This is a genomic window from Microbispora rosea (assembly GCF_044460045.1).
Lineage (GTDB): Bacteria > Actinomycetota > Actinomycetes > Streptosporangiales > Streptosporangiaceae > Microbispora > Microbispora rosea.
The window spans coordinates 224,314-270,326 of the sequence record NZ_JBITJO010000010.1 but is presented as its reverse complement, the minus strand read 5'-3'; the positions used below and the strand labels follow the sequence as shown (position 1 = coordinate 270,326).

Here is a 46,013-nt window from a genome sequence, read left to right as displayed (position 1 = left end):
GCTGTCTTACCGGGAGCCTCACCTCACCCCAACTCCTCCGGCCGCCTGCCTCCTGCGCCCATCCTGACCAGCATGATCAGGATGAAAATGGCTCAATCTCACCTCACGGGGGCGCTGGCGACCAGTCGCCAGGGGCAGGCGGTCATCCGTGAGGCACTGGCGTCCACTACCGTCGCGGGTGCCGCGAGCTTTCTCGGTGCTCTGCTGCCGCCGGCCGTCGGCGTGGTGCTTCCCGGTCCGTCATGGGTTCCGCTCGCCATCAGCGTCGCGACCCTCGGAGCCCCGGGAACCGGCATCGGAGCCGCCATGGGCCGTGCCCTGGCACGCTGAAGCTGCGCCCTGGTCATCGGGGGTGCGTGCGTCGCCTCTGTCGGGTTGCGTCTGGACACCGTGTGACAGCCAGCCGCCTTGTGAGGGTCGACCGGCTGGCATTACAGTGGGCCACCCGTTCCGATCAGGTTGACGGGACACGGCGGTGGGGCTCGCCGTACACGAACGGCGATATGACGCCGCCAACAGTCCCTACCTGGTGATATTCGCGCGCCGGTAGGAGGACCATGTCTCGCAGCAGTGCTCCGCGCCCCACCTCGGCGTCCTCCGCGACAGGCCGGCCCATCATGTCGCCGTGGCGGTTCGTGGTGGCGTTCGGCGTCGTGAGCATGCTGGCGGACGCCGTCTACGAGGGGGCGCGTTCGATCACCGGGCCGTTCCTGGGATCACTCGGCGCCGGCGCCGTCCTGGTCGGGCTGGTGACCGGCGCCGGCGAGGCGGCCGGCCTGCTGCTGCGCCTGATCACCGGCCCGGCGGCGGACCGTACGGGCCGTTACTGGGGCTGGACGATCGGCGGCTACGCGCTGACGGTGATCACCGTGCCCGCGCTGGCCCTGCCGGTCGGGCTCGTGGGAGCGTGCCTCCTGGTGATCGCCGAGCGGGTCGGTAAGGCCACCCGCAGCCCGGCCAAGGACACGCTGTTGTCGAACGCCGGCACCTCGATGGGCCGGGGCGCCGCCTTCGCCGTCCACGAGGCGATGGATCAGGCCGGAGCCTTCGCCGGTCCGCTGCTGGTCGCGGTGATGATCGCCTGGCACGGTTACGGCGCGGCCTTCGGAGTCCTGGCCGTCCCCGGGGTCGCCGTTCTGGCCGTGCTCGCCTGGCTGGCCCGCCGGGTGCCCGACCCCCGCGTTTACGAGCCCGCGGCCACACCAGCCGCCGACGCCGATCCCCCCGCGAGCCCGCCCACAGGGACGAAGAGCGGCCTTCGAGACCTTCCCGCCGCCTTCTGGCGGTACGCGGCGTTCTCCGCAGTGACCATGGCGGGGTTCGCCACGTTCGGACTGATCGGTTTCCACCTCGTAGACCGCGGACTGCTGAAGCCTGCCACGGTGCCGCTGGTGTACGCGCTCGCGATGGCGACCGACGCGGTGGCCGCGCTGGCCGTCGGCCGACTGTTCGACCGGTACGGCCTGCGCGTCCTCGCCGCTTTGCCCGTCCTGGCCGCGGCGGGGACGGCACTGGCCTTCACCGCGACGCTGCCCGCGGTCCTGACCGGCGCCGCGCTGTGGGGGGCGGCCATGGGCGTGCAGGAGTCCACCATGCGCGCCGAGGTCGCCGACCTCGTAGCACCGGCACGGCGGGCAACCGCCTACGGGATCTTCGCCGCAAGCTACGGACTGGCCTGGCTGGCCGGTGGAGCCCTGCTGGGCGCCCTGTACGGGCACGCACCCTCCGCGCTGGCACCCACCGTCGTCGCGATCCAGGCGCTCGCACTGATGACGCTGTGGTGGGTGGCCAGGGCGAACGGCCGGTACCAGGGGCCGAACAGCGACACGACTGCGTGAACGGGAACTCCTCGCTGGAGTTGTCGGAGCATCCCGGCGGGGAACGAGTGCTCGGCGTCACCACCCCGCGCGACAGCGACAGGGCCGTTCACTGCGCCATTCACCGGGCCGGTCCATGTGACTGTTTCCGGGGGTTCGAGAGAGCGGTATGAGCGCGATGCCGGCGGGGTTCGAGATCTTCCTGCTCTGCCTTCCACTGGCGGCCGCGGCCGAGTGGGCGTCCGAGCGGACGGCGTTCCGTCCCCGGTGCTCCTGGTCGCCACGTCCTGGACTCGGCCGGGTACTTGTCGAGATTTCATAGGATTCACAGAAGGCCTTCAGACGTGTCTCATGGGCGGTTGCAGGACACTGGCAGCGCCATGACTAGACCCCGCTTGTGTCGTCCAGATGGAAAGCCAGTCCGTGTCCTGGTCGTTGATGATGAGCCGGACCTCGCTGATGTGCTCACCACGGTCCTGCGCAGCGAGGGCTGGGACGTCGTGAGCGCTGGCGATGGTCAAGAGGCGCTGAGCGCCGCCCGGGAGTTCCAACCCGACGCGGTGCTGCTCGACATCATGCTGCCCGACATAAGCGGTATCGAGGTGCTACGGCGGTTGCGCGCCGAATCCCCGCGAGTGCTTGTGCTGTTTCTGACCGCCATGGACGCGGCGGAGGATCGGATGACCGCGATGGCGGCTGGTGCGGATGGCTACATGGCAAAGCCCTTCAGCATCGAGGAATTACTCGTCCGATTGCGTCGGCTACTGCGTGGTGCGGGCATGACCGTGACTGCGGAGAAGCCGGTGATCGAGGTCGGCGGCCTGGTGATGGATGAAGGCCTCAGGGAGGTCAGGCGCGGCGGCGAACTGATCGAACTGGATCCGATGGAGTTCGAACTGTTGCGCTTCCTTATGCGCAACAGGGGCCGCGTGTTGAGCGCGGCGCAAATCCTCGACCACGTCTGGTCCTATGACTTCGGCGAGCAGGCTCATGTGGTCGAGCTCTACATCAACTACCTCCGCAGGAAGATCGAAGCCGATCGTGCTCCACTGATTCGTACGGTTGATGAAGCCGGGTTCACGCTCGAGGCGTAAGGGAGCAGCGCCTGCGTTCCCGCACTGCGGCGCGGACTCATCGGTGCCGATTCCGGGCCTGATCCGACCGGCCGCTCGACTACAGGTGCGGGACGTGCGGAACCGGCGCCGCTAGCTGCGGTCGGGGTGCGGGCATCCCGGCCTGGTCGAGTCGGTCGTCCAGCTGATCCACTGCCACCGAGGCACCCACAAGCGTGACTATGGTCAGCAGGAGCAGTCCGACGGCGACAGCGTGGCGTGGTCGGGGCGCCGGGGCCAGCAGGGCGGCCGCTCGCAGCGCGACCTGCCCGTCGGTGGCCGGCAGGACGATGTGCGCGATACCGGTGGACCCGTGGTCGGGGCCGTTGACATCGGCTGCAGCTCGCAGTGCGGCCGCCTTGGCGAGGGCCGCTCGGGCCAACGCGCGGGCAGTCAGCTGACGGCTGCCGACCTGACCGGCCGCGGCCTCGTCCGCGGCACGCTCGACCGCGAACCGCACGGCGTGGGCAGTGGGGCGCAGCAGGGGGTTGCTCGCGGAGGCGAGCCGCGCGAGCTGGATGTACATGTGGTGCCGCTGGGACACGTGAGCCGCCTCATGGGCGAACACGACGCGGCGTTCATCACCGTCCAGAGCGCGCAGCATGGCCGTCGTCACGACGACACGTCCCGGAGTTCGGGGTAGAGCCGGTAGAGCGAAGGCGTCCGGCACGGTGTCAGAGACGATGACGACCCCGTCGGTGCCGCCCGCCAGTCGCCGACCCGCTTCCGCAGTTCTGACCAGGTCGCGAACGACACGTACGGTCGTGCTCAGACCGGCGGCAAGCAGGATTGCGGCGCATGTCCCGGCTATCGCCTCGGCCGCCACCGGCCACGGCTGCTCGTCACCAAGCCGCCCGGGGGACCAACTCCCGAGCAGCGCTATCTGTGGCATCTGCACGAGCGACAGGAACCCCAATGCGGTCAGAACGGTCGCGGTGCCCAGGGCCACGGCCACCATCGCGGTCGACACCAACCGGACGGCCACTCGCGGCGGCAGGGTTCGGGCGATCCGCGGACCGAGAAGGCCGAGCACGAGATTGGCCACCAGCGGTGACCACACCAGCCACGCCACCGCTCACTCGCCAGCCTTCGCCGGACCGTCGCCCGGTGAACCGTTGTCCGGCGGGCCGGCGTCCTCCCCGGCCTGGTTGCTCACACGCCGATGGGGATTCGACGCTCGTATGCCGGTACGCGCAGCAGTCCCGTTCCCGCCGTCCTGGCGGCCGGCTTCGAGGTCGCGCAGCAGCTCGGTGAGCAGCCGCTCATCCTCGGGACCGAGATCGGCGACGAAATGGGCCAGCACCCCGGCCCGGTCGCCGCCCGTTCCGAGTAACCGGCGCATTTGCGCGGCCACGGCGATCGACTGCGCCACCACGGGATCGGCCGCCGGACGGTAGGCGTACGCCCGGCCAGACGGCTCCCGCTCCGCCAACCCCCTCTTGTGCAGCCGGGCAAGAGTAGTCATGACGGTCGTATAGGCGAGCTTCCCGCCCATCTCGGCCAGAACCTCACCGGGAGTCAGTGGCCGACCGGCCGCAATCAGGCAGGAGAGGATTTCCTGCTCAAGGCTGCCTGGAGGGCGACGACCCGACCTCTGTCGCCGAGGTCCTTCCCCAGGCTGGCGCGGTTGTGATTCGACCATCCGTAACCTCCGGCCATCTACTACCGTCCTCAATCGTAGGATGCCGCACCGCCAAGGGCGACGTCGAGGTATGAGCGGGTTTCGTGGTGTACGCATCGTTTCTCGCCACCTCACGGCCTCACGGTTCGCGCGGTGACGCGCGGCCGGGTGCCGGTGCCGCCAACCGATATGGGTCGGCGGCGTCCGGTTGAGTGCGGTGGCGTGTTGCCGGGGGCACGGTTCAGCCCTGCTGCTGGTTCAGGGTCTTCTCGAGGGTTTGCAGCGCCGCGACGCACCGTGCCTGGGTCGGGTTGCCGGCGCGCAGCGCGGTCAGCGCCCCGTCGATCGCGTCGTCCAAGGTGTGCCAATCCTGGGGGGAGCGGGGCTTGAGGCCTGCCTCCGCGGCGTCCCAGGCCACCTCGAGGTCTTTGATCCGCGCTTTCGCCCCAGCGAGGTCGCCCTTGGCGGTCAGCGCGCTGACATCGTCGATGATGACCGCGAAGGAGGACAGATCCCCGAGCTTGGCCGACACCACATGCCGTGCCTTCGCGGCCCCCGCCGCCGTCGAATCCCCTGCCGCCGCGCCAGCGGAGTCAGCGGATCCGGTCGCCGCCACCCTTGAGCCGGGAGTCTGGCCGGCGGCCCCGGCCGACAGCCAACTGCCGATCCCGACGACGGCGGCGATGCCGGCGGCGGCCCATACCAGGTCCGACGGCCGGCCCAGGCTCGCCCGGCCCGACTTGCCCCCGGTATCCGCCGAGTGCGCGCCCGCGCGGCGGGCCCTGGTTGTGGCCACCTGCTCGCGCGCGACAAGCACGACGATAACGGCGAAGAACAACACGCTGGTCCGGGTGGCGCCCAGACCCAAACCACCGAGCGAGTGGTCCTGGGTGAGCAGATCACCGACCGCGGCGCCCAGCGGGCGAGTGAGGATGTAGGCGGCCCAGAACGCCGCCACCTGCCAGGCCTCGATCCGCCACAGCACCAGCGTGACGAGGAAGGCGCCGCCGAAGATCAGCGCACCGTTGCGGAACCCGAGACTCAACGCCTCGGTGGACAGGTCGCCGGCCGCGGTGCCCAGCGCGAAGGTGGTCAGAATGGCGCCCCAGTAGAACGCCTCCCGTCGCGGCGTGTTGATCGCCGTGATCGACAGGGTCATCTCCTGCCGGTACCAGACGGTGAAAACCACGGCGAGGAGCACCGCGAACAGCGCCGTGCTGACGTACAGACTGACCCCGAGGGTGTCGGTGAGGAAGTCGGTGATCTGCGTCCCCGAGATGCTGACCAGCACCACGGACAGCCAATAGATCCACGGGGTGTAGCGGCGTGTGGATGCCTGCAGCACCAGGGCCGCGGCCAGGACGACGAACACCAAACCATCGGTCACTACCGGGCCCAGCCCGACATTGACTGTCAGGTAGTCCGCGAACGTCTCCCCGACTGTCGTCGAAAGGATCTTGATGACCCAGAAGGTCGCGGTGACCAGGGGCACCTTGTTCGCCATTTGCCGCAGTTGAGGGGGAGCAGAGGTGGATACCATGCGCGCGCTCCAGACAGGAGAAGGGACGCCGTCATCGGCAAGGTTCGTGGGCACTACAGCCAACGAGGACTCGCCCAGATACTACTCATGCGAGTAGTAGTAGGTGGTGAAACTCGCGTTTCTTGGGTGAGCAACTCAGTCCGCCTCGCCTCGGAGGGAGGAAGGTGGCTGAACGAACGCTGAAGCTTTCTGGCCCGCAGTTCCGGTTGTCTTCGCGATCGAGTGCCGTGGTGCTCGGCGCGGGTGTCTCAAAGTGCCCGGCAGGAAGCACCCTCGTCACCTGTGGTCATGGGCTGCAATCCCCGCGATCCGGTGGCGCCTCGCTTCGGGCCAGGACAGGTATGCGGTCCAGAACGCCGTCGATACGCTCCCTTAGCGCGATGACGGCCGAGGTGCCCGCGGTGCTCGCCAGCACCGAGCCGATCACGTCTGTGGGGTAGTGGACTCCGAGGTACATGCGAGCGAACGCCTGTGCCACGACCAGTACGCCGCCGGCGCACACCACGAGCGCGAACCAGCGCGTACGGGCAGCGAGGAAGGCGGCTCCGACGGCCAGCGACAGCGTCAGCGCGACGTGCCCGCTGGGAAAGCTGTCATGACCGGTCTTGAGCAGAAGCTGGTCCGCGACGGGTGGACGAGGCCGGGCGATGATCTGTTTGAAGATCGCGCTCGTGGTCCAGCCGACGACGATTATCAAAGTCACGAGTACGGCGGAGTGCGGGCGTCCCACTCGGCTGAGTGTCACGGCGAGCAGCGCGATGATCACGATCGCCGCGATCGTCCCGAAAGCGATGTCGAATACGTCAGCGATGGCCGTGAGGGCTGGGGTGCGCAGCGCCGCCAGCATCCTGTCAGCCTTCAGGTCCAACCGGGTCACCGTGGCCGTCTTCGCGGCGACTCCTAGAAAACTGGTGGCGACGATGAGCGCGGCAAGCAGGCAAAGGCGCTTCAGGATCACAGGACTCCCTGGTCACGAGTAGGGAAGCAGGCAGGGCGACGCCGGGTCGTACCAGGGTGTTCAGCGACATCGAGCGTGCTGCCTCGATCCCCACGGGTCGTTTCGAATCACAGGTCACGCAGGACCGTCAGGGGTGGACGGCGGGCGGCACGCACGGCGGCTCCCGACACGAACAGCGCGGCGACACCCAGCGCCGAAACGGCGCCCAGATAGGGCCAGGGCACCGCCAGCCGGTCGGGGGGTCGAATACCCCGCTCAGAACCGCGACGAGCATACGCGACAACGCCCGGCCCGAGACCGCGCCGAACACCGCGGCCATCACCCCGGTGAGCACGACCTCGGCCCAGATGAACGCGCCCACCTGGCGGGGACGGGCACCCAGGACGGCGGCCAGCGCGAAGGTTCGGCGGCGTTCGGCGAACCCGAGGACCAGCAGCAGACCTGTCGCCGCCACAGCGAGGGCCAGGGCGAATCCGAGTTCGACGGTGGTCAGCCCGGACAGGTCCACGGCGGTGAGGCTGGACCCCACGACCCGTCGTGTCGTCTCGATGTCCGTGATCCACGCCCGCTTAGCGCGAGATAAGCCGCGTTCTTACCCCAGGGGTGCCGGTCGGGCGGGCGTCAGCGGTCGCCGGCGGTTGAGGATGGCTACTCCCAGGGCGCACCCGCATCCCAGCGCCACGAAGGTCGTCCACGGCAGCCACCTGTGTGTGGATTCCCACATCAGGCCGGTGAGCAGGTTGCCCACGGCGGTCGCGACACCGGACACGGTCGAATAGAGGCCGTAGTGCGTGGCGACGAGACGTCCCCGCGACAGCCGTACGATGACGTCCATCTCGAACGGGCAGATCAGCATCGTTCCCACGGCCAGCAGCGCCGCGCCGGTCAGCATCGGCAGCATGGCGAGATGTTCGGCCACCTCCTCGTTGAGGACGGAGGGCACGACGGGCTGCGGAAACGCGACCAGGGGCACGAACGCTAGCGCCATCACCACGAGACCGGCCGCCAGGCAGCGCGGCGGTGACCACCGCTTCGCCGCCCACGCACCCACCCGCCCCTGCAACGCGATCGCCAGCACCGCCGACAGCGCGAACAGTTCGCCCATCCCGAAGTCCTGTTCGGGCCCGAGCGTGCGGCCCATGACCAGCGGCACCGTGACGTAGATCTGGAACGGCAGCAGGTACGACCCGGCCATGGCGAGGGAGAAGACGAGGAAGTAGCGATCCCTCAGGACCCTTCGCCATCCGGCGCGGTCCTCCCTGGGGGCCGTGGCGGCGACGGCGGGAAGCGCGACCGCCTGGACCATGGCGAGAACGGCGAACACCGCGGCGGCGACGAGCGCGACGAGGCGGAAGTCCAGCGCGGCCAGCACCAGCCCGGCCAGCGGGCCGAGCAGCAGCCCGGCCTGCCCAGCCATGTTGAAACGGCCGAACAGGATGGTCCTGCGGTCACCGGCGACCGTCGCCAGCATGGTGCGTATCCCCGGGTCGAACAGCGCGCCCGCGAAACCGGTCGCCGCCGAGGCCAGCACCAGTGCCGGCACCCTGTCGGCGAACGCGAGCAGTCCGAACCCCGCGGACCTCAGCGCGCACCCGGTCACGACGGCGGCTCGGCACCCGAACCGGTCGGCCAGATGCCCGCCGACCAGCGCCAGCCCGCGCTGACTCGCGTTGCGGATCCCGAGGATCAGTCCCACCGCCGACGCGGTCAGGCCGAGGCCGTGCGTGAGGTGCCCCGCGAGGTACGGCATCAGCAGGGCGAAGCCGAACTTGATGGAGAACTGGCTGGTCAGCAGGAGCCGGACGAGGTTGCTGTCACTCATAGTGACGAGCAGGTTACTCATGGCTCGGTTAGCGTCCCGCTTACCTTGGTGGGGCCACCATGGGCGGATGAGGTCGTTGCGCAGCCGTCTGCTCACCACGATCACGGGGGTGGCCGTGCTGGCCGTCTCCCTGTTCGCGGTGCCGCTGGCCGTGGCCGTCGCCCGGCTCTACCACGACGGAGCGATCGAGTCACTGGAATTGGAGGCGACGTGGGTGGCCTCCACCTTCTCCAACGCCTCCCCGATCTCGCTCCCCACCGGTCTTCCCCGCGATATGACCGTCGGCGTCTACACGATGGACGGTCGGCGGCTCCTCGGCTCGGGCCCTGCCCGGTCGCCGCTCAGAGAGGGCGTCGAGGGTGGCGTCCTTATCGCCACCGCGCCCATCCCGTCCGACGAGACGCCGGGGGTGGTGAGGGTCGCCACCTCGTACGACACGGTGGCCGGCAGGACGCACATCGCGTGGCTCGTCATGGCCGGGCTGGCCGTACTCGTGATCGGACTGGCCGCCGCGTTCGCACGGCGTCAGTCGGCGAGGCTCGCCGCGCCGCTGGAGGACCTGACCCGCTCCGCGCAGGCCCTCGGCGACGGCGACTTCACCATCCGGGCGTCGCGATCCAAGGTGCGAGAGGCCGACCAGGCCGGGCTCGCGCTCCAAGCCACCGCCCGCAGGCTCGGTGAGGTGCTCGATCGTGAGCGCGCCTTCAGCGCCAATGTCTCCCACCAGCTCCGCACCCAGCTCACCGGGATGATGCTCGGGTTGGAGGCGGCCCTGGCCCGGCCGGACGCCGCCCTCGCCGACGCCATTCGCACCGCGCTCGGGCGAGGCGAGCGGCTGCAGACCGTGATCGACGATCTCGTACGGCTCACTCGTGACAATTGGACCGGGTCGGCGCCGCTCGACGTCCCCGCCGTGCTCGACGAAGTCAGGGAGTGCTGGCAGGGCCCGCTCGCCGCCCAGGGGCGCCGGCTGATGGTCAGCGTGCCGGATGACCTGCCCCCAGTCGCCGCCTCCGCCGCGGCGGTGCGGCAGATCTTGCGCGTGCTGCTCGACAACGCCTTGGTCCATGGTGAGGGTGAGGTCACTGTCGAGGCGGCGGACCTCGCCGACGGCATCGCGATCGAGGTCGCCGACCGCGGGCCGGGAGTGCCCGAGGGTGTGGACGTGTTCGCGCGGCGCGCGGCCGACGGACATGGCATCGGCCTGGCGCTGGGCCGATCCCTGGCCGAGGCCGAGGCGGGCCGCCTGGTCCTGCGCAGGACCAGTCCGCCGGTCTTCAGTCTTCTGCTGTCTCCGGCAGCTCGTAACGATAGCCCCGTCCCCGCACCGTAGCGATCCGCTGCGGATCCTCGCCGTGATCGATGAGTTTGCGGCGGAGCGCGAACACGTGCACGTCGAGCGTCTTGGTCGGCCCGAACCAGTTGACGTCCCACACCTCGTCCATCAGCTCCTCGCGGGAGACGACCTCACCGGCGCGGGATGCCAGCGCCGTCAGCAGGTCGAACTCCTTGGGCCGCAGCGCGACCTCGTCGCCAGCGACGTACGCCCGGCGAGCCGGCAGGTCGAGACTGAGCCGCCCCACCTTCAAGGTCCGATCGTCGTCCCGGGGCGCCGCCTGGCGACGCAGATGGGCACGTAGCCTTGCCAGCAGCTCGGTCAGCCGGAACGGCTTGGTCAGATAGTCGTCCGCCCCCGCGTCGAGCGCCACGACCACCTCGAACTCCTCGGTGCGCGCTGTCAGCACCACGATCACCGCCTGCGGCGCAGCCGCCCGCAACCGGCGGCATACGGTGACGCCGTCATCATCCGGCAGCCCCAGGTCCAGCAGCACCAGATCAGGCATGACCGCCCCGCCCAGATCGAGCGCCCCCGCCGCCGTGGTCGCGAGGTCGGTCCGGTAGCCCGCGACGGTCAGCGCCGACTCCAGCTCCGGCCCGATCACCGGATCGTCCTCCACCACAAGCACCCGCGCCATGCCCTCAGCCTTACACCATGTCAGACACCGATGAGTTCCAACAGCAGATGGAGGTCGTGGGTGGCTTCGGCGATGGAGCAGGTGGCGACGGCGAGGACCGTGCCTGCGGCGACGGCGATCTCGGGACGGTGGCGCAGGGGCGGTGCGAGCAGGGCGGCGACCCGGCGGGGCACCGGCCCGGCGTCCCGCGGCAGGCCGCGATGGCCGAGGATGCCCAGGGCGTGGCCTGGAAGACGGTTCCCGGCGGTGCGGGGGGCGGCCAGGGCGGCTTTGCCGACGGTGTGGGCGACCCGGGTGCGGTCGCCGGTCGCGGCGGCGGCGCGTTCGTCGGCCCAGCGTTCGACGGTGTAGGTGACGGCGGCGGCGAGCGGGCGCAGAAGAGGGTTTACGGCGGCGCCCAGCCCGGCGAGGGCGACGAAGAGGTAGTGATGCGCTGCCAGGTGGGCTCGTTCGTGGGCGAGCAGGATGTCGTGCTCGCCGTCGTCCAGCAGGTGCAGCATGCCGGTGGACACCACGACGCGTCCGGGCAGTCCCGGCACCGCGAAAGCGTCGGGGGTCTCGTCCTGGATGACGACCAGGTCGTCGTGGGCAGGCATGCAGGCGGCCTGCTGGGCCGCGGCGGCCAGTGAACGGGCGCGCGTCCACAGCATGCGGCCGGCGGCGAGTACGGCGCCGCCGAGCAGAAGGCCTGCGACCACGGCGACCGACAATTGGGTGGGGTCGTCCCGCTGGGCGGTGTGGACGGACCAGTGGCCGAGGTCGGCGAGCAGTGGGATGCGGATCAGTCCGGTGATGGCAAGCAGGCCCAGCGACAGGGTGCTCGCCGCGCCCAGCACCAGTGCCGAGACGGTGAGCAGCCAGGTGGCCACACGAGGTTCGCACCGTTCTGACAGGACTCGCGCACCAAGCGGGGCCAGCAGCGACAGCAGGAGCGGAAGGTAGACGGCGATGCGCATCCGGTGTCCTCTACCGCCCCTGGTGTTGGTCGGGCCCGAGCAGCCGACGCAGGAGGTCGGCGTCGGAGGGGGACAGGCCGTCGGCGAAGCGGGTGAGCACGGCCTGACGGTCGGGCCGTTCCTCCAGGACGCTGCGCATGCGGCGGGCGGCGAACCCGTCCTCGTCGGTGACGGGGGCGTAGGCGTAGGCCCGGCCGCGTGGGTGCCGTACGAGCAACTGCTTGGCGTACAACCGGGTGAGGATGGTCACCACGGTGCTGTAGGTCGGCTTGCCGCCGAGACGCTCGGCGACCTCGCCCGGGGTCAGCGCTTCGCCGGCCCGGAGCAGCACATCGAGGATCTCGGCCTCCCGCTCGCCGTTAGCGCGCTTGGGGCCCCGCCCGGGTGGAGTGGCGCTCATAGGTTGTCGTTTCCCTGCCCGTCTTCTACAGTCGTGTAGAACTTCTACGGCCGTGTAAAAGCTGCCGTGTTCCGAGTGTGCCACGCGCCCTGTCCCGGAGACAGGGGCAGGCGGGAAAGGATCGCCGGGTGTCGACCGGGTTCAATCCGCTGGACGCCACCTCGCTGCTGACGGCGTTCGGCGCCGCTGGCGTGTTCGTGGTGCTGTTCGCTGAGACCGGCCTGCTGATCGGGTTCTTCCTGCCCGGAGACTCGCTGCTGTTCACCGCGGGTCTGCTGTGCGCCACCACGGTCGGCGGCGTCCGCCTCTCCCTGCCCGCGGTGCTGATCGCCGCCGTATCCGGGGCGCTGCTCGGCGCGCAGACTGGTTATGTGATCGGCCGCCGGGTGGGGCCGGCTCTGCTGGGCCGTACCCGGAACTCGCACCTGCTGCGCGGCGCGGCACGGGCGGAGGACCTGCTCGCCCGGTACGGGCACGGAAAGGCCGTTTTCCTCGCCCGGTTCATCCCATTGGTGCGAACCGTGCTCAACCCGCTCGCCGGAGTGGTCCGGATGCCGGTGCGCACCTTCACCCTCTGGCAGGTTCTCGGCGGGCTGGTGTGGACGGTCGGCCTCGTGCTCGCCGGATACGCGTTGGGGGCCAGCGTCCCCAACGTCGACCGCTACCTGTTGCCCCTGATCGGCGTGATCGTCGCCGTCTCGCTGCTGCCACTCGCTCTGGAGGCGCTACGGAGCCGCCGCCGTACCCGCCGTTCGGCGGAGCCGGTCCGTGACGACGTTTCGTGACATGCGTCGTCGAACTCTCCCCGGCCAGGCGATGGGGATCTCCGCTCGCGACACGACGGCGCTCACCGGGTGAGCTCGATCCGTCCCGCCTTATCCCTGCCCCTGAGAAAGAGTCGGACCGCCGATGAGTGACATCAGTGTCCTGCAGGCCATGGTGCTCGGTGTCGTCGAGGGGGTGACCGAGTTCCTGCCGGTCTCCTCCACGGGCCACCTGAAGATCACCGAGGGCCTCATGGGAATCCCTGTGGACGACGCCTCGGTGGTCGCCTTCACCGCCGTGATCCAGGTCGGGGCGATCGCCGCCGCGCTGGTCTACTTCTTCTCCGACATCGTCCGCATCGTCTCCGCCTGGGTTCGCGGACTGGTGCGGCGCGAGGAGCGGCACAACCGCGACTACGCCTTCGCCTGGTGGGTCGTCTACGCCACGATCCCGATCGTGGTCGTGGGACTCGCCGCCAAGCCGCTCATCGAGGGCCCGCTCGCCTCGCTGTGGGTGGTGGCCGGCTCGCTGCTGGCCGGCAGTGCGGTGATGTGGCTCGCCGACCGGATGGGCCGCCACAAGCGCGGCGAGGCCGACACCGGTCTGAAGGACGCCATGCTGGTGGGCTCCTCGCAGATTCTCGCCCTGCTGTTTCCCGGCTTCTCCCGCTCCGGGGCGACGATGTCCACCGCCCTTCTCCTGGACCTGGACCGGGTCGCGGCCACCCGGCTGTCGTTCCTTCTCGGGATCCCCGCCCTGACGGGAGCCGGTCTGTATGAGCTCAAGGACGCCGTCGGCGCGGGAGTCGGCATCGCACCGCTCGTGGTGGGCACCGCGGTGTCCTTCGTCGTCGCCTACGCCTCCATCGCCTGGCTGCTTCGGTACGTCGCCCGGCACTCGTTCAACGCCTTCGTGATCTACCGGATCGTCGTCGGAGTGCTGCTGTTCGCGCTGCTGGGCGCCGGAGTGATCAACGCATGACCGTACGGGTCGCCTGGCACCGGCGGATCCCGTGGCTCGCCCTGGTGGCCGCCTGCTACGCGGCGGCCCAGCTGGCTCTCGCCGCGCCGCACCTCGGGCTCGGCTGGGACGAGACGGTGTACCTGTCCCAGGTCGACCCACGCAATCCGGCCGCCTACTTCAGCGCGCCGCGTTCGCGGGGCATCAGCTTCCTGACGGCCCCCATGCTGGCCGTCACCGACTCCACCCCCGTGATCAGGACCGTGCTGGCGCTGCTGTCGGCCGCCGCGCTCTATGCCGCGTACCGCGCCTGGCGCCCGCTGCTCGGGCCGCGCCGGACCGCCCTTGCCGCCCTGCTGTTCGCGGGCCTATGGACCACCGTGCTGTACGGGCCTCAGGCCATGCCCAACCTGTGGGTGGCGCTGTCGGCGGTGGCCGCGGTCGGCTGGTTCCTGCGCGCCCACGAGCCCGGCCCGTCCAGGGCCGTGCTCCTCGGCCTGGGCGGCGCCGTCGGGGCAGCCACGCTTTTCCGCTTCTCCGACGGCGTCTGGCTCGCGGCGCCGCTGCTGGCCGCCTGCGCGGCGGTGCCCGCCTGGCGGCGCCGGGCCCCCGCTCTCGCCATCGCGGGCGGGCTCGCCGCGGGCGGCGCCCAGTGGATCGCCGAGGCGTACGTGCGATGGGGCGGCATCGGCGCCCGCCTGCACGCCTCCAGCGCCACCGAAGGCGGCATGGGCCTGCACTGGGCCGGCGGCGACGCCTGGCGCAGCCTCAACGGACCCCTGCTGTGCCGCCCCTGCACCCTCCCGCTGACCCACCCGGAACTCACGGTGTGGTGGCTGGCCCTTCCCGTACTCGCGCTGACAGCATGCGCGGTGGCCCTGCGCGCCGGGCGGCCTGCGGAAACCGTGCTGCCCGTCGCCTGCGCCGCCGCGCTGAGCGTTCCCTACCTCGTCCTCATCGACTACTCCGCGCCGCGCTTCTTCCTGCCCGTCTACGCCCTGCTCGCCCTGCCCGTCGCCACCCTGGCCGATCGTACGGTCCGAGCCGCCCACCCGGTCCCCGCGCGTGCCACCGTCGCCGGCGTCCTCGCCGCGCTGCTTGTCGTACACCTGACAACGCAGTACACGGTCCTCCAGGAGAGGCACGCCGACGCACGAGCCACCACCGGCCGCTACCAGTCAGTCGCCGACGACCTGCGCCGCCTCGGCCTGCGCCCGCCCTGCCTGGTCACCGGCAGCCACTCCCAGCCGATCGGCTACTACGCCGGCTGCGCCTCCGCCGACGTCAGCGGCAACAACCGCAACACCACCGAAGCCGCCCTGCTGCACCGCGCGATCACCGAACCCACCGCCGCCCTCGCCAAGGCACGCTCCGGGCCTCCCGGCTACGCCCAGGACTGGACCGCCCACCGGCTCCGGGGCACCGGCTACACCGCATACCTGCCTAAACCCCACCAGCACCCAGCCGGACCAGTGTCCGGCCCCTGAACACGTGCGAGGCGCGGTTCACGCCGTAGCCGTGGTGACGTTGCTGGGCAACGGCTGAAGGAGCTCCGGTCACGATGCGGAACCGGCGGTGACTTCGAGGCCGCGCGCTGCCACCACTTGAGCGCTGCCGTCCGCCAAGCGGTAGCACAGGCCCACGACGGCGGCCTGACCCGCGCCGACCCGTTCGGCGAGCACCCGGGAGCGGTCCAACAGCAGGTCAACCGTGGTCTTCACGTGCTCGGCCAGGATCTCGTCGGCCTCCACACGACCTGCGGCCCGCGCCGCGAGCACGCTGGGGGTCACCCGCTCGACAACGTCCCGGACGTACCCGGCCGGCACCATCCCGTCCTCCAGTGCGGCGCACGCGGCGGCGACCGCGCCGCACGAGTCATGGCCGAGGACCACCACCAGCGGGCAGTCCAGCACATCCACCCCGTACTCGATGCTGCCCAGCACCTCCGTACCCATCACGTGGCCTGCGGTACGCACCACGAACAGGTCACCCAGGCCACGATCGAAGATGATCTCGGCGGCCAACCGGGAGTCAGAGCATCCGAACAGGACGGCGAACGGGCGCTGGCCCGGTGCGATCTCGGCGCGGCGTGTCGCGTCCTGGTTCGGGTGCTCGGGGGCGCCGGCTACGAAGCGGTGGTTACCGGCGAGCAACAGCTCGAAGGCTTCCTTGGGAGTCGGAGACTTGATCTCGGCCATGGCCGCAGCCTAGGCCAAGCCCCCTGGCTGTCGCGCTGCATGGTCTCCCCAGCGCCTGCTGAGGGTTCGTCGTCACTCCAGGCGCCGGGCAAATCTCGGTTCCGCCCCCGATCCTCAGCACACGACGAAGCTGATCGGCCTGGTGCCCAGCCCTCGGCACACCTCGGCACCGCCCCTCCCGTTTGAGGTTGACGGAAGGGACATCTATTGCGCTGCGGTCCCGACAGGTGGATGTTGACGGCTTGGGGTGGAGCCGTTCGGGTCTTCTTGTCGGTACCCCGCTTGGCTGTGCACTGGCTCTGCTCGATGGCACAGGTGGAGTTCCGCCGGGGTGCTCCACTCGGGGACGCGCATCTGATCGATTTGATCACGCCCCTGATGGTAAGAAGAGAGTTCACCTGCCCTGATCCCCGCAGGTGTGAGGAGCTCGCCCGTGGCATCCAATCCAGGGCCGATCTTCACTGTCACCGTCGGTCGGGACGCCGGTGTCACTGTGGTTCGTGCCGCCGGTCAGCTGACGGATGTGTCGGCTCCGCTGCTGCGCACCCAGGCAGGGCAGCTCGTGGACGCCTCGGTCCTGATTGTGGACATGACGGATGTCCTCTTCTGCGATTCCACCAGACTGGCTGAGTTGGTGGGCCTGTGGCGGCGTGGCCGCAGTGCGCGCACCCGGCTGCTGCTGGCCGGGGCCGGGCCGCACTTGACCCAGATGCTGAAACTGACCGGCTTGGACGCCATCTTCGAGATCCATCCGCAGGTGGCTGCGGCCCTGCGGGCCGCCCGGCAGCCGTCCACGCCCGCCGTCTGATCCTTCAGACGCTCACCTCTCAGGGGCGGCAGTGCCGGACCAGCGCGCGTCCGGCGCGGGGCTGGACGAGGGTGGCGCAGCCGGCGAGCACCGTCACCGCGGCACCGGTGACCACCGTGCCGAGCCCCGCCGCGGCGCCGCAAACGGGAGGAAGCCGACCCCTGCCGACAGCGCGGCGGTCGCCGCGGCCAGTGCCAGCGTCGGGGCCAGGAAGGCCGGATCGACCAGCCGGCGGGTCAGGTCCAGCACCGTCTGCCGGGCCTTGGGCAGTGGGGGCACGGCCGGCACAGCGAGCGCTCCCCACACGGCGACCGCAGCGCCCAGCACCGCCAGCACGCCGAACAGCAACCGCAGTCCTCCCGCCCACACCAGTGCCCCGCCAAGCAGGGGGCCGAGGGTGTTGCCGATGGACTTGTAGAAGCCGTAGGAGCCGAACGCCCGGCCGCGCCTGGCCGCCGGATTCAGCCGGGCGACCAGCGCGGCGGCCGCGGGGAAAAGGCGGACGCGGCAGCGCCCTGACCCAGGCGGGCCGCCCACAGCCAGGCAGGGCTGCCCGCCAGGACGTACACCGCCGAGGAGCCTTGATGGTCAGAGCACCAACACCCCCGAGCGTCAGCAGCGCGAGTTGGCCGATCAGGGGGCGGCACCGGATCACGGTTGTGTACCAGGCGGGCAGACCAGTCGCCCAAAGCGGCGACCAGCGGCACCTGCCCAACCTAAGTCCAGGCCAGAAGGGCAAGAGCGGCAACGGAACTCACCGCACACCCCGCGACCAGCAACCGGGTGGCGGCGGCTGGGGGCAGCCAGCGACCCGTGGCCAGCCCGAGCAGCCCCGAGACGACCAGTGGCAGGTACACGGTGATCCGCATGTCAGTCGGTCATCTCACGTAGCAACCGCTGCAACGTCTCTTCATCGTCAGGGGACAGGCGCGAGACGAACTGGGCGAGCACGGCGGCCCGGTCGCTCCTTCGCGACAGCAGGTCCCTCATGGCATCAGCGGTGTGAGCCGCCTCGTCCACCGTCGGCGTGTAGACGTATCCCCGGCCTAAGCGCTCCCGCGTCGCCAGGCCCTTACGTTCCAGCCGGGCCAGCGTGGTCATCACCGTCGTGTACGCCAACCGGCCGCCGAGCTCGGCCTGCACCTCGGCCGGGCTCATCGGCGCCGACGCCGACCACAGCACCGCGAGGACCTCGTCTTCCAGCGCTCCCGCCGGCCGCCTGTCGTTGCGTTCACCGCTGGTCATCTACCAGCCCTCCCTACTTTTATGTACTATCGCGATAGTAGTTACTATCGCGGTAGTAACTCTTGGCGCAATCATGCACCCATGGGAGGCCCTGATGGAACCCGGGCACGCGGAAGTCGAGCAGGTATGGCCACGCGACGGCCACGTTCGTGTGATCGGACACATCGCCGGTGGCGGCACCAGTCCGGCCACGTCGACCGGCACCCTCATCCTCACCGACCGCGATCGCCCCGCCGTGACGCTCAACTGCCCGGCGACACTGACCGGCACCCGATTCGAGGCCTCCTTCGACATCGACCTGATCACCTCGACCTCCCCTCTCGCCGGAAGCCGCAGCCGCCGAATCTGGGACCTGCACCTGACCGTCCCCGGCCGCCCTCAACCACTACGGGTGGGACGCCATCTGGACGACATCCCCAACAAGAAGAAGGTCATGACGTTCCCAACCCAGACCAGGAACACCCCGGCGGGCGCGGTCAGCGTCAAGCCGTACTACACCGTCCAAGCGAACCTGTCGCTGATCTGCCGGCGAGCCGCCAAATGAAGATCCGCTACCTGCTCGCCAACGCCTACGGCGTAGGCGGCACCATCCGCACCGTCATCAACCAGGCGAACGCCCTGGCCGGCGACCACGACGTCGAACTGGTCAGTGTATTCCGCAACCGGGACCAGTCGAAGTTCCCCCTCGATCCCCGGGTCCGGCTGCGTGCCCTGGTCGACCTGCGCGGACCCCGCTGGCGGCACCCGATCCGCACCTGGCTCCGCAGCCGGCCCAGCCAACTGGTCCCGCCGTCGGAGGTGCGCTACGCCACCTTCAGCCAGATCAGCGACCATGCGATCACGCGCTTCCTGCGATCCCTGGACGGCGGGGTGCTGGTCACCACCCGCCCAGCCCTCAACCTGCTCGCCGCCCGCTTCGCCCCACCCCACGTCATCCGCATCGCCCAGGAACACATGTACCTGCGCTCGCATAAACCCGAACTGATCGACCAGATCGCCCACTGGTATCCCCGACTGGACGCCGTCGTCACCCTTACCGATGCCGACGCTGCCGAATACCGCACCATTCTGGACAACACGCCAGCCCGCATGGCCACCATTCCCAACGCACTCACACCAGCCGAGCGCGCGCCTGCCGCCTTGGACGGCAAAATCGTCGTGGCCGCCGGACGCCTCACCCGGCAGAAGGGCTTCGACCTGCTGATCGAGGCATTCGCTGCGATCGTCGAAAAACACCCCGACTGGCAGTTGCGCATCTACGGAGACGGCAAGGAACGCGCCAAGCTGCAGCGCCAAATCCATCGCCTGCACCTGTACAACCACGTCTTCCTCATGGGCGGCACCACCACCCTGGAACAGGAACTCGCCAAGGGCGCGATATTCGTCCTCAGTTCGCGATTCGAAGGCTTCGGCATGGTCCTCATCGAGGCCATGGCCCACGGGCTACCCGCCGTCAGCTTCGACTGCCCCCACGGCCCCGCGGACATCATCACCCACGGAGGCAACGGACTGCTGGTCCCTCCCGAGAATGTCACTGAACTCGCCGCCGCCATCGACTCGCTCATCACCGACGCCTCGCTGCGGCACATCCTTGGCACGTCAGCCAAAGCCTCTGTCACCCGCTACCACATCGACCACATCCGTCGGCAATGGGAACACCTGTTCACCGAACTACACAGGACAAACGATGCGGCTTCGGGGCCTCCCCTCTACACGTGGACACCCTGAGTGCCGAATCATGGTCACTTTTCCATCGATCCGCTTCGGAATCAGGTTTCCATCATGCAATCACCTTTCAGCCCAGCTTATGGGCGCGTTTCTGAGGAGCTATCACTTCCCGCACATCCCGCCGCGATTTCCCGGGCTCGCCATTTCATCCGGTCGATCGTGACCAGATGGCAGCTGTCGGATGTGGCGGACGACGCGGAGCTACTGACATCCGAAATCGTCACCAATGCGGTCCAAGCGATACAGGCCGCTGCGGTATCCGACCATCGCTCGCACCTGGTGGTCGTGCGCGCCCGGCTAACCCAGAAGCACCTGTACGTGGAGGTGTGGGACAGCGTCGGCACTCTCTGGCCTATCTCCACCCCATCCGACGGCACCCTGCCCGCTAAAGAGGACGACATTGCGGAATGTGGCCGCGGGCTGACGTTGGTCGAACTACTCAGCCATGCGTGGGGCGTCATCCCCGGACGTCGCGATGGCAAGGTCGTCTGGTTCTCCATCGCCCTGCCTCGCGCCTGCCAGGCCGTTCCCAATCCGCTCCCCACGGCGACCGCCCCTGTAGTCGCGATCACGGGCAACGCCACGTCCATCGTTCTCCCGCACGGCGTACGCGTGGCGGACGGCCTTCTGGCAGCTGTCCCTGCAGTCATACCGCTTCGCCCCGGGGCGCTCCCCGGTCCTGGACGTACGTGTCGGAGCTGAAACAGGCCGGAGCTCAGGACTCAGGATCTACGGCGGGTGCGCAGTTGCCCGAGGACGGCCTGGGTCTCCGGGGTTGGTTCGAGATCGAGGCTGGCGAGGTGGGCATTGAGATGCTGGGCGCGCAAGCGTGCCTCATCTCGGCGCCCGAGTCCGGTGAGCAGGCGAATGACGGCCGCTGCGGCGGCCTCGTTGATGGGATCGAGCACCAGCGCCTGCTCCATGACTTCCAGAGCCCGCTTGGGTCTGCCTGCCTTCTCGTGGATGCCGCCCAGCTGGAGGAGCGCCCGTACGGAGGCGAGGGTGAGGGGATCTCTGTGATCGAGGTCAATCCATAGATATGGTGCCCCGTCGGCGAGATGCTCCGGCAGACCTCGGCAGCTCTGTCCAGAGCGGCGGCCTTGCCCTCAGAATCGGCAGCCTTTCCGCGCCTCGGCGAGAGCACTCTGAAACTCCCAGAGGCCGACCCAGACGTGCTCCCGGTCCATCCGGTACGTCACGCTTTCCGCTTCGATGAAAGTCGTCACCCTACGATTCGATCCCGTGGCGGCCCACAGCCGCTTGCGCAAGTCGCTGAGCGCGGCATGGAAGCGGTATCCGGCCTGGGGTTGCTCGACGTCGGGCCAGAGCGTGGCGCAGATCTCCTCGCGCATTCGGCCGCCGGGGTGGACCGCGAGGAGTACAAGCATCTCCAGTCCCTTGGCGGTCGGAATGTCGATGGGCTCGCCGTCGACCTCGACACGCACCTCGCCCAACAGGAGCAGGCGGACCCGGGCGGCGTTCGATGCGTTCTGAACCTCGGGGATCTCAGGCTCAGGGGCCTCGGCGGCCTCCTCTGCGGTCTCTGCGGCGGAGTCCTCGTGACCGTGCTGGATGGCGATTCGCCGGAGGAAGGCGATCACCTCCTGCCGTGGGAGATGGAATAGGTCCACACCGTCCAGTTCACCCTCGGCTGTGGCTCGGAAGTCCGCCCCGACTTCGCACCTGGCCCCGGCGAGTTGCTCCCCTAGCACTATCGCGCCGATCCCGAGACGCGGCGCGTGCCCCATGAACGACTCCAGGTATGACGGGTCCCGTCCGGTCAGCCGGCCGACCAGCACCAGGGCCGGGACCAGCTCGTCTGGTCTGCTAGTTCGCAGCTCGGCCAGATCGTTGACCTCGGCGTCCCTCAGCAGTTCGGCGCGGTTGATGTGTTCGCTGGCGATGTGCGTCACCGCATCATCGAAGGTGGGTGCGAGGGTCAGGCCCGGGAGGCGCGGAGCGAGCGTCTCCCGGCTGTCACCGAACAGTTCAGCCCCGTCGTCTCGCGGCACGACGAGTTCAACCCGATGCGCGTCAGCCTGGGCGACGAGGGCCACGAACAGTGCCCGCGCGACGTCCTCGGCTCCGTCTCCACTCAGGCAGAGGTTCAGGCCGGGCAGGTTCAGGGTCGCGGTGTCGCCGGCACGTACGCCGACGTCCAGTGTGGCGGGGGGCTCTGTGGTGAACGAGTCCTTGACCAGGACGTAGTCATCGGGAACCGGGTCGTTGACTTGCCGGTACTCCTCTTCCACCGCCTGTACCGCCGGCTCGGGCTTCGGCGCAGGCACCACCCGTACGGCCTCCGTCGCCTCGGGAACCGGCCGCCGGACGCGTTGCCGAACGCGCCCGGCAGCCAGGGCCACCGCGATTCCCGCCGCGAACGACAGCCCGACTACTCCACCGTTGGGCAGGGCGACGCTCACGCGAGGAGCGGCGGGCGCGGGCAGGCCTGCGGGGCTCGCGGTGATACGAGGTATCGCACTTCCCCGGGGCTCAGTATCGGGAACCGGCTCTTGGGCCTTGGCAGGCTCGGCCGCGGGCGAAGATGCAGGTGATGGTGCCTGCCTCGGCAGTCTCAGGTGCCATCCCACCTCCAGTTGGCCTGGGTTGGTGAGCTGCCCTCCATCCGGTTGAGACCGTCCCTTGTTGAGCTTGAAGATCTCTGCGTATCGCTTGCCGTCCCCCAGGTGTCGCTGGGAGATTTTCGACAGGCTGTCGCCTTCTCGTATAACGACCGAGTCCTCCGCGGCATGAGCCGGTCCCCGCTTATGCCGCGGTTCCAAGCCGGTGGCGTCCGCCGGCATTCGGATCAGCCAGGCGGACCGGATCCAGCCCTCGGAGGTGAAGGTGGCCCCGTCCGCCATCACCCGGCCTTCGTTCAGCTTCACGATCTCCCGATATCGCATGGGATCACCCAGATGCGTCTTGGCGATCTCCCACAGGGTGTCGTGTGGCTTGACCCGATACGTCTTGTGCTGCTGGCCGGCTTCTGCCTTCGCCGAAGCGTCCTCCCGCATGGTCTTCTGTGTTTCCACAGGAGCGGCGGTGACGGTGGATGTGGCGGCAAAGGCCTGTGGAGTTGGGGCGACAGCCGAGATCGCGATCGTGGTCACCAGGTGTGCGGCAAGCCGCTGGAACGGCGTCCGGAGCACGGAACGCTCATGCACGTTCCGTAGACGGCGCACCACCTCGGCGAGCACCGACCAGGTGAACATCAGCCAGCACAGCCATGCCGTGGCCAGCAGCGCGTTCACGAGGAAAGCCGGATCGCCCGGCATGGCCAGCTCCGCCTGCGTAGGGATGTGCGGCGGATCGAGGAAGCCGAGCAGGACAATGGGCGGCCCGACGATCAGCGCCACCAGTGCCAATGCCGAGTAGACGGCGGCAGCGGTCGGTCGATGGCTGTGCATCTACTCTCCCTGCTCGATTCCCTGCAGCATCCGGGCGGAGGCGCTCGCGGTGGCCGTCACGTCGCCGATGAGTGACAGCAGCACGGTCGGCCGGGACACGTTCACCGTGACCCGCAGCGTCCGTCCGCCCGCCATCGCGACGCTCCCCTGGTGTCCCGACGAGGCGAGGTACGCGCGGGCCGCGGCCAGCGCGCTAGCGGTGTCCAACTCGAACCGGCCGCCCTGGGCGTACGCGCGGTCGACGTCGACGACGCCGGCCCCCGCTCGTGCGGCCTCCTCCGCGACCGCGTACGCCTCCCGATAGGCGCGGATTTTCTGCCCGCCGTCCACGACCAGGCCCAGGCACACGAGGGCGGCCAGCATGACGACCACGACGAACCCCGAGATCGACCCCCTGTCACTGTGAAGCATCACCGGTCTCCTCGGGCGCGGTACGGATCAAGGCTGCTCGTGAACCGGCTGGTCAGGACCTTCGAGCCGGGAATGCCGGGCAGGGCGAGGTCGCTGAGCCGCACGTCACAAGTCACCGTCGCGGACACCGTGGCCGACCGTTTCAAAGGAGTGGAGAACCCTCCGGTATCCACCGAGACCATCGGATCGCACTGAAGTCCTTCGCGGGCCAGCGCTGCTCGCGCGCTCTTCAGCGCCGCAGAGCGCGCGGAGGAGGCGTCCCGCGAGATGGACGCCTGCCGGGCGGCGTCGCGGGCCGCCGCCTCGACCGAACCGTGTGCGATGACGATCCGCCCAGCGCCGATCATGGCCACGAGCACGAGGACGAGCGCGGGCGCGAGAACAGCCAGTTCCACCGTCATCGAACCACGCTCGGCGGCTGCCCCAGGCGGAACGCGTACGCATCCTCGCCAACCAGGCCCGCTACGAAATCGAACGCTCATCGAGTGGGGGTCGACCATCGCTCGATGGGTGCGTGTGCGATCTGGGAGACCGTCAGCTTGAGCAGCGGCACCAAGGTGAGTGCCTCGCCTTGCACGGTCACGGACACCGTGCCGCCCGTACGGCCAGCAGTGGCGTGCGCCGAGATCAGAAAGGACCCGCCGACCCTCTGAGCGAACCGCTCGGCGACAAGCGTGCTCGCCGAGAGGTTCGAGCCGTACGCCCGGGCGACCCGTACGCCCTCCTGAGCGGCGGCGAGTGCAACGTTGCAGGCGTGGAACCACAGCGCCGCGTTGACCAGGAGCAAGGTCAGGGTGAGGACCACCGGGTAGAGAATGGCCGCCTCCAACGGCGCCGACCCGCGATCACTTGATTTTCCCCATGTAGTCGTTGACCACCTGCGTGATCTTGGCTGCGACGGCGACGGCCAGCAGGAATATCGCCGCAGGAAGGCCGTGTTAAGCCAGATATAGCTCCAGAGAATGTCCATCTCGACCTGATGTCACCGGGTAGCTATGCCCACCATGGCCACCGCCGTGACCACCATGGCCACCGCCGTGACCGCCGTGGCCACCATGGCCACCGCCGGGACCGACGTATCCGAGGAGGACAGCCGTAGCCGGTGCCGTCATCTGCAGGGCCCCCGTGCTGTCCTCGTGACCGCACGTACTAATCAAGACAACGGCGGCAAGTGCGGCCATCGCGCCACTCTTCCACCGTCCTGCTGTCTGTCCCATGGCTCTGCCCTAGCCCTGAAAGGCCTCTCTTTTATTGTCCCTCTCTCTGTGCAGCGGGGCTACACAACCACGATGATCCTCCTAGCGGCTGAGGCTGGGCCAACCACCGACAGGGCGAACCTCAGGATCAGCGCCGGCAGAATCTCCCAGATAGACTCGGCGATCACCAGTGCCTGCCAAACCAATCACAGCCAACTCCCTCTTGGCACCCCGCGTGACCGTCTTGACCCGGGCGGGTCACCCCCACGTTGTGCACCCGCCTCCCGGGAAAACCCGGTTGCACGACAACCAACCAAATCGGCTCTATGAGGAACCCGAGGCACATCACAGCCTCCATCAATCCCGGCGCGATTCACCCCGGATGCCCAAGCCGCTTCTGATCTCCGCCTCGTCTGCGCACCTCGCCGTGATCGAACAGAGCGGCACATAGACCACGTGGCCGGGCAGCGTGACGGACTGATTAGCAGCGAACGGGAGGAACTGGCCGCGTTGCGGCGGGAGAACCGCCGCCTACGAAGAAACTCGCGCACCCTGACCACCACACCAACGGTGTCCGTCAAAGCGGAACAAGCTCAATTTCCAAGCGTCTCCTATGGCAGAGCCCGCAGAATCAGCGGCGAGGGGGTCGTCCTCTCACCGTACTTCGGGGCCTCGCTGCCTCCCGCACCTCCGCGGGCCGGTGTGCCCGACCCCGCACTGACCTCCTCGCCTGTCCTCGCCGTAGGTGGGGTCGCGCACTTCGGAACGCGCCGCCAGCGCGAGCCGCAACTCACGTCGTACCGAAAGATGGGTCCGCTCTCTGGGACTTCGCGGGAAAGGGACCTCGCTGGAAGCGGTTGCGCCGGCTAGGTCCTGTATCAAAGTCGGTTAGAGCCATTCGTTGAGTGCGGCGATGAGGACCGTGGCTTCGTAGCGGACGGCGAGTTTGTCGTATCGGGTGGCGACGGCCCGGTGGCGTTTGAGCCGGTTGATGCCGCACTCCACGGCGTGGCGCTGGGCGTAGATCTGGGGGTCGAAGGCGGGTGGCCGACCGCCCTTGGATCCTTTGGCGCGGCGGTTGGCGTCCTGGTCGGCCTTGCTGGGGATGGTGGCCTTGATCCCGCGGCGGCGCAGGTAGGCGCGGTTGGCCGTGGAGGTGTAGGCCTTGTCGGCAAGGACGCGGTCGGGGCGGGTGCGGGGGCGCCCGCCGCCCAGCCGGGGCACCCGGATACCGGCGATGACCGCGGTGAACTGCGGGCTGTCGCCGCGCTGTCCCGCGGTCAGCACGATGGCCAGCGGCTTTTGCCCCTGCTCGCAGGCCAGATGCACTTTGGTGGTCAGCCCGCCGCGAGAGCGCCCCAGCGCGTGATCGTCTGGTTCCGGGCCACCCACCCCGCCGGGCGGCTCGGCCTGCAGATCCCCCTTTTCCGGGCACCCGCAGCGTGCTGATGCACACGAGCGATGGTGGAGTCCACACTGACGTCCCAGGTGATCCGTCCCGCCGCGTCCGCCTGCGCCTGCAACGTGGTCAGGATCTGCTGCCAGGTGCCGTCCCGCTGCAAGCGGCGGAACAGCGCATACACCGCCGACCAGGATCCGTAGCAGGCGGGCACATCACGCCAGGGGGCGCCGACCCGTACCCGCCAGCGGATCCCGTCAATCAGCTGCCGCTTGTGAAACAGCGATGGCCGGCCCGACCGTTTCGGCGCTGGTAGCAGCGGCTCCAGTACCGCCCACTGCGCATCGGTGAGGTCGAACCGCCGTGTCACCGCTAAGGTGGCCACGAGGTCTCCGGTTTCAGGTTTTTCTTGGTCGACTAACCACTTACCGGAGACCTCTTATGTTGTCGATCTACGACCTCTCCGACACGTCAACCGTGCTCAGGCACCACCCGGACTTCGATACACGCCCTAGCCTCGGCCTCGTTCGAGGCGGGCGGCGCTGATGATGAAGTCGGCTACAAGCTGGCGGCCGCCGTCGGACATCTCGACCAGGGCTCGGAGTGCCTCGCGGTTGAGACCAGACTCGCCGACTAAAGAGGACGCCACTACCCGGTCGGCTGTCGCCTCGGCCTCCTCGTCGTCCCCGAAGTAGCCGATCGGCACGTTGAAGAACTTCGCCAGCGCCTTCAACGTCTTGAGCTGGGGGTTGTCCGACCTACCCGTCCGCAGCTTCCAGATCGTCGTCGACGACAGTTCCTCCCCCGTCGCCTCCGAGATCGCCGCCGCCGCCTCGAGGTTGTTCTTCGGCGGCCGGTTACCCGCTGGCCAGCGGTTCTGGATCAACCACTCGATCTTGTCGGCGAGGGACCACGTGGTGTTCGCCGCGCTTCGGTCGTCAGCCACTGCTCACCACATCAAGTTGGAGCGACACGCGCCCTGCTTCATCGCTTTTAGTTGACAGTCGGTTACGGAGAGTGCCTATCCTGCTCTCATCATCAACTTGAGTTGATGGAGTCCGCCTCTCCACGCCCAAAGGTTACCGATGCGAGCCACACCGATGCGAGCACCTGACGAGAGCAAAGCTCGTCACGAACAACTCGTCCGCCTCGGCCTGGAGGTCAGCCGTCACCGACCGGCCCGGCTGATCCGCCGCCGCAACGGCCAGTGGGGCCCTCACTGTCGGCAGCGAGACTGTTTACTGCGCGGGCGCCGAAGGCGTCTACGCCTACGTCACCCATCACGGCCTGATCCTCTCCCCCGCCAACGACGAGGGCGTCGCCCGAGCCGCGACCCACCTTGCCGGAGGTGACGCTCGGTGACCCGCAACCTCACCCAGGCCGTCTCTCTGGCCGCCTGCCAGCTGCGGCACCCGGCGAGGCGACGACGAACAACCAGGACTGGCCCTCTGGGACTCCCGCGTCCGTACGCTGCCCGCTTCGCCTGACGATCTCCACCTCCAGCTCGGTCACCACCTCCTGCAAGGTGTCGAGCACTACGAGCCCCGGGTTAGCCGCGTGTAGCGCTTCCTCGCCGAACAGGTGCACCGCGTCTTCGCGCGGCATCAGTACGCGAGCCACGATGTGGCGTCCGGCCAACAGGTCCAGGACCATGGCACGCGTCACGTTCTCCGCGCCCGGGCCGGTGAGTCCCGTCCCGTTCATTGCCGACAGCGCGACGAGGTAGCCCAAGCTCGTCGACTCCTGTTCGAGCATGGAGTCGAGCGTTGAGACGGGCGTTTCATCGTCGGCCCTTATGACAGTGGCCGACTCTGCCGAGGCTTCCACCGGTGGGAACGGCAACGTGTCCCTCACCTCGCTGTGGCGAACCAGTCGATCGCCCTGCCTGGTCAGGCGGGTACGCCGCCACCACATCACAACAGCACCGACGCACTGACGTCGTCGGTGGTAGGCGATGGCGAGCACAAGCAGCGCGGCGAGGCCGGCGGGAATCGTCAGGGGCATCGTCGACGCCGACGACTCCAGCGCGGCGTGTGCTGCGTAGGGAGCCGGCTGATGCTTCTCAGGGGGCGTCGGCCGCAGCGCCGGGGTCCTCTTTGGCCGCGTCAAAGGCTTGGCTGAGGGCGTTCGAGGGTTGATTGCCGTTGGCCGGTGGCCAAGCCCGCGTCTCGCCATCACTTCCTCAGTCACCAGCGGCTTCTCCCCCGTGGCCGTTGCTGCCTGGCTCGCCGCAGGATGGTCTGGCATCCGCCGGTGATCGCGCCGGGGCCGGTTCCGGACGTGATGCTCCTTCGCTTCACCGTCACGGCTTACGGGCGCCGCCGCCTCCAGCTTTTCGGGACTCTTTGTAACCGTGGGAGAAGGTGCGGCGGCTGGAGCAGTTGTCGGCTGCTGTGGAACCTGCGGAAGGCGTACGACCTGTTGGGGCTGCTCCGGGGCCGGTTGGGAGGCCTGCCCGCGCCACGAGTCCCGTACGGCGCGGCCCACGTCGATGTTGTTGCCGGCGAGCCAGTTCTGCACCTCGCGCTGCATGGCCGCGCACAACTTCGTGTTGTCGACGTACCGGCCTGCTGTACCGGTCAGGTGCGGGCACCCGGGCGGCGGGTCCGCCTGAGCCGTCCCCGCCCCGGCCAGCGCTGCGGCGCCTGCCAGCACTCCTGCGGCAGCCGACCGCCACATCGGCGTCCGGCCTCGGAACGGATTGCTGGCTGTCACGACGGCACCCCCGGGTCGATCACGAAGCGAAGATGATCAACCACGATAGGTAGCTAGGCCGGTGCAACAGCGCAGCTCAGAGCCGAGTCGCACGAGCAAAATAACGATCTTCGAGCTACCCATTCCGAGGTGACGCGGACGGTGCCGGAGGACCGGCAGAGCGCCCGGACGAGCGAGGATTCTGGCCGGTATCCGCGCCGAGCGGCCTGGTGACGGGCTGCGGGAAGTCCGCCGCGGCCAGCCGTACCGGAGCACCCGCCGCAGGTGACACCAGGGCGAGGTGTTGGGCCGCCGCTCGTGCCGCGACCGCCTGGGCCATCCTGCCCTGCGCCGTACGGAGTTCGGCCACCGCGGCGACCAGCGCCGCGATGTCGGCAATGAGCGATCCTGCGGACCCCCTCGTCCCGGCAGCGAGCCCTCGCACGGCCCTCCGCAGCTCCAGCCCTGCTCGTGTCGGGGGCGGAATCCGCGCGTACGGCTCTCGCGCGGCGCGGTCGAATGCCTCCGCGGCATTGCGAAGCCGCTGGTCCTTCAGCAGGCGTGCCGCGACGTGAAGCAGGTCGGAGGTCGCCCCGGGCACGTCCGCCGCGCCGCCCGATTCGCCGGCTGTGGCCTCGCGCAGCTGTGCGGCGGCCTGCCGGGCAGCCGTCGTCACCAGCTCCCAGATCTCCCGACGTTCGTCCGCGCCCGTTCCGCCGGGGTGGTGATCGCTTCCGCTGCTCCGCCGCGCGCGGAGTTTCGGAAGAGTAAGGTCGGCGGCGAGCCTGCCACCGCCGAACCACACCAGCTCACCGGCGCGGTTGCGATGTTTCGGCAGCGCCACCGCGTACCCCGTCACCTCGCCTGGATTGCGCTGGCTCATCCGCTGCCGCACCAGCACCCCGGCGGCTTCCAACGACCGGAAGAACTCCTCTTCCGAGGCCGCTGCGGCGGCTGCGGTGACGACGTGCTGCCGTAGCACCGTCCGCGGCACCTCGTCCCACTCGCGCCGCCGGGTCTGTTCCGTCTCGCTGCGGGTCGGCCGGCGCGCCGCCGTCCGGTCCCCCGGGGCCGTCAGGCGCAGGGCGTACCGGCGCTCGACGGCTTGGCAGGCTTCCCGTACGCGGTAGAAGTCGTTCCAGGTCCGGGGCTTGGTGCCGTCCTGGCGGGCGAGCGTAGCGACGATATGGATGTGGTCGTCGGCGTGCCGCACGGCGACCCAACGCACGCCGTTGTCATCGTCCGCCAGCGCAAGACCGGTGCGGGTCATGATCTCCTGGGCGACCTGCGCCCACTCGCCTTCGCTCAGGATGCGGTCCTGGCGTGCGGCACGGGCGACGCAGTGCCATACAGGCTCGGCGTAACCCCGCTCCCCCAGCGCGGCCAGCGGCTGGTTGAGCAATCCGATCAGATTCCGGAAATCCCGCCCGCCTTCCGTACGGAGCGACGGCTCCAGCTCGGCCGGATGCCGCCACCCGGCAACGATGTGCGGGTTGACGTGCTCGTTGGCCCGGCCCGGGCCGTACAGGTAATACAGCAACCCGCCGACGCGGCGCCCGCGCATCACCTTTCCTATCACCGGATCGCCTTCCGGACGCCTTCCGCGATTCCGTCCAAGCGCTGCACCGCCCGCAAGCACGCGGCGGCGTACGGAACGAGGTTGCCGGGTTCGGCGCCGGTCGCGCTGAGCGCAGCGACGGCCTGGTTGAGGTTGACCCCGATGCGGCGCACCTGGCCGGCGGCGTGCATCAGCTCGATCAGAGCCTCGCGCAGCGGGTCGGGCATCGGTGGGTTCACCATCCGCGCCGCCGCCAAGGCCGCCTCTGCCGCGTACGCCCCCTGCGCCAGCCCAAGGCGTTGCGCGGCCATGCGGAAGTCGGCGTACTCCTCATCGGTCAGCACGAACTTCACCACGTGCGGCCGCGGCACCGCCTGGCGTTGGCGCCGCCGCTGCCGCACCTTGCTGGACCCCGTGCTGGACCCTGCGCCCTCTCCCCCATCGGACATGCTCGTGACCGCTCCCCCGACGACCGCGCCCGGTCGCAATCGATCAGAACCCACCCCATATCAGTGGCGGGAGTGGGCGGTTCTGATCACGAATGTCCCCCGCTGCATCCCGCCGGATGCAGCGGTAATGGGACATTACGAATATCCTGCTCCTCCCGCCCTGCGGGCCTCAGACTGCGGGTGCAGCGCCGTGCACCGACTGCCGCCATTCCAACGCCTCGGGCACATCGCGGTACTCCAGCAGGTGCTGGCCGGCGATCTTCTCCAGCAGGTCGCGGACCTCCGCTGGTGTGGCGTAGAAGAACTCACGGCGAGTGTTGACCTTGTTGACCCGCCGCTCGCGCAGTTCGTCGTGGAGTCGGCCTTCGAGGGAGACGGCGTCCTCGCTGAAGATCAGCGCGCGGGTGTCGAACTTGAACGGCACCGAGGCGTCCCCCAGCTCACGCACCCGGTCCTCGGGCTCCAGCCGCCGGGTCATGCCGATCTTCACGACGTTCTCACCGAACGCGCCGATATTGGAGATCACATACACATAGCCCGCCCGGATGTCGGCCTCGCGCGCCTCCACATCGGCGACCGCGGCGCCGATCTCCTCCAGCTTCGCCTTCAGCTCCTCCGCGCCCGCCGTGTCGCCGTTCGCCAGCTGCGCGCGGACCTGTTCCTTTTCCTCCTCGACCTTGGCCAGGTAGTCGGCGGTCAGCTGCAGCTCGTACACCCGTAAGCGGTGGTAGTCGTCGCCGACGTGGATGTGCATCGTCTTGCCGAGCTTGACGATGGCCTCGCCGGCCTTGCTCAGCCGGTCGATCGCCGACTGCAGCTTGTACGGCCGCATCGTGCGTACGCAGTTGTCGGCCTCGGCGTTGTAGGCGCGCAGCATCAGCTTGGAGAAGTCCCGCACCATCCGCCGCCCCTCGGCAGCGGAGCCGTTGACCGTCCAGTTCGTCGCACCCAGCACCGCCTGCCCGGCGCGGGCCATACTCCTGATCTTGTCCTTGACCTCGGCCAGCTTGGCCTTGTACGCGACCGCGTCGCTGAGCGGATGCTGATACTCATAGACGCCGGCCTCCTGCAGCAGGGCGACGTCCTCGGTCTGCACGATCTGCGCCTCGATCTCCTGCAGCCGGTGATCGGCGTCCTCGATCGCCGCCTGCAATCGGACCTGTTCCGCGCGCAGTTGCTCGGTCGCGGCGGTGATCTGCATCGCGTCCAAGCCGCCGAGCCGCTCGACCCACTCCCGCAGCTGGGCGTTCTCCGCTTCCAGCCGCTTCTTGCCACCGAACAACCCGCCGCCGGAACGTTCCGGAACCGGAACTACGGGAGCCTCACGCACCGGCATGACGTGACGACCGTTCGGCCCAGTATGAGCAGGTGCAGGCGGCGGAACGGGTGCGTGAGCGGGCGTGGCGTCGGCCACCCAGAACTGCCAGCCCGCCGGGGGCGGAGGCCAGAACGGGTCCGGCTGCCATCCAGGAGGAGGCCGCCATCCAGAAGGCGGAGCCGGCCACCCCGGCGGCGAGTTGAACCGGTACTCCGTCATCAGCGCCCTCCCTCGCGTCAACCCGGCTGGTCACCGGTCGAGAAGGAGGACGGCCACCTGATAACGGCGGTGCACGGACATTCGGCGGCCACAGGCAACTGTGATCGAACCGTGAGCACGGGACGCGTCAGGCAGAAGCGGCACGCACGCCTGGCTGCCGGGGTTGGCTGGCAGGCAGCACGGCGAACGTGGTCGAGCGAGGCGATACAGCGAACCGGAGGGGCACCGTGGATCAACCGGCCGGAGTTCCAGATTCTAGAGCGATTCCGCCTCACGCACCGACAAAATCGGCAACAATGCGCTTGCAAGATATTGCAAAGAGTAATCAGCGCACGAATGACGGCGACCTGCGAGGTAACTCCCAGACCGCCGTCAGTCACATCCGCACTGCTCTGAAGGATATTGAGGCGGCGTGAACCACCCCTGGGTCATCTACCTGCGAGCATGCCTCGCCGTTCGGATACAACGCGCACGAACGGCCCCCACACGCGGAGCCTCCGCCGTCGAGTGGGTCATCATCACGGCCATCATCGCCGGCGTCGCACTGGGCTTGGCCACCCTGATCAAGACCGTGGTGGAACAGAAGCAAGGCGAGATCCAGCAGACCCTCGGAGGCGGCAGCACAGGTGCGTGACCCCGAACCTCAGGTCGGCCATCATGCGGGGTCGGTCAGCGACCGCCGGGCCACACCGCCGCCCTGCAGGCACCCCATTTCACGCGCTTGTCCGTACCGATCTGTCCCTGACAGAGCTTGAAGACTTTCACCGATCCGAACAGGGAACTGTCGGTCCCGCAACCGCCCTGCGGCGCCCGCACCTCGAACGGCTTTCGCGCATCGATGGGATTGTCGTTGTGCCAGACAGCCTTGTAAGCCAGGTTGTCCACCTTGGCATCGCACACTTTGATCATCGACCGATCGGCGGGCACTGTCACCCGACCGTCACCGAAGGCATCGTTCCATCCGGGCGTCCCCGCCAACGCCGCTCTGGCCGAGCCCAGAACCAGCGCCCCGACGACCAGCGTGACCGACACCCACCCTGCTCGCGATCTCATACATCCCCCCGATAATCACTCGCAGGGAATCACTTTATGTAGTCGATCTAGCACGTCAAGCACTTCCGTGGCCGTGTCTATGGGGCAAGGCTCTGGACGGTAGGCAGCGCCTCAAGGATCCGCCTGCCCTAGGGCGGGCAGGTCATTCGGGCAGGATGACGAGGCGTTTGGGGGCGTGGAACAGCCAGTCCTCGGTCACCTCGACGCCGGTCAGCAGGGTGGCGAGGGCCAGCCCGCGGGCGAGTCCGCCGGGTGAGCCGTGTGAGTGGTCGTAGAAGCGGCACAGCCACTCCTCGGAGAGCATGTCGTCTTCGGGCTGCTGCAACGACCTCAGATAGCGGATCTCGGCGCCGTCCCGCCAGACCTCGATCGTGGTGTCCACGATCATGTTGGTGGCGATGCTGACGGCCGGGCCCGGTGAGCTGAGCGGACTCCACAGCTCCTCGGCTGCAGGGTCGAAGCTGATGGCGCTGTAGACCACGACGCCGGCGCTTCCCGGCGGTCGGCCTAGCCAGAGTGCGGTATCCCCGAGGGATGGGCCGACGTCCATGTACTCGCCCTCGTCCGCAAGCGGGCAGCCGGCCGGGTCCAGGCCTAGCCGACGGATGGCGGTGTCCTCGTCGATGCCCGCGACGAACGCGAAGCCGTCGCCCTCGCCGCAGTAGGTCTCCCAGGAATCGTACGCGGCGACGAGGGCGTCCGCTTCCGCCTGCAGACGCAGCAGGCCGGCGTCGGTGGCGGGAACGCCGGGCAGAGTGGCGAACAGTCCAGCCAGCGGCCCGGTCAGCGCGATGTCCCCGGCGGAGCGCCCGGCGACGACCGGCCGCCAGGGGTCCGCGTGGGCCCGCAGCAGCGCGGCGACCGCGTCCCGGTGCCCTCGGCACACCGCGGACCACAGCGGCGTCCCCCACACGCCGGACGACTCCACGTCAGCCCCGTGCGCGACGAGCACCTCGATCGCCTCCGCGACGCCCTCGTAGGCGGCCTCGTGCAGGTCGTCGTCCAGCGTGCGCGGATACCCCTGGTGGCCGCCACCCGCAAGCCGGCGCCGGATGCCCTCGGGGTCGAGTCCCCGCGCCGCCAGATACTCAGTCCTTCTGCTCACAGCATCCCCACTCACGCACAGCCGGATGAAGATCCAATCATGCCCAGAGACCGTCAGATCCGGTAGGAGTGATAGGCGCCTCGACAGGTAAGATCAGGGCCTTGAAGTGACGGGTGTGTCTCCCGCCCGGACGAGGCCGTTGGAGCGCTGCTCCGGTCTCGGTGCCGCGTGTCCTTCCACGTCTCAGGAGAAACGGCATGTTCATGACCCGACCAGCGCCACGCGGTGGAGTGCGGCATCAACCGCCTCAAACGCCGCCCGTTGTCGCCACCCGCTACGAGAAACTCGCCGTGCGCTACAAAGCCACCATCTGATCGCCGCGATCGACGAATGCCCTAACCGACTTCGATACAGGCCCTAGGCGAACCGAGTGATAGCTGACCCGCAGCGTTGGGGCTGCTTCAACGGGAGCGGTCGCGTGGAGGAAGAGTCACGGCGGCACGCGCCTCATCCCGCCCCGTCTGCCGCCTCAGAAGCTTTGGGTAGGTGGAAGGCCAGGCCGGATACCCGGCCTGCTTGAATCACGGTCCGCGTGTTGCACTCCGCCAGTGATCGCATTGCGTACTTCCCTTAAGGGCCATACCTCCGGCGTATCCCTTCCGCTGCGGAGGCCGACGCTCCTGTCAATCTTGCGACCACGCTGGGACCGTACCGAGCCGACCTGGACCGGCTGCACCGTGACTATCGCACCGCAATCGCCTGGGCCGCCCTGGCCCACGGCGTAGTGGCTGAGGCCGAGCGCCAGGAGCTCGACCTCGTCGCCACCCTTCGGCTCCATCTGCCGCGCTCGAAGCCGTCGAGGACGCCCTGACTGATGCGGCCAGAGCTCCCAGCGCCCGACGACGGTTCGAACTGCTGCGGGTACTCTCGTCGTCTTCGCCCGGATGCCTGGGTGAGCCTGAAAGCGAATGCCTTTACGTCGTAGATCAAAAATAACCCCTGCTTGTTAGCTACCCGTTTGAACATTCGCGTCCCGCACCGACGTCGATGAGCCGGAACACGCGACAGCCTGCGGCAATGCCAGTCAGCGGGGTGTCGGCAACTGACGGCTCATCCGAGCAACAAACGAGCAACGAGAAACAGAAAAGCCGTGATCACCCTTGCGTGATCACGGCTCCGACCTGCTAGAACAGTGTCGGGACGGCGGGATTTGAACCCACGACCCCTTGACCCCCAGTCGCGTTTTCGCGTTCATTCGGCTCCCTCACTCCCGGGAGTGCAGTCGCTACTATGCAGGTCAGAGGCATGATTTTCATGCCGAGCAGTACCGGGAGATGACGCCGACTGACGTCGGATCCGATGACACAGCGATGACACGATCATGGGGGTCGGAATGGGCTTCTCCCGCAAGCGGATCGACAGCAGGGGCCGGGTTCGCTATGCGGCGCTCTATCGAGACCTGCGCGGTGAACAGCGGTCCGCAGGCACCTTCGGCAGCAAGCGCGAGGCCGACAAGGCCTGGCAACGAGCCGAGGCCAAGCTCGACGAGGGGCGCGCCGGCAACCCGGCTCGGAGCAAGCAGACTTTCCGGCGGTATGTCGAGGAGGAGTGGCTACCTCATCACGTCATGGAGGCCACGACCCGCGAGGGCTACACGTACTCGATCTACGCGCACATCATGGACTGGTTCGGGCCCATGCGCATGATCGAAGTTTTGCCCAGCGACGTCCGGGCGTGGGTGAAGGACCAGCAGGACCGCGGCCTCTCCCCCGCCACCATCCGGCTCAACAAGTCGATCCTCAGCGGCATCTTCACAACGGCACTGAACGATCAGGTCACCGCACTACACCCATGCAAGGGCGTTAAGACACCGACCGTGCCGAAGAAGCCGCTACGCATCGTCTCCCCTGAGGAGTTCGACAAGCTCTACTTCGCACTGCCCACCGAGGAAGCTCGGCTCCTGGCCGAGACCGCCATCGAGAGCGGCATGCGCTGGGGCGAGCTCACCGAGCTCCGCGTCAAGGACCTCGACGTGCTCAGCCGGATCGTCACGGTCAGCCGGACGGTCATCGAGATTAACCCCAAGCATCATCCAGAAGGAAAGCGATTCCTGATCAAGGAGTACCCGAAGGACCGGGAGTTTCGCCGCTTCAAGCTCAGCCCCCAGATCACGGCGAAGCTCACGCAGCACATCGAAGACAGCAAGCTGGAGCGAGACGACCTGCTCTTCGTCTACGAGCCCGAGGAGTCCGCGCCGCAGCCCAAGGTGGAGCCTGCAGAGCACCTGGGCTTGACCGAGCCGAACGCTGCCGGACGGCGGTATCGGCATGGCACGCTCAGCGCGTACTCCGCGGGCAAGTGCCGCTGCGCGCACTGCAAGAACGCCTACGCGGTTTATCGCGCCGAGCGTCGGTCCTCCGGCAAGGACAACCCCCGCCGACCACGCCGCTGGGACACCGACGGGCATATCCCCCGTCGCTGGTTCCGCGACCAGATCTGGCGGCCGGCGCTTGCCGCCTCAGGTCTGGAGTTCAAGGTCAAGATGCACGACCTCCGCCACGCCCACGCCTCGTGGCTGCTGGCCGGTGGCGCCGACCTTCAGGTGGTGAAGGAGCGCCTGGGCCACGGCAGCATCTCCACCACAGAGAAATACCTCCACACCCTCCCCGACGCCGACGACACCGCCCTCGATGCCCTCGCTCGGACCCGCGCCCGATCTCGTCGTTAGCGAGACCGCCGCCATCGGGTCCGTCCAGGGAAGACTGGACAGTCCCGCGCGGATGCACTTCGAGCACGTGGTCTTGGGGATGGCGCGGGCCTCGCCCGAGCTGATGCCGCTGTATGGTCCGGCGGCGGTGTGGCTGTGGAACGTCGGGCAGGACGGCCACGCGGCCGCGCACTGCATCGACGCCTGCCAGACCATTCACTATGCGCTGGGCCACTTTGGGGTGGAGTCGCGCTAATCGCGCGCGGTTGGTGAGCTGGCATTGGGTGTAGTGATAGAGCCGGTCGACGCGCACACGAGGCAGGGTCAGGTCCGCGCAGCACACGGTGGCCAGCGACGGGTCGTGGGGTAGCGCCCCTGGTCGCCGCCCTCGTTGTAGGAATCGAGGTCACGGATGAAGGCCACCACCAGGTCTTCCTCGGCGCTGCCGACGAGCAGGGCGTGCCCTTGCCGTTGGAGGCTGTCCAGGAGCTGGGTGAAGCTGTGGGTGTGCGGATGGTCTTCGTCGTTCAAGGCCTTCAGGCTAAGCTCGGCGAGTGGCGAGCGAGGAAGAAGCAAGGTTGCGGTGCACGCCGCTCGATCACGGCAATCGACGCCTGGTGAAACTCGGCCAGGGTATCCCGATCTGCATGGACGCAGTGCTCACGCGACAGGCACAGGGCATCCGGGCATCCTGATCGCCTGTGTCGATCTCACTGAATGGGCGCTCGTAGTCCACGGGCAGCATCTAGTACTGCATAGCTAGATCTGTAGGACCTGTAGGCGCAGGTGCCGCCGGAAGTGGTGCCTGCGCGCTCGGGCTTGGTGGCTGCGGCGCTGCTCCGACCAGTAAAGCCCCAGGTCAACAGTGTGATCGTTGCTGCCGATCAGGTTGAACAGCCGGCGGACCTCACCGATGGACAAGGCGATCAGGCGGTTGACGGGTCTGGTCCGGTCGCGGGCGACAGCCTGGGACGGTTCGCGTGGGTTCGCCGATGTTGTCCTGCCGGGAGACCGCGGTTGTCCACAGGACATGGGTCCCCTTTTTAGCGCCGGCTCGTAAAACGGCGAGAAACACCAACGCCAGCATGGCCAGCGTGATGTGCCTGTACCAGGCGGGATAGAGCCGGAACTGATACTGATCGAGCCCGGCTTCCTGCTTGGCCGCCTCGAAACACTCCTCGATCGGCCACCGCGATCCGATGACCCGCACCAGTTCCGGCAGCCCATCCCCGCGCGGATCGAAGCAGTGGAAGTAGGCCAGCTCACCATCGGCGATATTGCGGCGGATCACATAGCGGTGGTGCGGGATGGACGTCCCGATGACGGCCCAGTCGTAGACCCGGAACCCCTTGGCGCCGATCCCGCACGCGCGCCGCTGCCAATCGTGGGGTTTCAATCGCGTGGCCAGGTGCGCCACGCGATTGGGGTTGTCCTTGGCCCCCGAGACGTTACCGGTAGTGATGTCGGTGGTCTTCGGGACGGCCATGCAGTAGGCGATCTGCTCGCGTTCCAGATACGCGCGCAGGTGCGGGTTTTGGCCGAACTCCTCGTCGGCGGCGAACCAGGCGAATGGCACCCCGGCCGCCACCGCCCTGCCGATCATGACCTCGACCTGCTGCGGGCGGGTGGCGAAGGTCACCTGTCCGGGCACATGCGCCTCGGCCCGCCGCACCGGATCGGCACACCAGGAATCGGCCGGCAGGTATAACTCGCGGTCGATCAGCACCCGGTCCCCGCGTGTGTTGGCGTAGGCCAGGAACACGCCGATCTGGCAGTTGTCGATCCGGCCCAGCGTGCCGGAGTACTGCCGCTGCACGCCCGCGGATTTCCTGCCCTTCTTGGCGAACCCGGTCGGGTCGGCGATCAGTACCGCGTGTTCGTCGGCGAAGTGCTCCATCGCGTAGGCGCGCACCTCATCGCGCAGCCCATCGGCATCCCACGGGGTCAGATTGATGAACCGCTGAATCGCCGTGGGCCTGCGCTCACCGGTGAACTCCGAGATCGTCCAGGAGTTCTTACGCGCCAGCGGCGCCAGCAGTCCCCGCAGATACTGCCGGAAATGCGCACGCGACTCCGTCCGGAACCATCGACCCTCGAATCGGGCACACACCCGCTCGAATTCCGACTGCCACGCGTCCAGATCCGCAGAGGTCACGGCACCTGTGCTGTCGTAAGGCTGGGGCATGCGGATACCGTCACACACCCCAGCCATGTCACGCAGAGGAACCAGGCGATCGCCAAACGCGATCTAGGCATGTAGTACTAGGCCATGAGTTGCCCATGGCTGCCGAAGATCTGCGTCTGTCTATGGCCTGCTCGGCTCCCGCAGGCAGCCGCCCGGATGCCGAAGCTGGCGCCGCTTCAGCCACCGCTCTTCCGTGTGTCAAACCGTGGATCGCGATAGGTCCTCCGCACCCACGTGGCGTCTCTGGTCCATCCCAGAGAACGTGCGAATCGATCGTGGTCTCGGAAGAACTGCGCCGAGAGCGAAGAGGGGCGCAGGCGACTACAGGCACCCACGCACAGACCGCTCAGGCCGACGAAAACGAATGCGAGTGCCGTCAGCAGCTTGAAAAGCTTGCCTGGACGATCGTTGATCAGAGCCGCGAGCTCTTCGGCCCGGATCTGCGCCCGCGCCTTATCCGCGTACCGCAGGCGAGCCGACCACACGGCCAGCGCCCGAGCGATCCAAGGAGCGACATCGCTGCACTCGTTGATCAGCAGGCCGGAGACGACGGCGAAGGCGATCTCGCCCCAGCTCATCGAGGCCTCCCGCCCAACGCCGCATACAAGCCCTGGAGCAGCAGCCGAGGTGGGGAACGCAAGACGCCCAGGACCGAGCCGGGACGACGTTCGGCCAGCAAGGCGGAGGCACGTACCGCGCCCTCGCATGTGAGCCGATACAACCGCCGCCGGGGCCTGTTCACGTCCGGAGCCTGCTCCTCCCAGGCGCCTTCGACCCATCCGGCATCCTCGAGACGATCGAGTACGCCGTACACAGTGGGGCTGGAGCGGCCGGTGGCTTTGGCAATGGCCCAACCGTGGAGGTCCTCATTCCTCGCACGAGCCGCGAGAAAGGCCTCCAGAACGTCGAGCGTCGGACCGGTAATCCTTGCGGGACTTGCCACATCCTTATTTTACCTATGTCGGTTACGCAGGGGAGGTGAGACTCTACTACCAGTTATACAGAACAGAATGAGGTTTCTGTCTGGTTAGCGATTTCAGCATCCTTCCCTGCCGAATCGCGCTCGTAGAGGATCAAGGGCGGCGCTCCGCGCCGCCTCGCGGCCCTGCGCCCGCTCGGCGGCCGGGCATGCGGCCTGGGGGCCGGTCCCGGCCGCCGGCAACCCGGGCCCGCGCCCAGAGCATCCGCTGATCCCAAGCACCCCGCCAGCGCCCCCTCCAAGCCGCCCCATAATGCCAGCGTGGAACTGCGAATCGATCCAGACAGGAACATCCGAACCGGCGTCTGCGACTGTTGCCAGACCCCCTTCGATCGCGTGACCGGGTTCATCAACAACGACGACGGCGCCTATGCGATCTACTACGCATCTTGCTACCACCACAACGGAGTCCACGAAGCCTGGATCGATGTCATCATCGATGACGCCTGGGCTCCCGACGAGCCTGTCAGCCGCCCTGGCCCCAACCGCGTCACCTTCGGATGTCGCGTCGGTCCCGTTGAAGGGCAGCCTGCCCCCGCCTGCTCTCTGGTCAAGGGCGCCGCAGTCGCACCCGATGAACCGTTCTACGGTCGCAAGCTGACCCGCGAGGAAGCCCTCGTCCATCCCTGGCTATCCGACTATTGGGAGACCATCGATCACATCCTGGAGCAGGATGCCACAGTCCATCGGCATCTCTACGGCATAGCTGTAGCGGAGGAGTCCTAGATAAAGCCTCCGGCGGGGGCGCTCCGACTCCGGGGTGATCGCCAAGGCCTCGCTCATCGTGGCCGGCCGTAGGTGGCTGAGGTAGGGGCCTGATCACCCCGCCCGCCATCGACCCGGGACAAGCCGAGCAGACCAAGGCCGCCGGGTCCCCTTCGGGCGGGTCGACGGCAGACGGGGTGATCAGGAAGATGCGAGGCGTGCGCAGGTGCCCTCTCTTCTGCACAATGTGTGCGTGGAGATCATCAGGGCAACAGCCGATGCGATCACGATCAGCCTCGGGCCAGACGACGCTCTCGCCGTCAACAACGCTCTCAACGAGATTTGCAACGGCGTTCACCTCGATGAGTGGGACTTCCAGACCCGCATGGGTGTCGATCGCGAGCACGCCCGCAAGGTGCTCCACGCGATAAGTGCGGCGATCAGCGTCATGATAGAGCAACGCCAGGCCGAAGGTAAGGAGTGGTAGACCCAGGTCGGGGGCTGATCGTCGTGCAATTAGCGTGCAATTAGCCAGGGGGACGAGGGGGCGACCACGGTCACTCATGACCGGCTCCACGCCCAGGTCAGCGCCCCTACGGGCCATGATCCATGCAATTCCCAAGCTGACAGCGCGGGTTCGATTCCCGTCACCCGCTCCAATCTCCAGGGGTGATAAGCCTCGCCCGTTGATCATGAGCACTACAGACTGAACCTCTGGCGCGCATACCGCTGGTCAGGGTCTCTGAACTCCATGCCGTTCTCATCGAGAGCGTTGTAAATCGTCACTCGGCTGTGCGGGAAGAGGAACCCGACGGCTAACATCCCTTGCGCCATGTCCTCCCCTATCCACGTCAGAAGCTCCACCGCCTGCAGCCTTTGCCCCTGCAATCGCGCCAGTTCGTCTGGCACACCCTCTCGCCATGCCAGCCGGAATCCCTCCCCCGCCCAATCCAGCGGCCGAGCCGGATCGACCGTGTTCCACGTGATGGAGATTTCATCGAACTTCTGGTGGACGATTTCGGTCTGCTCGCCCTCGAAGTCCAACAGGACCAGGCCATCGGGGAACCAGACATCCTCGTCGAGGTCCCACACCAGCAGAGCGCGCGTCAGCCTCCGCCCTTCCAGCATGGCCAGTCTCCGACCATGGGCGGCGGCGACCGCTGCACTCCCGCTCATCCATGCGGGGCTGTATCCGCGAATCCCGAAGTCGCCCACCTGACGATCATGCCGGGAGCCGGCGTGAGGACGTCAAGCCCATACGAGCCTGCTGTGACACCGACAAGGGAGAGCCGGCGTCCGTGCCAGATGCGTGCCAGAACGGACGGCGATCAGTGGTGAGTCGCGGGCACTCACGGTCACTCGGCGAGCCCTGACCTGCACCCCTGTTTTCCCAGCTCAGCACCGCAAGATCAGTAGCCTATTCCCAAGCTGATAGTTGTCGGCGGATCCTGAAAACTGGCTCTGGCACTAATTTCGTGATCTTCCTGCGGTCGGCTACCAGCCTTGCTGATCATGCTGAGTGACGATCTCGGAGATGCTCGCGGTTCTCATCCCTCACCCGTCCGGCCTGCAGATAGACGGGGTGTGCCGGTCGGGCAGGTCGGTACGGATCCGGGCCAGGACCCGCGCTTCGCAGGCGGCATGCTCACGGTGCGGAATGGTCTCCCAGCGCGTGCACAGCAGCTACGAGCGGCGGGTGTGCGACACCGCGGTCGGCGGCCAGGAGACGGTGCTTCACCTGCGGGTACGGCGGTTTCGGTGTGGCAATGACGACTGCGCCGCGACGACTTTCGCCGAGCAGGTGCCCGGGCTGACCGTCCGCTACGGCCGCTACAGCGTCCCGCTCCGCACGCTGCTGCAGACGATCGCCCTGGCCCTGGGCGGCAGGGCGGGTTCCCGGCTCACCTGCCGCTTGGCCGCCGCGGTGAACCGGATGACGCTGATCCGGATGATCCGATCCCTGCCCGACCCCGAACCCACCGAAGGACCCCAGGTGCTGGGTGTGGATGACTTCGCCCTGCGCCGCGGCCGCACCTACGGCACGATCCTGATCGACATCACCGCCAGCCGGCCGGTCGACGTGCTGCCCGAGCGCTCATCAGATGCGCTTGCCGCCTGGCTGCGCGATCGTCCCGGCGTGGAGATCGTGTGCCGGGATAGGGCCGGCTGCTACGCCGATGGCGCCGCCCGGGGTGCCCCGCAGGCGATTCAGGTCGCGGACAGGTGGCATATGTGGCGCAACCTGGGTGATGCCGTCGAGCGCACGGTCACCAAGCACCGCGCTCACTTACGGGACCTGGCGGTCGTCACCCCGCCGGACGAGGTGACGGCATCGGCGCCTGTCACGGCCCCGCCTGCAGGCGAGCCCACTCCCTCCGAGCCGCGGTCGGGCCGTCTGGCCGAACGGACCCGCGAACGGCACGCCCTGGTCCATGAGCTGCTCGCGCAGGGCCGGGATCTGCGCGAGATCGCCCGCGAGCTGAACTTGGCCCGTAACACCGTCCGGCGCTTCGCCCGCGCGAGCAGTCCGGAGGAGTTGCTCGTGCACAACGGCCCCGGCCAACGCCCAAAGATGATCGAGGAGTACGCCGGCTACCTGCGGCAGCGCTGGGAGCAGGGCTGCACCAACGCTGAGCACCTGTTTCAGGAGGTCAAGGCCATGGGCTACCGCGGGATAGGCAGGTCGGTACGTGAGTACGTCCGGCCCTGGAGGTCCCAGACCACCATCGCCCTGCCGCCGCCATCCCCACCCACCGTCCGCCAGGCCACCGCCTGGTTCCTGCGCCACCCCGACACCCTCGACGCCGACGAGCACCAGCACCTGCAAACCTTGACCGCAGCCTGCCCCGCCCTGGCCGCGCTCCGCGAGCACGTCCGCGCCTTCGCCCAGATGATGATGCACCTCACCGGCAACGGCCTGGAGCAGTGGATGAAGCAGGTCCAGGCCGATGACCTGCCGGAACTGCACTCCTTCGTCACCGGGCTGCGACGCGACTTCGACGCCGCCAAAGCCGGCCTGACCCTGCCCCACAGCTCGGGAAAGGTCGAAGGGCACGTCAACCGCGTCAAAATGCTCAAGCGGCAGATGTATGGCCGCGCCAACCCCGACCTCCTGCGCAAACGCGTCCTCCTCGCCGACTGAGACGGGTCAACGCACGAAATCAGTGCCAGAGCCACTATCGGGAGTCCGTTGACAATAGTCCGCGTTCGATCCCCCGGGCCCAGGGGGAAGCTCCCGCAAGAGGATCGATAACTGACCTTATGTCAAGGTCGGATAATCGGAGCCGCTCGTTAGGTTTCCCCGTCGCTAAATTCACCGGATCTGGTTGCCGCAAGAACAATCGCGCATGGCGAGCGTTCCTCGCTGCCTACGAGCGGCGCCTGCTCAACGTGTTCACTCACGAGGGGCACCGGCCGCTCCACGGGTGCCTTCAAACGGGCGCCAAATACGACGAAGCAACCGCGTGGTCGCATCGCGCGGGAGGCGAACCTAAGAAGACATCTGAGATCGCAGCTTGACATCTAAGCGCATGGGATGTCTGGGGGCCGGTCCCGGCCGCCGGCAGCTCGGTCCGTCCGCCAGTAGCGAGCACCCTGTCACCTCATGAGGTCGAGGGAACTGGCATCCCTCTTTCGGCCTCCAGCACCGCACGCTCACCCAAGGGACGGCTGAGCCGTACGGTCACCTGGTTGAGGATTCCCACAGCGGTGCAGGCCCGTGCCCCCACCTGCACGTGCGGGTGCTCCTCCACCACGATCAGAACCGCATGCTCAGACTCCACGGCGCGGGCGGGGTAATCCGCGCCACAAGCTCCAGCGGACAAGGCCCCAACAAACTCAGCGGTAAGCGTCTGTCCGTCCTTATGCACGGTCACCTTCTCGATTGACAGAACGCCGAGACTTCGGCCATATCCCTCCCGCCGAGGAGGTGTTGGAGTAGCACCGACGCCATCTCTCGCGAAAGCTTGCTCATAACGTTCAAGACCCTGCCGTATCTGGGCATCGAGCCGCCGGTCGTTTTCCGTGACCATCCACCACAGCAGCGCCGCCAGAACCAAGGTGACCGAGGCGGCGAACGCGACCCAGCGCTTACGCGTCATACACATGAAACGTCGGCCGGTACTTCTGGGTTCACACATTCTAACGATCGGGAGCGTGTTGCCGTCCTCCTCTGCTCAAGTGTCCCGGCCGAGCCCGCCGAGTCAAGGGCGCCTACGGCGTCGCTACGCGATCAGCTTCGCTGACCCTTGACACGGTGGTCCCGTCCTGGGTGTCGGCAGCTACGAGGAGGACGGGGGCGGAGTAGGGGCCGGGGGCGCGCGCATGGCGTACCGCCGCAGGTCGTGTGCGTGATCGTCGTGCAATTGGCGTGCAATTAGCCAGGGTGACGAGGGGGCAACCACGGTCACGCGTGACCAGCCCCAAACGCCGCTTCCATCTCCTTTGCTGCCGACCGGGGAGACCGATTTCGCGCTAAAGTAGCAACCTTCGGACGGCGCAACCTTCCGGAGTCTTCGAAGGTGAACGCCCCCCGATGAATCTCAACCAAACACCCGCACTGTTCCGTCTCGACGCCGCGTTGAACCGCATGGCCGTCACCTTCCATGGCATGACCGCCCAGCCTGACGAGCACAACTGTGAGTGCCACTGGGGCAGCGCCGAAGAGCTCGCGCAGTTGAAGGTGCCGGACGTGGAGCTGGACCTCGATCTCCTGCGCCGCACGTGGCAGGCCACCGACTGGAGTGACCATGCATCGGTGTTGCGCCGTATTCTGCCTCA

General features: G+C 68.1%; 47 protein-coding genes and 2 pseudogenes (1 of these 49 running past the window's edge). 18 read left to right on the top strand and 31 right to left on the bottom strand.

Annotated features, from left to right (window positions below; all coding sequences use genetic code 11):
- The 3 genes and pseudogenes from ACIBK1_RS33395 to ACIBK1_RS33385 form a co-directional block, all read left to right on the top strand.
- Positions 1-330: pseudogene (locus ACIBK1_RS33395) on the top strand (hypothetical protein); the annotation flags it as partial.
- 227 nt (positions 331-557) lie between these two features.
- Complete coding sequence (locus tag ACIBK1_RS33390; protein ID WP_231513982.1) at positions 558-1,838, top strand: MFS transporter; 1,281 nt, start codon at positions 558-560, stop codon at positions 1,836-1,838.
- Between the two features lie 359 nt (positions 1,839-2,197).
- Positions 2,198-2,911 carry a response regulator transcription factor gene (locus ACIBK1_RS33385; protein WP_030509456.1) on the top strand — a complete coding sequence of 238 codons (714 nt, stop codon included), beginning with the start codon at positions 2,198-2,200 and terminating at the stop codon, positions 2,909-2,911.
- Positions 2,912-2,990: 79 nt separating this feature from the next.
- Here ACIBK1_RS33385 and ACIBK1_RS33380 read toward each other — a convergent pair whose 3' ends face one another.
- The 6 genes from ACIBK1_RS33380 to ACIBK1_RS33355 all read right to left on the bottom strand — a co-directional run bounded on the left by ACIBK1_RS33380 (position 2,991) and on the right by ACIBK1_RS33355 (position 8,870).
- The gene (locus tag ACIBK1_RS33380; RefSeq protein ID WP_156081018.1) at positions 2,991-4,001 is read right to left on the bottom strand and encodes a M56 family metallopeptidase; all 1,011 of its coding nucleotides are present in this window, start codon (positions 3,999-4,001) and stop codon (positions 2,991-2,993) included.
- Positions 4,002-4,004: 3 nt separating this feature from the next.
- A complete protein-coding gene (locus ACIBK1_RS33375; protein ID WP_081903707.1) occupies positions 4,005-4,571 on the bottom strand; it encodes a BlaI/MecI/CopY family transcriptional regulator in 567 nt (188 codons plus the stop codon).
- A 220-nt stretch (positions 4,572-4,791) separates the two neighbouring features.
- Positions 4,792-6,054, bottom strand: a complete 1,263-nt coding sequence (locus ACIBK1_RS33370; protein WP_396739668.1) for a hypothetical protein — start codon at positions 6,052-6,054, stop codon at positions 4,792-4,794.
- 322 nt (positions 6,055-6,376) lie between these two features.
- Positions 6,377-7,048, bottom strand: coding sequence for a phosphatase PAP2 family protein (locus tag ACIBK1_RS33365; RefSeq protein WP_051761978.1), 672 nt, complete (start codon positions 7,046-7,048; stop codon positions 6,377-6,379).
- A gap of 127 nt (positions 7,049-7,175) precedes the next feature.
- Positions 7,176-7,577, bottom strand: a complete 402-nt coding sequence (locus tag ACIBK1_RS33360; protein ID WP_030509461.1) for an FtsX-like permease family protein — start codon at positions 7,575-7,577, stop codon at positions 7,176-7,178.
- A gap of 63 nt (positions 7,578-7,640) precedes the next feature.
- Complete coding sequence (locus ACIBK1_RS33355) at positions 7,641-8,870, bottom strand: MFS transporter (protein ID WP_396739665.1); 1,230 nt, start codon at positions 8,868-8,870, stop codon at positions 7,641-7,643.
- A 67-nt stretch (positions 8,871-8,937) separates the two neighbouring features.
- Between ACIBK1_RS33355 and ACIBK1_RS33350 the strand changes: the two genes are divergently transcribed.
- On the top strand, positions 8,938-10,203 hold the full coding sequence (locus tag ACIBK1_RS33350; protein ID WP_396739663.1) for a HAMP domain-containing sensor histidine kinase: 1,266 nt from the start codon (positions 8,938-8,940) through the stop codon (positions 10,201-10,203).
- On the opposite strand, the gene ACIBK1_RS33345 is transcribed toward ACIBK1_RS33350, so the two are convergent.
- Genes ACIBK1_RS33345 through ACIBK1_RS33335 form a run of 3 tightly spaced genes read right to left on the bottom strand, consistent with a single transcriptional unit; the run spans position 10,148 to position 12,202 of the window.
- On the bottom strand, positions 10,148-10,846 hold the full coding sequence (locus ACIBK1_RS33345; RefSeq protein WP_030509464.1) for a response regulator transcription factor: 699 nt from the start codon (positions 10,844-10,846) through the stop codon (positions 10,148-10,150). The genes ACIBK1_RS33350 and ACIBK1_RS33345 overlap by 56 nt on opposite strands.
- Before the next feature lie 20 nt (positions 10,847-10,866).
- The gene (locus ACIBK1_RS33340) at positions 10,867-11,802 is read right to left on the bottom strand and encodes a M56 family metallopeptidase (protein ID WP_396739661.1); all 936 of its coding nucleotides are present in this window, start codon (positions 11,800-11,802) and stop codon (positions 10,867-10,869) included.
- A gap of 10 nt (positions 11,803-11,812) precedes the next feature.
- The gene (locus ACIBK1_RS33335) at positions 11,813-12,202 is read right to left on the bottom strand and encodes a BlaI/MecI/CopY family transcriptional regulator (protein ID WP_396739659.1); all 390 of its coding nucleotides are present in this window, start codon (positions 12,200-12,202) and stop codon (positions 11,813-11,815) included.
- Positions 12,203-12,330: 128 nt separating this feature from the next.
- Here ACIBK1_RS33335 and ACIBK1_RS33330 point away from each other — a divergent pair, with 128 nt between their 5' ends.
- The 3 genes from ACIBK1_RS33330 to ACIBK1_RS33320 all read left to right on the top strand — a co-directional run bounded on the left by ACIBK1_RS33330 (position 12,331) and on the right by ACIBK1_RS33320 (position 15,414).
- Positions 12,331-12,987, top strand: coding sequence for a DedA family protein (locus tag ACIBK1_RS33330; RefSeq protein ID WP_396739657.1), 657 nt, complete (start codon positions 12,331-12,333; stop codon positions 12,985-12,987).
- A gap of 124 nt (positions 12,988-13,111) precedes the next feature.
- Positions 13,112-13,948 carry an undecaprenyl-diphosphate phosphatase gene (locus tag ACIBK1_RS33325; protein ID WP_396739655.1) on the top strand — a complete coding sequence of 279 codons (837 nt, stop codon included), beginning with the start codon at positions 13,112-13,114 and terminating at the stop codon, positions 13,946-13,948.
- A complete protein-coding gene (locus tag ACIBK1_RS33320) occupies positions 13,945-15,414 on the top strand; it encodes a glycosyltransferase family 39 protein (protein WP_396739653.1) in 1,470 nt (489 codons plus the stop codon). The genes ACIBK1_RS33325 and ACIBK1_RS33320 overlap by 4 nt, the downstream gene beginning before the upstream one ends.
- A gap of 69 nt (positions 15,415-15,483) precedes the next feature.
- On the opposite strand, the gene ACIBK1_RS33315 is transcribed toward ACIBK1_RS33320, so the two are convergent.
- Positions 15,484-16,125 carry a carbonic anhydrase gene (locus tag ACIBK1_RS33315; RefSeq protein ID WP_030509470.1) on the bottom strand — a complete coding sequence of 214 codons (642 nt, stop codon included), beginning with the start codon at positions 16,123-16,125 and terminating at the stop codon, positions 15,484-15,486.
- A gap of 433 nt (positions 16,126-16,558) precedes the next feature.
- Here ACIBK1_RS33315 and ACIBK1_RS33310 point away from each other — a divergent pair, with 433 nt between their 5' ends.
- Positions 16,559-16,933 carry an STAS domain-containing protein gene (locus ACIBK1_RS33310; protein ID WP_396739651.1) on the top strand — a complete coding sequence of 125 codons (375 nt, stop codon included), beginning with the start codon at positions 16,559-16,561 and terminating at the stop codon, positions 16,931-16,933.
- 93 nt (positions 16,934-17,026) lie between these two features.
- On the opposite strand, the gene ACIBK1_RS33305 is transcribed toward ACIBK1_RS33310, so the two are convergent.
- Positions 17,027-17,470 carry an MFS transporter gene (locus tag ACIBK1_RS33305; RefSeq protein WP_396739649.1) on the bottom strand — a complete coding sequence of 148 codons (444 nt, stop codon included), beginning with the start codon at positions 17,468-17,470 and terminating at the stop codon, positions 17,027-17,029.
- A gap of 333 nt (positions 17,471-17,803) precedes the next feature.
- Positions 17,804-18,178 (bottom strand): BlaI/MecI/CopY family transcriptional regulator, encoded by a 375-nt coding sequence (locus ACIBK1_RS33300; protein ID WP_396739647.1) that lies wholly within the window; start codon positions 18,176-18,178, stop codon positions 17,804-17,806.
- Between the two features lie 94 nt (positions 18,179-18,272).
- Between ACIBK1_RS33300 and ACIBK1_RS33295 the strand changes: the two genes are divergently transcribed.
- Genes ACIBK1_RS33295 through ACIBK1_RS33285 form a run of 3 tightly spaced genes read left to right on the top strand, consistent with a single transcriptional unit; the run spans position 18,273 to position 20,608 of the window.
- Positions 18,273-18,722: a hypothetical protein gene (locus ACIBK1_RS33295; protein ID WP_396739645.1), complete on the top strand. Its 450-nt coding sequence runs from the start codon at positions 18,273-18,275 to the stop codon at positions 18,720-18,722.
- Positions 18,719-19,906 carry a glycosyltransferase family 4 protein gene (locus ACIBK1_RS33290; protein ID WP_396739643.1) on the top strand — a complete coding sequence of 396 codons (1,188 nt, stop codon included), beginning with the start codon at positions 18,719-18,721 and terminating at the stop codon, positions 19,904-19,906. The genes ACIBK1_RS33295 and ACIBK1_RS33290 overlap by 4 nt, the downstream gene beginning before the upstream one ends.
- Positions 19,907-20,608, top strand: a complete 702-nt coding sequence (locus ACIBK1_RS33285; protein WP_396739641.1) for an ATP-binding protein — start codon at positions 19,907-19,909, stop codon at positions 20,606-20,608.
- Between the two features lie 20 nt (positions 20,609-20,628).
- On the opposite strand, the gene ACIBK1_RS33280 is transcribed toward ACIBK1_RS33285, so the two are convergent.
- The 11 genes from ACIBK1_RS33280 to ACIBK1_RS33230 all read right to left on the bottom strand — a co-directional run bounded on the left by ACIBK1_RS33280 (position 20,629) and on the right by ACIBK1_RS33230 (position 32,353).
- Positions 20,629-20,937 carry a bacterial transcriptional activator domain-containing protein gene (locus ACIBK1_RS33280; protein ID WP_269321801.1) on the bottom strand — a complete coding sequence of 103 codons (309 nt, stop codon included), beginning with the start codon at positions 20,935-20,937 and terminating at the stop codon, positions 20,629-20,631.
- A 75-nt stretch (positions 20,938-21,012) separates the two neighbouring features.
- Positions 21,013-23,316 (bottom strand): LysM peptidoglycan-binding domain-containing protein, encoded by a 2,304-nt coding sequence (locus ACIBK1_RS33275; protein WP_396739639.1) that lies wholly within the window; start codon positions 23,314-23,316, stop codon positions 21,013-21,015.
- A complete protein-coding gene (locus ACIBK1_RS33270) occupies positions 23,317-23,727 on the bottom strand; it encodes a pilus assembly protein TadG-related protein (RefSeq protein ID WP_396739637.1) in 411 nt (136 codons plus the stop codon).
- The gene (locus tag ACIBK1_RS33265; RefSeq protein WP_396739635.1) at positions 23,727-24,128 is read right to left on the bottom strand and encodes a TadE/TadG family type IV pilus assembly protein; all 402 of its coding nucleotides are present in this window, start codon (positions 24,126-24,128) and stop codon (positions 23,727-23,729) included. Before ACIBK1_RS33265 ends, ACIBK1_RS33270 begins: the two co-directional genes overlap by 1 nt.
- Positions 24,129-24,205: 77 nt before the next feature.
- The gene (locus tag ACIBK1_RS33260; protein ID WP_396739633.1) at positions 24,206-24,697 is read right to left on the bottom strand and encodes a TadE/TadG family type IV pilus assembly protein; all 492 of its coding nucleotides are present in this window, start codon (positions 24,695-24,697) and stop codon (positions 24,206-24,208) included.
- Positions 24,698-25,811: 1,114 nt separating this feature from the next.
- A protein-coding gene (locus tag ACIBK1_RS33255; protein WP_396739677.1) for an IS5 family transposase occupies positions 25,812-26,692 on the bottom strand; the annotation gives its coding sequence in 2 pieces (ribosomal slippage) (positions 25,812-26,315 and positions 26,318-26,692; 879 coding nt in all).
- Positions 26,693-26,833: 141 nt separating this feature from the next.
- A complete protein-coding gene (locus ACIBK1_RS33250) occupies positions 26,834-27,268 on the bottom strand; it encodes an XRE family transcriptional regulator (protein ID WP_396739631.1) in 435 nt (144 codons plus the stop codon).
- A 425-nt stretch (positions 27,269-27,693) separates the two neighbouring features.
- A complete protein-coding gene (locus tag ACIBK1_RS33245) occupies positions 27,694-28,512 on the bottom strand; it encodes a hypothetical protein (RefSeq protein WP_396739629.1) in 819 nt (272 codons plus the stop codon).
- A gap of 640 nt (positions 28,513-29,152) precedes the next feature.
- Positions 29,153-30,580 carry a relaxase/mobilization nuclease domain-containing protein gene (locus ACIBK1_RS33240; protein ID WP_396739627.1) on the bottom strand — a complete coding sequence of 476 codons (1,428 nt, stop codon included), beginning with the start codon at positions 30,578-30,580 and terminating at the stop codon, positions 29,153-29,155.
- Positions 30,581-30,591: 11 nt separating this feature from the next.
- Entirely contained in the window at positions 30,592-31,023 is a 432-nt protein-coding gene (locus tag ACIBK1_RS33235; RefSeq protein ID WP_396739625.1) for a plasmid mobilization protein, read from the bottom strand.
- Positions 31,024-31,192: 169 nt separating this feature from the next.
- On the bottom strand, positions 31,193-32,353 hold the full coding sequence (locus ACIBK1_RS33230) for a DUF4041 domain-containing protein (protein ID WP_396739623.1): 1,161 nt from the start codon (positions 32,351-32,353) through the stop codon (positions 31,193-31,195).
- A 619-nt stretch (positions 32,354-32,972) separates the two neighbouring features.
- Between ACIBK1_RS33230 and ACIBK1_RS33225 the strand changes: the two genes are divergently transcribed.
- Positions 32,973-33,194 carry a hypothetical protein gene (locus tag ACIBK1_RS33225; protein ID WP_142575038.1) on the top strand — a complete coding sequence of 74 codons (222 nt, stop codon included), beginning with the start codon at positions 32,973-32,975 and terminating at the stop codon, positions 33,192-33,194.
- A gap of 35 nt (positions 33,195-33,229) precedes the next feature.
- Here the strand turns inward: ACIBK1_RS33225 and ACIBK1_RS33220 are convergent, their stop codons facing one another.
- Entirely contained in the window at positions 33,230-33,592 is a 363-nt protein-coding gene (locus tag ACIBK1_RS33220) for a hypothetical protein (RefSeq protein WP_396739621.1), read from the bottom strand.
- A gap of 163 nt (positions 33,593-33,755) precedes the next feature.
- Complete coding sequence (locus tag ACIBK1_RS33215; RefSeq protein WP_396739619.1) at positions 33,756-34,718, bottom strand: ankyrin repeat domain-containing protein; 963 nt, start codon at positions 34,716-34,718, stop codon at positions 33,756-33,758.
- 1,333 nt (positions 34,719-36,051) lie between these two features.
- On the opposite strand from ACIBK1_RS33215, the gene ACIBK1_RS33210 reads away from it, so the two are divergent.
- Positions 36,052-37,386 carry a tyrosine-type recombinase/integrase gene (locus ACIBK1_RS33210; protein ID WP_396739617.1) on the top strand — a complete coding sequence of 445 codons (1,335 nt, stop codon included), beginning with the start codon at positions 36,052-36,054 and terminating at the stop codon, positions 37,384-37,386.
- Positions 37,387-37,438: 52 nt separating this feature from the next.
- Positions 37,439-37,621 carry a hypothetical protein gene (locus tag ACIBK1_RS33205; protein WP_396739615.1) on the top strand — a complete coding sequence of 61 codons (183 nt, stop codon included), beginning with the start codon at positions 37,439-37,441 and terminating at the stop codon, positions 37,619-37,621.
- Positions 37,622-37,689: 68 nt separating this feature from the next.
- Here the strand turns inward: ACIBK1_RS33205 and ACIBK1_RS33200 are convergent, their stop codons facing one another.
- From ACIBK1_RS33200 to ACIBK1_RS33185, 4 genes and pseudogenes are all read right to left on the bottom strand, one after another.
- Positions 37,690-37,896, bottom strand: coding sequence for a hypothetical protein (locus ACIBK1_RS33200; protein WP_396739613.1), 207 nt, complete (start codon positions 37,894-37,896; stop codon positions 37,690-37,692).
- A gap of 505 nt (positions 37,897-38,401) precedes the next feature.
- Positions 38,402-39,550 (bottom strand): annotated as a pseudogene (locus ACIBK1_RS33195) (IS701 family transposase); the annotation flags it as partial.
- Between the two features lie 176 nt (positions 39,551-39,726).
- Positions 39,727-40,128: a hypothetical protein gene (locus ACIBK1_RS33190; protein ID WP_396739611.1), complete on the bottom strand. Its 402-nt coding sequence runs from the start codon at positions 40,126-40,128 to the stop codon at positions 39,727-39,729.
- On the bottom strand, positions 40,125-40,493 hold the full coding sequence (locus tag ACIBK1_RS33185; RefSeq protein ID WP_396739609.1) for a PadR family transcriptional regulator: 369 nt from the start codon (positions 40,491-40,493) through the stop codon (positions 40,125-40,127). Before ACIBK1_RS33185 ends, ACIBK1_RS33190 begins: the two co-directional genes overlap by 4 nt.
- A 297-nt stretch (positions 40,494-40,790) precedes the next feature.
- Between ACIBK1_RS33185 and ACIBK1_RS33180 the strand changes: the two genes are divergently transcribed.
- Both ACIBK1_RS33180 and ACIBK1_RS33175 read left to right on the top strand, forming a co-directional pair.
- The gene (locus ACIBK1_RS33180; RefSeq protein ID WP_387075820.1) at positions 40,791-41,255 is read left to right on the top strand and encodes a hypothetical protein; all 465 of its coding nucleotides are present in this window, start codon (positions 40,791-40,793) and stop codon (positions 41,253-41,255) included.
- A gap of 232 nt (positions 41,256-41,487) precedes the next feature.
- A complete protein-coding gene (locus tag ACIBK1_RS33175) occupies positions 41,488-41,721 on the top strand; it encodes a hypothetical protein (RefSeq protein ID WP_387075829.1) in 234 nt (77 codons plus the stop codon).
- Between the two features lie 212 nt (positions 41,722-41,933).
- On the opposite strand, the gene ACIBK1_RS33170 is transcribed toward ACIBK1_RS33175, so the two are convergent.
- Positions 41,934-42,449 carry a hypothetical protein gene (locus ACIBK1_RS33170; protein WP_396739607.1) on the bottom strand — a complete coding sequence of 172 codons (516 nt, stop codon included), beginning with the start codon at positions 42,447-42,449 and terminating at the stop codon, positions 41,934-41,936.
- Between the two features lie 319 nt (positions 42,450-42,768).
- Between ACIBK1_RS33170 and ACIBK1_RS33165 the strand changes: the two genes are divergently transcribed.
- Positions 42,769-44,376, top strand: a complete 1,608-nt coding sequence (locus ACIBK1_RS33165; RefSeq protein WP_396739605.1) for an ISL3 family transposase — start codon at positions 42,769-42,771, stop codon at positions 44,374-44,376.
- A 460-nt stretch (positions 44,377-44,836) separates the two neighbouring features.
- Here ACIBK1_RS33165 and ACIBK1_RS33160 read toward each other — a convergent pair whose 3' ends face one another.
- Complete coding sequence (locus tag ACIBK1_RS33160; RefSeq protein ID WP_396739603.1) at positions 44,837-45,334, bottom strand: hypothetical protein; 498 nt, start codon at positions 45,332-45,334, stop codon at positions 44,837-44,839.
- Between the two features lie 434 nt (positions 45,335-45,768).
- Here ACIBK1_RS33160 and ACIBK1_RS33155 point away from each other — a divergent pair, with 434 nt between their 5' ends.
- Positions 45,769-46,013, top strand: partial view of a hypothetical protein gene (locus ACIBK1_RS33155; protein WP_076440689.1) — the start only. The gene runs 514 nt beyond the window's last position; the window shows 245 of its 759 coding nt (coding positions 1-245); its start codon is at positions 45,769-45,771; its stop codon lies beyond the right edge, outside the window.

Excerpts from the sequence above, each read along its gene's own strand:
- ACIBK1_RS33355 (WP_396739665.1), bottom strand. The coding sequence starts at position 8,870 with ATGAGTGACAGCAACCTCGTCCGGCTCCTGCTGACCAGCCAGTTCTCC.
- ACIBK1_RS33340 (WP_396739661.1), bottom strand. The coding sequence starts at position 11,802 with ATGCGCATCGCCGTCTACCTTCCGCTCCTGCTGTCGCTGCTGGCCCCG.
- ACIBK1_RS33345 (WP_030509464.1), bottom strand. The coding sequence starts at position 10,846 with ATGGCGCGGGTGCTTGTGGTGGAGGACGATCCGGTGATCGGGCCGGAG.
- ACIBK1_RS33270 (WP_396739637.1), bottom strand. The coding sequence starts at position 23,727 with ATGCTTCACAGTGACAGGGGGTCGATCTCGGGGTTCGTCGTGGTCGTC.
- ACIBK1_RS33260 (WP_396739633.1), bottom strand. The coding sequence starts at position 24,697 with ATGGACATTCTCTGGAGCTATATCTGGCTTAACACGGCCTTCCTGCGG.
- ACIBK1_RS33370 (WP_396739668.1), bottom strand. The coding sequence starts at position 6,054 with ATGGCGAACAAGGTGCCCCTGGTCACCGCGACCTTCTGGGTCATCAAG.
- ACIBK1_RS33390 (WP_231513982.1), top strand. The coding sequence starts at position 558 with ATGTCTCGCAGCAGTGCTCCGCGCCCCACCTCGGCGTCCTCCGCGACA.
- ACIBK1_RS33315 (WP_030509470.1), bottom strand. The coding sequence starts at position 16,125 with ATGGCCGAGATCAAGTCTCCGACTCCCAAGGAAGCCTTCGAGCTGTTG.
- ACIBK1_RS33210 (WP_396739617.1), top strand. The coding sequence starts at position 36,052 with ATGGGCTTCTCCCGCAAGCGGATCGACAGCAGGGGCCGGGTTCGCTAT.
- ACIBK1_RS33165 (WP_396739605.1), top strand. The coding sequence starts at position 42,769 with ATGCTCGCGGTTCTCATCCCTCACCCGTCCGGCCTGCAGATAGACGGG.
- ACIBK1_RS33350 (WP_396739663.1), top strand. The coding sequence starts at position 8,938 with ATGAGGTCGTTGCGCAGCCGTCTGCTCACCACGATCACGGGGGTGGCC.
- ACIBK1_RS33160 (WP_396739603.1), bottom strand. The coding sequence starts at position 45,334 with ATGACGCGTAAGCGCTGGGTCGCGTTCGCCGCCTCGGTCACCTTGGTT.
- ACIBK1_RS33235 (WP_396739625.1), bottom strand. The coding sequence starts at position 31,023 with ATGTCCGATGGGGGAGAGGGCGCAGGGTCCAGCACGGGGTCCAGCAAG.
- ACIBK1_RS33275 (WP_396739639.1), bottom strand. The coding sequence starts at position 23,316 with ATGCACAGCCATCGACCGACCGCTGCCGCCGTCTACTCGGCATTGGCA.
- ACIBK1_RS33325 (WP_396739655.1), top strand. The coding sequence starts at position 13,112 with ATGAGTGACATCAGTGTCCTGCAGGCCATGGTGCTCGGTGTCGTCGAG.
- ACIBK1_RS33290 (WP_396739643.1), top strand. The coding sequence starts at position 18,719 with ATGAAGATCCGCTACCTGCTCGCCAACGCCTACGGCGTAGGCGGCACC.
- ACIBK1_RS33240 (WP_396739627.1), bottom strand. The coding sequence starts at position 30,580 with ATGCGCGGGCGCCGCGTCGGCGGGTTGCTGTATTACCTGTACGGCCCG.
- ACIBK1_RS33205 (WP_396739615.1), top strand. The coding sequence starts at position 37,439 with ATGCACTTCGAGCACGTGGTCTTGGGGATGGCGCGGGCCTCGCCCGAG.
- ACIBK1_RS33385 (WP_030509456.1), top strand. The coding sequence starts at position 2,198 with ATGACTAGACCCCGCTTGTGTCGTCCAGATGGAAAGCCAGTCCGTGTC.
- ACIBK1_RS33320 (WP_396739653.1), top strand. The coding sequence starts at position 13,945 with ATGACCGTACGGGTCGCCTGGCACCGGCGGATCCCGTGGCTCGCCCTG.
- ACIBK1_RS33335 (WP_396739659.1), bottom strand. The coding sequence starts at position 12,202 with ATGAGCGCCACTCCACCCGGGCGGGGCCCCAAGCGCGCTAACGGCGAG.
- ACIBK1_RS33300 (WP_396739647.1), bottom strand. The coding sequence starts at position 18,178 with ATGACCAGCGGTGAACGCAACGACAGGCGGCCGGCGGGAGCGCTGGAA.
- ACIBK1_RS33265 (WP_396739635.1), bottom strand. The coding sequence starts at position 24,128 with ATGACGGTGGAACTGGCTGTTCTCGCGCCCGCGCTCGTCCTCGTGCTC.
- ACIBK1_RS33295 (WP_396739645.1), top strand. The coding sequence starts at position 18,273 with ATGGAACCCGGGCACGCGGAAGTCGAGCAGGTATGGCCACGCGACGGC.
- ACIBK1_RS33190 (WP_396739611.1), bottom strand. The coding sequence starts at position 40,128 with ATGAGCTGGGGCGAGATCGCCTTCGCCGTCGTCTCCGGCCTGCTGATC.
- ACIBK1_RS33375 (WP_081903707.1), bottom strand. The coding sequence starts at position 4,571 with ATGGTCGAATCACAACCGCGCCAGCCTGGGGAAGGACCTCGGCGACAG.